The following is a 57,488-nucleotide window of genomic DNA, read 5'->3' on the forward strand; positions in this document are numbered from 1 at the left end:
GCTCTTTCTTCTCACCGCCGATATAAAGATCGAAGGACGGATGCGCGTAATCGTCATACTGGATATCACCGGCACTGTAATCGTTGCCGCGGCTGTGACCAAAAGTAATAACCTTGCCTTTTGCCGCTTCTATGATCTCCTGATAGTTCTCGATATCGCCGTTGATGACAATCGCGCCCTGAGCCGGTACGCGCTCGGCAAACAGCTTGAAGGAATGACGGATATCCGCCAGATCCTTGAAGAAATCGAGATGGTCTTCTTCTATATTAAGAATGACCGCCATCGTCGGGTAGAAGGATAGGAAGCTGTTGGTATACTCACACGCCTCCGTCACGAAAAATTCCGGTCCGCCGACGCGGATGTTGCCGCCGATCGCCGGAAGGATGCCGCCGACCGAGATCGTCGGGTCATTTTTCGCCTGCAAGAAAATCTCCGTCACCATCGAAGTGGTTGTCGTTTTGCCGTGTGTTCCGGCAATCGCGATCGCATTTTTATAGTTCCGCATCATCTCGCCCAAGAGTTCCGCACGGGTCAGCATCGGGATGCCGCGCCGTTTTACTTCCTGAAATTCCGGGTTATCCGGGTGAATCGCCGCCGTGTAGACTACCACATCGATGCCATCCTGGATATTCTCCGCTTTCTGTCCGATATATACCTTCGCGCCGCGCGCCTCCAGGTTATCGGTCAGCTCCGAACGGTGTGCGTCCGAGCCGGACACAGTGAATCCCTCGTCCATCAAAATCTCTGCCAGTCCGCTCATGCTGATACCGCCGATTCCGATGAAATGGACGGATTCTGGTTTATTAAAATCAATCTGATATACATTCTCACTCATATTTGTGCATTCCTTCCCCGCCGCAGGCGGTTTTTGTTTTCGCAGACGCCATAGAAAAACGATATGGAACCGCGAGGCATTGTGTTTTCACGTCCTTTTAATTTAACTTCTTTTACATGAAATTGTCAATATAAGGCAAAAAAAAATAAAAGATACACGCCAGCCATCGCACTGCGATCCGTCTGTAACATGCATCTTTTATATCATTTAAGTTATGTCTTTTTCTTAGCGTCCCGTTGCCAGACACTTGCCGAACAGCATGGTTTTATAACGGTTTAACGCCGCCAGAAGAATGCTTCCCAGCACACCGATTGCCAGCACCTCGCCGATCCCGACGGTCAGCATCATGAACGGAATCAGATCCTCAGAGCCGTATGCAAAGCGGAGCACCCACGGTACAATGATCGTGTTGGCCAGGATCGGCGGTACACATACTAAAACCTTACTCTTGCGGAGCGCATAGGAGCCGACTGCCCCGATCAGGGTTGCCAGGCTTCCGAATACGATATCCAATCCGGCTGCCCCGCAGAACAGATTGGATAAAAAGCATCCGACAAAGAGTCCCGGGATCGCTGCCGGGGTAAAGAACGGCAGGATGCAGAGTGCTTCCGAAATGCGGAACTGCACCGGTCCGAAGCTGATCGGCTGGAATGCCATCGTCAGCGCTACGTAGATGGCCGCGATCACCGCGCCATACGCCAGAAAATACGTGTTTTTCAGGTTGTTTTCTTTCATATTCAATTCTCCTTTAGTTTTGTTTTACGAGTGGAAGGTCACGAACACTCGATTCATTTTACGCCGGAAATCGGCGGCAGCCCTGTAAGACCTTGTTTTTGCGGGCTTTGCAACGGGTATGAGTATAACATAGAGCAGATAGAAATACAAGTTTTCTTTTCGCTTATCGCCACTGCAAGTTCTGCCACTGGCCACACGGAACACGGGCAAAAATTTTTTCTCTATTTCTCTATCACTCTGCCATAAAAAAGCACTTTCCCTTTCTTTCTATCTCCTGTATAATAGAATCTACATGATTTTGTGCCGGATGCTGCACAGACAGTTGAATCATTCGGGAGATATTGCATTTGCACATTTGACTCAGCTCCCCGACACTCGTCAACCCCATTTCATCATCACAAAGGAAGTATGTATTTTATGAAAGCACTCTATGAACGCTGGACAGCCATCAGCCTGCCTAAACGAATTCTGGGCGGCATGATTCTCGGCGCTGTCCTGGGAATGATGATTCCGCAGGCAGTCGGACTCTCAATCCTTGGAAATCTATTTGTCAACGCATTAAAGGGCATCGCGCCCCTGCTCGTATTTTTCCTTGTTATCAGTTCCCTCTGCCAGGCAAAGCAGAGCCACGGCGGCATCATCCGCACCGTTGTCTGCCTTTACCTGTTCAACACACTGCTCGGCGCTGTGATCGCGGTCGTCGCAAGTAAACTGTTCCCGATCACCCTGACACTTGCACAGGCTGCAGAAGAAACCTCTGCCCCGCAGGGAATCGCAGAAGTTATGCAGACACTTTTATTAAATGTCGTAAGAAATCCGATCACCTCCATCGCAGAGGCAAACTACATCGGTATCCTGGCGTGGGCGGTTCTCTTCGGCGTGGCGATGCGCGGCGCCAGCGAACGCACGAAAGAAATTATGGACAATTTTGCGGCGGCACTGTCCAAGGTTGTTACCTGGATCATCAACTTTGCCCCGTTCGGTATTCTCGGACTTGTGTTTGACACTGTATCCACCAACGGTTTACAGGTATTTACCGAATATGGACGGCTTCTCGCCGTGCTGGTTGGCTCGATGCTGTTTATCTACTTCGTAACCAACCCGATTCTCGTATACTGGTGCATCCGCCAAAACCCGTTCCCGCTGATTTTCAAGTGTCTGAAACGAAGCGCGGTCACCGCCTTCTTTACCCGGAGCTCAGCGGCAAATATCCCGATCAACATGGAAGTCTGCGAGGAAATGGGACTGGACAAAAATACCTACTCTGTTACCATCCCGCTCGGTGCGACCATCAATATGAACGGTGCGGCTGTTACCATCACCGTCATGACGCTGGCCGCAGCCAATACGCTGGGAATTCCGGTGGATATTCCGACCGCCATCATTTTAAGCGTCCTGTCGGCACTTTCCGCCTGCGGCGCATCCGGTGTTGCCGGTGGTTCCCTGCTCTTAATTCCGCTTGCCTGCTCCTTGTTTGGCATCTCCAGCGATGTCGCCATGCAGGTCATCGGTGTCGGATTTATCATCGGCGTGGTGCAGGATTCCGTCGAGACCGCCCTCAACTCCTCCTGCGACCTGCTGCTCTCAGCGGCAGCCCAGTTCCGGGAGTGGAGAAAAGAAGGGCGGGAGATTACCTATTAAAATTATATTATATGCATATTGAAATCAATTTTTCCATATGCTATAATGCCAATAGGCAAACGAATGACAGTACTCACAGAGTACACAAAAAGCCCCCAGTGTGTGCTGACACCGGGGGCTCGCCTTTTTTGAAAAAGGAGGCTTAAACCTTTGCTACCTACTCATCTCCATCCAGCCACTTACAAATATAGTAAGCCACAATGCTGGCTATCACAGAGAGCACGAATGACAGTATTCCTCCCACACAGTACACCCCCTTTCCGCACCTGTCTAGGGGTGGTAGCTGTATCAGTATAACACAGAAATTAATCACTCGCACTATATTTGTGCTTCTGCATCTTTTCTAATTGCATTTTAAAAGCGGCTTGATTTTTTCCAGCCGCTTTTATCTTATTTATTCTTCTTATAGATAATCCACAACCCCCGCAATAACAATTCATCATCTAATTCTATCTGATGCCGACACAGCGGAATGATTTTTCTGGCAAGACCGCCGGTGGCTACAACGGTGGCTTTCTGGCCGAGTTCCTCTTCAATCCGGTCTACCATGCCGTCGATGCAGGACGCATTGCCATAGAGAGCGCCGCTCTGCATACATTCAACCGTATTCTTGCCGATCAGGCGCTTGGGCGGATCAAGGCTGATGCGCGGAAGCTGGGCGGTCCGGCTGGTCAGGGAATTCATCGATACACCTATTCCCGGCAGAATCATGCCGCCGATGTACTGCTTATTCTCATTCACCACACAGATGGTGGTTGCCGTTCCCATATCGATCAGAATGAGCGGCACCGGATACCGGTTGATTCCCGCGACGGCACCGACGATCAGATCGGTACCGACGGAGGACGGATTGTCCATCAGCACTTCCAGACCGATATTCATATCCACATTGACGACCAGCGCTTCCTGCCCCGTCACCTTGCGGATCGCCTCCCGCATCAGGGATGTAACCGGCGGTACTACCGAACCGATGATCGCGCCGGTGATCTCACTTACCTTGATTTCCCGCAGCTCCAGCACCATTTTCAGGGAAATCGCATAGTCAAGCTCTGTTTTCCCACTGTCTGTCGCCATCCGCTCGGTAAAGAGGATTTCCCCATCCGCAATACAACCGAGAACCACATTCGTATTTCCGATATCCAATGCCAAAATCATACTGTCTTACCCCCTGCTTTTTTCCAGAGCCGGTACAAATTTTGCCCGATAAAGCGCTGCACCGACTGCACCGGTGATGATTGTGGACGATACCATCTCGCATACTGCATTGATTCCTACGAAACCGCATACGAACAGGATGATATTTTTTCCGCCGATCAGCCCCTGCATATATTCGGTATTGCCAAACAGGACGACTAAAGCCGTCATAAAGAAAACTGTATTTAAAAACGCGGAACAGAATCCGGTTACCAGACTTGCCATGTAGGCATCGGTTCTGCGGCGTACAAACTGGAAAATGTAGCCTAACAGAAGACCATCCAGCATACGCGGAACGAATCTCTGTACAAATGCCAGAAACGGGTTAATGCTGAAAAGCATCGCACCCATCGCACTGCTGCCGCCGATGCCGATGCACTGTAAAAAGCTGGTCATGCCGAAGACTGCACCGATCGCTGCGCCGCCTGCCGGTCCCAGCGTGATCGCCGCGATCGCAACCGGGATCACATTAAATGTAATCGCCAGCGGTCCAATATTCAGATATCCGAGGGGGGTGTACGCCATCAGCAGAAGAATGCCGGTCATAAGACCTAAGATGACAAGTTTAGATGTGTTGTTTGTTGTGTTCATGAAATTTTCCTCCTTGTTATTATTCCCGCTCGAAAAACCTGCTGCACCTTCTGTTCACCAGACTGCCGCTTACCTGCGCCAATATCATGTGCATAAAATCCTTACAAATTCCGTTCTTTCCGGCGATACCATCCAGAAAAGCCGCGAGCCAGGGCATTTTAATTCCCCGTCTCTTCCGGTATGATTCTCCATCTCAGATACAGATCCGTATGCAGATACGCACATTCCGGCAGAAGTTTCTTTCTTCTACCCTTTCCGCGGATTTGCTGCCAGCACGTTCGGTGCCTGTTTTCTATGGGATACAATACAACTGCTGCCGCCTGCCCCTGTTCACATCCAGTGAAAACCAGGCCAGTCAGCAGACACTTTCACACTATATCACATCACTTTTCAACATACAACCAACAATTCTACCAGAATATGTACTGTTTTTTATTGTCTTTTCACAAAATACAGGTTTCTTTCCTCTCCTGTTATGTGTGCTTACCAAAAAATCTGGCAGAGAACGGAAGCCAAAAAGGGTTTACAATTTTTCCTCCAGATGCTATGCTGTTCGAAAATGACCCAGAAAACCAGAGTACAAACCGAAAGGATATATATTATGTTAACTGGAAAAACGATTATTTTGGGAGTAACCGGCGGAATCGCCGCATACAAGGCGGCGAACCTTGCCAGCCTTTTAAAGAAACAGCACGCGGATGTACACGTGATTATGACTAAAAATGCGATGGAATTTATCACACCGCTTACCTTTGAGACCCTGACCGTCAATAAGTGCCTGACCGACACCTTTGACCGGAATTTTAAATTTGAAGTGGGACACATCGAGCTGGCGAAAAAAGCCGATCTCGCGATCATCGCCCCGGCGACCGCCAATGTCTGCGCCAAGCTGGCACACGGACTTGCCGACGATATGCTGACGACCACACTCTTAGCCTGCCAGTGCCCGCGCATCATGCACCGGCAATGAACACACGGATGTATGAGAATCCTATTACCCAAGATAATCTCCGCCTGTTAGAACATTACGGCTTTACCATCATCGAACCGGCAAGCGGTCTGCTCGCCTGCGGCGATTCCGGAAAGGGCAAATTCCCGGATGAGGGGCTGATCCTGGAATATATTCTCCGCGCGATCGCCTACCCGAAGGATCTCGCTGGAAAGAAGATCCTTGTGACCGCCGGTCCGACCCAGGAAGCGGTCGATCCGGTGCGCTACCTCACGAACCATTCGACCGGAAAAATGGGCTATGCGCTGGCACGGATGGCGATGCTGCGCGGCGCCGATGTGACACTCGTCACCGGCGAAACTTCACTGACTCCGCCTCCATTTGTCAATACTGTCCACATCAAAAGCGCACACGACCTCTTTGAGGCAGTCACCTCCCGGAGTGAGGAACAGGACATTATCATCAAGGCGGCAGCCGTCGCTGACTACCGTCCGGCAGTCGTTTCTGATGAAAAGGTCAAGAAATCCGACGGCGATCTGAGCCTGGCGCTGGAGCGCACTGAGGACACTTTAAGCTACCTCGGCGCACACAAACGTCCGGGACAGCTGCTCTGCGGCTTCGCGATGGAGACCTCCCAGCTCGAGGAACGCGCACGCGGCAAGCTGGAACGCAAAAATCTGGATCTGATCGCTGCCAACAACTTAAAGGTAGCCGGCGCCGGATTCGGCACCGATACAAACGTCATCACGCTGATCGATAAGCAGCAGACCCGCCATCTGGAGCAGATGAGTAAGGAAGCGGCGGCGATGGAAATATTGACGGTTTTACGCGATATGATGAAATAAATTTTGATTGAAATAGATAGAGAAAGAGGAAGCAACCGAGGTTGATGGACGGATGCCTCCTCTTTCATTGAATATGGAATATATCATAAGCATTATTTTTAGAATGTGGCTATTTAAAACGAATCCGCCATACTCCTATGATCAAGATAATTTCACAAAGCAATCGCAATACTTTCGTGATTCGATAAGCCGTATCCTCTTTTATCTCTGGACTCTCCTGCAAGTATTTGCATTCAATAAAAGCCCTTGCCGCAATTTCTCCAAAAACTGCCAGCGCTAAAAATAAAGAAAAGCCTGCCATGCCTTTTGCATAACTGTACAATGACAATAAGAATAAAATAGAGACGCCTAAATTGTATAATGTCAGCCAGAATTTTTTCTTCATATCGATCACCTCTCGATTCAATCCAAGTGTAACAGAGTCTTTTATTAAGCAAAAATGTTCTAATGACGAGGCCATACTCCTACCACCAAAATAAGACCACAAAGATATCCGAGTGTTTTTGCGATCCGATAGGTTTTATCCTTTTTGATTTCCGGATTCTCTCGTAAAAATTTCCATTCAAATTTTGCCTCTATAATACTTGCTGCCAATACCGGTATCGCTAAACATAAGGTCACCGTTGTCAAGCCTTGAAGAGACGTGTACAGTAACAATAAAAGTACCACCGAACCGCCTAAATGGTATAATATCAGCCAGAATTTTTTCTTCATATCGATCACCTCTCGATTCACTATCCTGACAGGGCTGAAATCTCACAAAACAGCAACCTCTCTTTATTTTTGCAAAACCAGACATGTCTCTTATTTATTCTAATAATATCAGATTTATGTTCCAAAATATATAGACATTTTCTTACAAAATAGTTACAAAAATAACTCTACCAAAATGGAAGCAACGGTGTACAAGGGGTACAAACAAGATTAAAAAGAAAAGATAGATTTGAAAGTAAGTAGAGTGGGATAATCCAGAAGTTAGAGCTTAGATTTTCCACTCTACTTGAACGTGGTCGCTAGTTGCGCTGATTGAAATAATCAGGCCGTCAACGGCTTTCCTTTTGTCGTCAAATTCAATGCTGTCCCAATGGTCGAGGTAATAAGAGAGTTCCTGCTCCTTTTGGGGTGACATTGTTTCAATGGACATTTCCGCAATCTCCTTTGAAATGGTCTGGCGGCGAGTGTCCAGTTCTTCAATTTTTTTGTTAGCATAGGCAAGAAGTGTTGCGTTGGCTCCGGTTAGCGTATCAAGTAGTTTTTCAATCTCGGCTTCAACTTGCGCCAGTTCAATTTGATGGGCGGTCAGTTTGGGATTGACTTTTTCCTCCCGGCTATGGCGGACTTGAAAATTTTTAAATCTCGCCCGCATAGCACTGAAAATAAATTCCTCAAATTCAGATTTACGGATTTTACCACAGCCCGGGCAGCCTTTATTTTCAGTCCGTTTACTACAGCGAAAATAGCCTTCGCTGTTCGGAACGTGTGTTGCCTTTAAGGCATATCCGCAACACCCGCATTTAACTTTTCCGGCAAGCCATGTATTTTTCGGCTTACGTCCTTGTTGAAAACTCTTATTTGTCATTAGCTTCTTCCTGCATTTCAGCCATACATCAGACGGTATGAGCGCTTCATGTGGAGCGATTACAAGTATCTGGTCTTTCAGGCTCCTGTCTTTATCCTCCTTCACGTCCCGGCCCTGATAGAGATAACAGCCATTGGTTCCGGCAAAATCGGAAGCGTCATTGACAATAGCCGCCCCCTGGCTTTTAAAAAATTCGTAGAGTTCTAAATCTGCTTGTGCGTAAACAGGATTTCTTAAAAGCTGTGAAATAAAGGTACGGAATAGCGATTTACCGTAAACTTTGATGTTCTGTTCCTCAAAGTACCGTGTAATGTCACCAAAAGACGTTTCCGGCTCGGAATACATTTCAAACATGAGCTTTACATATTGGGAAGTTTCGGGGTCTGCCACCATCTTTTTTGTGCGGATACCTTCAACCACTGTCGGCTCCAACTGATAACCATAGGGGGCCTGTCCGCTCATGTGAAAACCTTTCAGGCACCGGGAGTAGTAAGCGTCCGTGACGCGTTTCTGGATTGTCTCACGTTCAAGCTGTGCGAATACGATACAAATATTCAGCATGGCCCGCCCCATTGGGGTTGAGGTGTCGAACTTTTCTGTGGACGAAACAAACTCCACGTCATATTCCTGGAACAGCTCCATCATGTTTGCAAAGTCCAGAATGGAACGGCTGATTCTGTCCAGCTTATAAACGATTACCCGCCGCACCCGGCCCTTTCGGATTTCTCCTAACAGCTTTTGAAACTCCGGCCTGTCCGTATTCTTCCCGGAATAGCCTTTATCCTTGAATACTTTACAGCTTCCGCCTTTCAGCTCATACTTACAAAAATCAATCTGGCTTTCAATGCTGATACTGTCCTTACGGTCTACCGACTGTCTCGCGTATATACAATCTTCTCTGATAATGTCCATATTGGGCTCCTTCCGTATGGAATGGAGCTACCAACCTTACAATTATATTATACCATAGGCAGCCCCGGACAACAATGTTGCGGTTGATTAGTAAAATCTGTCCGTGTATTTACTGAACACATCATATAAGTGATTTTCGATTTCTCTTTTTCGCTTGTTCTTTTCATCCGGGGATAGTACCGGAATTAGATTTTCCAATACGATAAGTTTCCCTTGAAAATATACGGATTGTTTTTCGCTTTGGTATGTAACAGATTGAACCATCGAAAACCTCCACTTTTCAGTACGGATGAACAGCGGCCAGCTTCCCTCTTGTCTGCTGGGGAAACCTAAAAAAGCGGCTCCCTGGAAGGAACTGCCCTTTGAGCTTTCCCCAGCCTCGGGCCACGTTGGCCCGAAGCTAATAATCGCCGTTATAATATTTCTGTTCAGCCTCGTTGAGTGTGTATAAGTCAAACACTCCATAAAGCTGATTTACTACACGGCTAATATCTTTATGGGTGAATCCACAGTCCTGCATGGCCATAATCACATAGCCCCGGCAGGCGTCATTACTCCATATATTCAGCGTTAATTCTGGACTAGATATATTTTCCTTCATAAAATTCTCCTGTTCATAGAAAAATATGGGCCCAGCCAGAACGGTTGCCCTATCATCAGACAGTAATAGAGGAAGGGCCCCACAGGTTAGAAAGTTTTTTCAGATAGACCGGACGGACAGTTGGCTTTTTGTCCCATAGCATTTCAGCTCTCCCCATTCTGATGGCAAGGCGATCTCATTACCTGCGACGGCTCACGGTTCGCAACACCGCTGCACGCTCGGATTGTGACTAATCGCAAGTATCCGGGTTTTGTGTTTTGTCCGGCAGACCTGCACAGTCTGCCTACGGCATGGGCCTGGTCGCTCTCTCTAGTGTAAAAATAGAGGTCATGGCGGGCCTGTCACTGGACACAAGCACCCTTCGTATCCGTCTATCTTTTATTCAGTTTTCAATCTGCGTGAGGCGTGTCCCGCTTCGGGCCAATGTGGCCCGAGGCTTTGACTGCCTCTCATAAGCCATTTCATTTTTGAGGCGAAATCGGTACACCTTATAAAAATTTTTTTAAAATTTTTTCCAAGTTCCGAAGGCCGCGCTCAATGGCGAGCCGCACGACCTTTTCATCCACACCCTCGGCCCGGGCAATGTCTTGTTTCGTCAAGCCGAGAATGAAATGAGCGTAAATGCGCTTTGCCTGTTTGTCGGGCAGTCGTGAGATGGCGGTATAGAGTTCTTGTATCGTCACTTTACGCTCATACAGTTCATAGGGAGAGAACGCAACGAAAAGCGCCTCATGCTCAATTCCATCATTCCGATCCAGGGAGTAATAGGCTTTGTGCCGGTATGTACGCAGACGGTAAGCGGCTTCCTTCCGGTCAAACTCCTTGAACATTTCAACAACATCTTCTGGTACTTCCATAAAGTAGTCTGACGTATAAAAAGGGTAATAGTCCCGTAAATTTATAATAGCCATATTGAACCTCCGCTTTGTTTTGTGATGGATGGACAACAAAACAGAAGCGGCGGGGAGCGTATATGTAGGCTGAAATTTCTGAAATTTTCAAAAAATAACAGTGAAAAATCTATAAAATAGTAAAGATGGCTACTCGTTCTAAAAAAGCCTCGACAGCTTATCTCAAGACTGGCTCTGTTTCGATAGCAAATCCTGAAATAAGGTGTCGAACATAAAAAAAGCTCAAACAAATAACAGCTTGTTTGAGCCTTAAAAAAGTTTAAATTGGAATAAAACTCCTCCCATCTAGGAGGAGGTAAAGCAAAAGGGGCGTTGCTTCATCTATTTTTTCTCAATAATCTAACTCATGTTATTAGCAACCTCCGCGTAAAAATCTCGTAGTTCTTTTATTATCATATAATGTATTTTTTGCAAAATTTGTCGTAGATAGGAGGCAAAAATAAAAAAATAGAGTAGAGGATATGTTAATGGTTAACGTACCTCTACTCTATCTAATTGTTACTAAAAATTTTCTTTTAAAAAGGTTGTTACAAAACAGACTCAATTTACTATATATAGTATATGTCAATTATTAAATCTACCATATACAGAACATTACTTTTCTCTTTGCAACAACCCTTTTAAATTGTATAATTGCTTTCACTTAATCAGCATTATTTTTTATCTGATTGAATAGCCATCCTATAATTCGAGCTATACAGTATAAAACACCAAGTCCAAGGACGGAGCATACAACTAGAAAAAATATAGACATTGCCGACATATTTACATCAACACCTTTTTGAATAGGACTCTACTTATATTATTCTTAATTTAATACGGTAGAAACTTCTCCATTAAAAACTTCCGTTCTTAAAGCGAAAGAAAGTGTTCCTACTCCGCCGACTACATTTGCTCTCATAGAGCCAGTCACTTCGGCCGCTTTGCTTGAGGTAGATGTTGCACGGCCAATGGCTAAACTTTCATCTTCAACCGTTCCGCCAACACAGTAGGTATTTAAATCACGTGCATTAGAAATTTTCCACTGGCTACCACTCTTTGATAAGTCAAATCTGTAATCCATACCTGCGACACCCCAAAATGCATCCGATTTCCACGTTCCTTCAGTAGCAGGATCACGAGTTAAAGGAGGCGTATAGCTAAGTGTCACTGTTACCGGCTGACCGTCCTTCTCGAAATGTAATGTTTCCGAATAGGGCTGGCTTTCGTCAAAATTATTCAGATCGACACTGAATGTTTGTCTCTGTTCTGGAGAATCAGCAGCAAGAGCACTAAATGCGCTACCAACTACCATGAGACTCAGCGCTACCAACAGACCCAATGCCTTTTTCAAACCTTTCTTCATAAATGACCTCCTTGAGACTTTACCATAGTAACAAACTCAGATTTTTTAGCGCCCACCATTATGTAAGGCACTATTCTCTCAAATTCTCCTCCTCTATAGCCCCAATGGTATCCCTCCCTTTACTAATCGGTTATGAGCTTTTTATAACTAACTGTAGTATACCACAGAATCCCTATATATGCAATATAATCTAAAAATGGTAAATAAAACTTAATAAATTGTTAATTATCAACATATATCGTATATTTTTCTGATATAAAAACCGGGTATTCAAGTTTTGTGTTTTGATGTTTGAGTTAAAACGATAAAAAGAAAGAGAACTTGTTGATATAAAAAAAATATCATTCTTTTTGCATAAACATATAAAAACTCGAAAAGCGATTGATAAATCACCGAAAATTTGTGGCGAATTTTCTTAATATAGATATTTTAAGGAGGTATTGCGTAAAACAATAGATGTTGTATAAACTCAATAATCTTTTTTGCAGTATATTGCTAAATAGCTAAATGGCAAGCAATGCCTCTGTGGCCACAAGTGGCACAAAGGCTGCTTGTTGGGGCTCGCCCCAAACCCATATCTTCGGGCCAACATGGCCCGAAGTGTCAGCGTCGCTTTGCTCCTTATTTTCATAACCTTAACGCTCCTTTTCCTGCTTTCTTCCCGGCTCGGTGTAGCCCATCAGAGTGTCAATGTTCGCCTTGATTGTGACGATCTCCTGCATATCCCGTCGTGCCTTCTGGTATTCTCCATAGAGCTGTTTTTTCTTTGCTGTGAGCTTACGGCCTTCTTCCTTCAGCACATCCATTTTGGGGAGCTTTGCCCCGCCCAGCAGAGAGCGCATTTCCGCTTGTGCAACCCGGTACAGTTCAAGGTCGGCCTCATGCTCCGCAAGGAATTTCCTGCTGTACTTCGTCGCCTTATACTGCTCAAAGACTGGGCGGGTTTTGGCATACTGAACCGTTGCAGCCTTTAGCCCGGCATTGGTTTTCATAGCCTGTTCCGTCTGCTTGACCTGCTCGGAAATAGCATGGAAACGGTCTGCCGCCTCGGTGGCTTTCTGCGCCAACTGCTCATAATCGGTCAGGTTATTGTCCTGTATATAGGCAAGAGCGGCGGCCATCTGCTTAATGTTAAATACCTTCGCCCAGCGTTCATATCCAGGCCCCTTACCGGCAGCCAGCTTTGCTTGAATATCCACCGCCAGACTGATTTTCCGTTCCGAGCGCCCGGGGCGTTTTTCTTTGCCCTCAATGGCAGACAGAACATCTTGCAAGTCGTAGCCGTCTCCCAGCGTGGAAGCCCGCAGACGGGTAAAGCGTTCCTGTCCCTGCCCGGTCAGCCGGAAACTGATACCGCCGCCCCGAACCGTCTTGACCTCATATCCGGCCCGCTTCATCAGATTGAGAAATTCGTCCAGATCAGCGGGGCGTTCCGCCAGCGCAGTATCAATGGCAAGGCGCAGTCTGTCCTGATAGGAAAGCGGCCCTTTTCGTTCTTTCTGCCATTCTCCATAATTCCGATACTTGCCCTTGCTCCGGGGCTTCGGGTTCTCTACAATGGACAGCCCGTTTTCAAGGCACAGCCTGTCAGAGAGCCGCCGGAGGGCGAAGCTGGAGCCCCAAAAGTTTCGGAATTTCCGGGTGCAGTCAAGGGTGGTGGAGTTGTAATAAATGTGACAATGGATGTGCTGCTTATCGGTGTGCGTGGTAACGATAAAAGCGTGCCGCCCCTTTGTCCAGCGCATAGCCAGCTCATAGCCGATACGGTTCGCCTCCTTCGGGGTGATCTCGCCCGGATAGAAGGATTGTCGTATCTGATAGCACAGCACATCATTTTCTTTTTTCTGTTCCCGGCCCGTCATAGCGGCATAGCTGGCTTTTGCCAAAAGGAACTCGTCCGCCACGGTGGCCGGATCACATTCATAAGCGGAGATATACTTTCCTCTTTCTGTTTTCTCCGGGTCCTTGCCATAGTCCAGACAATCCCGGATTGCCTCGGCAATCGTTTCGCCTTCGCCCGCATGGCGCTGCAACAAAGTTGTGGTAGCCAGAAATCATCCCTCCTTTCCATGAGAAAAGGGCGGCCCATCCAGACCGCCCCGACTTCGGGCCAACATGGCCCGAGGCTGTTTAACTTGCCAGAAACCGGTACAGAGCGGATTTGCCTCCGTCCAGCGCCCAAAGAAGGGAGCCCGCCGCCGCTTGCAGTCCATACGGCGAAAGAAGGAAAGCGAGAAACAGAAATACAATCCCGCCTATGGGCGTCGGCGTGAAAAAGAGAGCGACACCCAGCACCACCAGAATCACAGAGGCAATCGTCAGCAGGACGGCACAAATATCAAACAGGAATACCAGCAGAGCCGCCAGAAGGGACAACGCTAAAGCAAAGGGAGCAACCAATATTTTCAGCAGTATCTTCATCTCCAAAACCTCCTTTATCTATCCTTCCTACCTCTATTTTATCATGCCTGCCCGGGGACATAAATGTTGCGAAAGATTAGTGAATCCTGTCCCAAACCTTCGGGCCATGATGGCCCGAAAACAGAAAAAGCAGGACACATTCATGTCCTGCCAAATTTCTGCTATTCTGTTTCCTGCTGCGGGCAATCGGGAACTGTCAGCAGCGAAGTGTCGATAACAATATCCTCTGCTGGTTTCAAGAGCTCTGTCAAATCGTGCTGCCGTCCCACGTTGGTCACATCAATTTTATTCACGCATATTCCAATCCACGGAAACTGTCTGCTTAATTCATCCATCAAGTCGTATATATCAGCAGTTGCCAGCTTATCATCCGATATGTAGCCGGAGCCTTGACGGTGAGAAAAACGATGCCGTTTGAAGAACCGGCGCAAGTCGTCATACGCCTGCCGGTAATTGGCTCCGGGGTAATGCTCTTTTAATTGATGGGTGTCCAGATCAAAATTTAAGGCTTTGAAATATTTTCTCTCCAAAACTCAAGCCCTCATTGCTGTTTTTTCCTGATAGTGGGTCAACAGATCTTCTTCATTGAAATCATCTGGACTGTCAGAATCGTCACTGTCACAAAGACGCCACACAGAAACATTATCCATGAACCATGTCTGCCGCTTCAAGGTATTGACGATCCGGCCGAACAGACTAAAATCCCTCGCTCTGCCGCAGTCACGGAATACCAAAGCGCCGGAACCATCCTCCATACGGGGAAGGCCCACGGTTTGGAATGTATGATTGATTGTGTTGTAAATGCCATCCAGCCGGTACTTATTTTCGGCTGTGATTTTATCATCATTCATGCGAATAACCATTTTCAGCATGGTATCAGCCTCCCTTCTTGAATTATTATATCATTATAGAGCTGGTTCTACAATCTTGAAAATCTGAATTTTTTATGACGGGCTTCGGGTCATGCTGGCCCGAAGTGGTAAAAAAAGAGCAGGGCGGCAAGCCCCACAACGGAAGCCTGCCGCCCTCGTCTTACTTTGCCACCAGCTCGGAAAGCTCCCGCAGCACTTTTGACACCTCGCCCCACAGCTTTTCATAGTCCCGCTTCAATCCGTCGATTTCCTCCGGGTACACGCCATAGGTGTGTGCGTGTACGGCGACCTGATTGAGATTGTTGGAACAGCGCCGTTGCAGAGAGATCAATTCTTTTACGGGCGCAAGGTCGATGTGCAGGATATACCCGTTCAGAGCCATTTTCCGTACATAGGCCCCGGCGTTGGAAATGCCCGCCTCGGCCATCCGTTCATGGATGGCTGCCAGCTCGTCCGGCGTTACCATGACGTGCAGATGGACATTCCGCTTGCGGTTCTCCATCATCGTTCCAGCTCCCGGCCTTTCCGGCGCTTTTTGGGTTCCTTTACCTTATCCAGCGGTTTTGCGTCCAGCTCCGGGGGCGTGGGTTGGATGGGCGTGTTGTTGGGTACGCCGTCAATCATGTTGCAGTTCTGCTCCGTGGAGAGCTCGGCGGTTTTCAGATAGTTGTCTTTTTCGTGCATGGCGATCCTCCTTTATCGTTCCTCATGGTTTTTATGGCTCCGCTTCTGGCCGGGCTCCTTCGGGGGTTCCTGCCCTCTGGTTCCTTCTTTGAGCCGGGCGGTAATGGATGAGCGCACCCGGTCAGGATTGCCCGGTGCTGGTTTCAGTTCATAATCCTCCATTTGCTTTTCGGTCAGCGGCTTTGTGTAGGTCAGTTCGCCCCATGCCATCAGCCTGCCGTCTGCCACAGGACGCCGCCTGTCATCGTCGTAGTTGACAATGGAAAGAGGCTGGTTATCCGGCGGCTTCGGGTAAGTTCCTATGTCCACGGGCCGCTGGGTGGAATAATAGCGGTAAACGCCTTCCGGTCCCAGCTCGGTATGCTTGACCGCCGCATGGTAAAGCTGCTGATAATCGTCCACCCGGCGGTCAAAATCCCGCTGCGCCCATGCCTGGCTGTTTCCATAGCGGCCCCAGTAGTAATCCCGATGGCCGTTTTCCCCCTCGGTAAACTGCCAGGTCACAAAGGGGCTCGGCGCTCCCGGATTATGCCCAAGCGCAAAGCCGTGTCCAGTTTCAAAGGTGGCAGCTTTCAAAATCACATATCCTTGTACTGTCTCCAAGAGATCCCTCCTTTCTGTGCCTCGGGCCAACATGACCCGAAGTGCTGGATGTTACGAAATAAGAGGGCAGACCGGGGAGGAATGTAATAAGATATTCCCACCCCGGAAACACCCTCAAAAAAGCCCGGAATGTCAAGCCTTTGGAGGCGGCAAATCGTAACAGCCGCCCGGCCTTTTCTCCCGCATTTTCCTCATGCGTTCCCGGCTTTTCCGGCGGTTCCCTTCGGCCTTGCAGGCGTCGGAACAGTAGGCTTGACGCCCCTCGGGCAAAAACGCCTTTCCGCAGACCGCACAGGCCCGCAGCTCCGGGGAGATGCCTTCCGTTGTCAGCGACGCTTGAAGCTCCGGGTTAAGAGGCAGGACAGCCTCACGGAAATAACGGCAGTACGCCCCTGTCCAGCACTTGTGCAGCATATAGCAGGCACAGTCAAGAGGAAGGCACAGGCCGCTTTCCCGGTCATAGTTGGCGCACATCCCCGTGACCAGAGTGCGGATTTTCTTCTTCTCGTCACGGGTCAGCTCCCGGGCGTCCATTTATGACTTCGGGCCACGATGGCCCGAAGGGCGGGGCTCCACGATCAGCGCCCGGAACTTCTTCCGGCACTGTTTTTTCTTTCCTTTGCACTCCTTGTAGTAACGGCATCCCTTACAAGGATCGTCATTGTCCCAGCCGGGGTGCGGTACTTCCTTCATCATTCGTTCAAAAGGGCTGCTTGTAAAATTCATTCTCATTCCTCCGTATCTTCCTCCCACGGCGGGGTATCTTCGTCCTCGGGTTCCTCTGCGATCTCCTCCAGCTCCCCGTCCTCATATTCGCAGTAATCATCCTCCAAATCCGGGGCCTCATGCTTCGGCTTGTAAATCTTGAAATAGTAACCAATCCCACCGCCGGCCAGCACCACCGCACCGATCAGGAGCAGAGAGAGAAGGGGGCTGTCCTTTTTCTCCGGCTCGGGTTCCGGTACTTCCTCCACAGGTTCGGTGGGCTTTGGCTCTGGCTCCGGGGTCACTTCTTGGGGCGGTTCCTTACCCTGTTCGGCAAGAGGCAGAAGGTCGTCTGTGGTAACGGTATTGAGGAAATAGACGTTCTCGCTGGTTTTCTGTTTGTCGATCACCAGATAAAACACGCTCTCGTCTGCGGTGGTGATGGTGTAGAACTCTTTACCGTCCTCGTCGGTGGCGTTGTCCACCACGGTTCCCGTCCCGTCCGGGGTAAAGGGGTTCTGGGTTTCCGGCTCCGCTTCGGTTTCCACCGGGGCGGGAGCTGTCTCCGGCTGCGGCTCGCTGCTCTGGGCGTAGGCCGGGACCGTAAAGATCAGGCAACACAAAAGGCTGGCAGCCATCGCCGCCAGCCTGCGGTATTTAGTTTTCTTCATGGGCTGTGTCCTCCTTTTCGGGTGCCTCCGGCTTCGGGTCAGTATGGCCCGAAGCGGTAAGGCTGTTTTTGGGGTCATTCAAAAAAGCCATAAGCTGGGCGGGGGTCAGTTTGAGCGAGCGCACCGCCTGCACGATCTGGCTGTTTTCTTCCTCCTGTTTCTGCTTTTCCAGCTCCCGGATTTTGGCCTGCCACTCGGCTGCCTTCTCCCGGGCTTTTTCCAGTTCCTTATCGAGCTTGTCGATCTTGTTCATGCAAGGACTCCTTTCCTCTGGCTCACAAACGCCCGAAGGCATAGAAATGTGTCTGCCAGTAGCTTGAATTGATGTTTGCGTATTGGATGGGCGAACCACAATGAAGCATCATCCCGTCGCCCACATAAATCCCCACATGGGACACAGGGCCGGGGCTGTCATAGGTTCCCGTGAAAAAGATAATGTCGCCGGGCTTTGCCTCGGAGGGAGAAATGATAGCGCACTGGTTGTAAATGCCCTGCGCCGTGGTACGGGGCAGGTTGTGGACGCCGCTGGCCGTGTACACCCAGCAGACAAAGCCCGAACAGTCAAAGGAGGTGGACGGGCTGGAGCCGCCCCACACATAGGGCCAGCCGATATACTTTGTGGCTTCTTCCATGAGCGCCGCAAAAGCCGGGTCATCCAGCGCCTCGCCGGGTATCTCATAGCTGGGGCCGGTATCTTCGCCGCCGTTGTAAATCCCTTCCCACAGATAGGGCTTGTTGCCTTTGAGCTGCTGCATAACGGTGTAGATTTCCCGCTGCTGTTCGTTAAGCCTCGGCAGGATCACGGCAGGCAGCGTCTTGTTTGTGAGGGTCACATTTAAGATGTAATACTCATAGGGGACTTCCTCGGTGGTGGTTTCCCCTGTCTCCGGGTCGGTGCTGGTTTCGGTGCGGTAGCGTATCTCGACTTCCTCCGTCAAGGTCAGTTCATACTGTGCCTCAAAGATCTCCCGCAGCTCGTCCTGCACCTGTTCCCGGAAATACACATGGTACTTTGCCGAGAGATAGGACGCCAGCTCATAGGGGTTATGGCCGATCTCGTCCACGGAATAGCGGTACTCGTCATAGCCGGGATGGGTGCTTTCGATGTTTGCCACCGTCTGCGCCAGCTCGTTTTCCAGCGCCGTGTAGTCCTCGTCTACGCCCAGCAGGTCCGTATCCTCCGAGGCGTAGGAGGTGCCGGATAACGCATTGGCAAGGCCGCTGCCAAGCGTGGGGAAGATGGAGCTTACCGCCGACACAAGAAAACAGAGCAGCAACAGCAGGAGCAGGACCAGCACCGCCACGGGATGACGGGTCACAAACTGCGCCGCCCGCCGGGTCGCAGTTCCCGAAGCGGCAGCGGTTTTCTTTGCGGCCTTTGCGCCCTGTTTTGCAGCCGCCTTTGCTTCTTTGGAATACCGGCGTTTCAGTTTCCATTTCTGCTGCACACGGGAAAGCGGATTGCTGGCAAGCTCCGGGTGCTCGGAGGCCATCTTCTGAAAATCCATATTGGCCCGGGCTTTTATGTCCTTCCGTTCCCACTTTGCCACCTTCCGGGCCGGGTGTTCCTGCCAGCGGCGTTTGGCATACCGGGTCAGTTTCCGGGCTCCGGCCTCGGCCACAAGTTCCGACTTATGGGCTCCTTCCACACCCACATTTTCATGCTCGACTTCGTGGATCTTGTTGTGGACATAGAACCATGCTTCTGTACGGGCTCCCCGGACTGCCTTTTTTGCAAGCCCCGGCGGTTTCTTCGCTGCCCGTTTTGCCTCGGTCTTGTCCAGTTTCTCCCGAGCCTTTCCCAGCTTTTTCCCGGCGTGTTCCGCTTTTGCCTGTGCTTTCTGGTACTTGTCCTTTTTGCTCCCGGCATTCTCTGCGGAGCCTCCGGCTCCTGTGCCTTGCTGGTATCCTGCGGCCCGCCCGCTTCATCCTCCTGCCTCATGCGGTCAGAGGGACGGCTTTTGCGGCTGTCCTCTTGAAACTTGCCGCTTTTGGACTTCGGGCCATCGTGGCCCGAAGGGCTGTCCTGCCCGGTATCCTCGTCCTCAAACCGCAGGCGTCGGGATGGTGCAGGGGAAGGCCCTTCCCGTTCCGCCGGTCCGGGGCGATTGCCCCCGGTATCCTCCGTCGGCCCCGGCCTTTGAAACTCCGTTTGTCCGGTTTCTTTCCGATGATGTATCCCTCCTTTCCAAACCTCGGGCCAGCATGGCCCGAAGTGTGTTATGCCCGGTTCATTTCCTGTTTTTTGTCCTCCGGGCGGGTGGTCATAATGGCGTACAGCTCGGTGTTCTGCGGGAAGCGGTCAACAAACGGGATGGTGGTGTTCCCGAAGAACAGCAGCCCTTCGCCGGAATTGGTATGGGTCACATAGGAAAGCTGGTGGGGGCTGATCCCAAGCTGTTTGGCTAAAATCTGCCGGTCCCCCTGTGCCTGCGAGAGCAGCACAAGGAAGTCCGAGTTTTCAAAGATGTTCTCGATCTCCGGGCTTGCCAGAAAATCCTTTACGTTCTGCGTTAAAGCACTCGGAACGCACCCTTTTTTCCGCAGCATTTTCCAGATCGCTACACAATAGCTTGCCGTCAGACGGTCACGGAGCAGCACATGAAATTCGTCAAAGTAGCACCATGTAGCGATACCGCGGAGGAAATTCATGGACACCTGCGAGTTTACCAAGTCCTGCATAATGAGCATGGCAATCGTCCGAAGCCCGGCTCCCAGCTTTTTTAAGTCAAGGCATACCAGACGGCGGTTTAAGTCCACGTTGGTTTCATGGTTGAACACGTTAAGGGAACCGGACACATAGATTTCAAGAGCCGTCGCCAGCCGCACCGCCTCGCCCTCCGGCTGGGAACAGAGCAGGTCATACAGGGTTTGGAGGGTCGGCATTTTGCTTGTTTCCGGGTCCTGCAAGTGTTCCCGGTACATCTGGCGCACACAGCGGTCAATGACGGTACGCTCCACCGGCTGCAAGCCGTCCTTGCCGCCAACGATCAGCTCCATCAGCGACAGGATAAAGTCGGCTTTCAGCGCCATCGGGTTTTCCTCGTCGAAGCTCAAATCAATGTCCATCGGATTGATGTGGTGGGGGCTGTCCGGGGCGATCTCGATGACCTGTCCGCCCAGCCGCCTGATAAGGGGCGAATATTCGCCCATCGGGTCCACCACGATAATGCGGTCTTTTGTGGCAAGGAACACATTCACAAGCTCCCGCTTTGCGGCAAAGGATTTGCCGGAGCCAGGCACGCCGAGGAACAGGCCGTTGGGGTTTTTGAGCTTTTTCCGGTTCGCCATGATGACGTTATGGGAAAGTGCGTTGAGCCCGTAATAGACGCTTCGCCATCCATGCGGAGCTCCTGCGTCATAAAGGGAACGAAAATGGCCGTGGAGCTGGTCGTCATGCCGCGCTTGATCTCAATGCCGTTATGGCCCAGCGGAAGGCTGGAAAGAAAACCGTCCTCCTGCTGGAAGTCCAGCCGCTTCAAGGTGCAGTTGTATTTCTGGACGATACCGGACACCGTGAACAGGTCATTGTCCAGCTCCCGGCGGGTCGGAGCCATGTTTACCACAAGGAAGGTCAGCAGGAACATTCTTTCATTCCGGCTCTGTAAATCTTCCAGAAGGGTCTTTGCGTCGTTGCTGTATGTTACGAGGTCGGGCGGAAGTATGTCCATGTCGTACCCTGACCGGGCTGCCTTCTTTTGTTCCTCCACCTTCATCTTGTCAATGTCGGAGACTTTGGCCTTGATGGATTTTACGGCGGCGGCCTGATCAACGGTCTGGATATGGAGGGTGATGGTCATTTCCGCATCCATTTCCAAAAGCTCCGCCAGCAGCTTGTCCGAGAGCTCCGAGGCCAAAATCTGCAAGTAGGAGGCAGCGCCCCAAGTCGTCCCCACCCGGAACAGTCGGCTGAAACGAAAATCGAAACTGTCCGGGGCGATAAAGTCTTTGGTGGAAAGCCCGGTTTTGGGGATCATATCCCATGAAAACCGGAAGGGGGAGCCGCTGCCGGGGTGGAGCTGCCCGTGAAGAAGCTCCAGCCGTTCCAGCCCTGAAAGGGAGCGGCACTTGACGCCCAGCTTTTTGAAGTTCCCGCAAATGTCCGCCTCTACACGTTCCAGCCTTGCCCTGGCGGTGGAAAGGTCGTCCACGTTCACGCCGAAGGTCAGGAGCTTTGTGCGGACAATGCCGTTGTTGCTTTTGGCGATCTGGTTTTCCAGCATTTCCACATACTCACACCGGACGCTGTTGTAATCGTCATCCTGCATGGGGATGTTCACGCTGTACCGGCTGCCCGGGCGGCTTCGGTGGTTGAGGAAGGAAAGCTGGAACGGAAGGCTGCTGTCAAAGTAGTTGAGGCAGGCGCTCCACCCGTCAAAGATGGCCGCCTGATCTTCGGACTGTGCGAGCTGGTAGTTGATGTCCTCGTATTCAATGGTTTTGGTGTAATAGCGGTCCGTTACCCGGCACACCCCATCCCGGTACATTTCCCGGTAAGGGAGGGTCTGCTGGGCGGTGGTGGGAATGTTCTTTCCCTTTGTGAACAGGCCGGTAAGGCCCTGCTTTTCAGGCTTTCTGCCTGCGGGCTTTCCGGCCCTTCTGCTGTTTTGCAATCGGCTGCGCCTCCTTTCTGGCGCTAAGCAGCGCATAGAAGTTTTCGGTTTTGTAAGGCCGCACCCGGGGATAGAGGAACCGGGTGCGGATGATGTTTTTCAGCACTTTTTCCAATGGCAGGCCGTCCCGCTCATACATAGCCAGAAAGAAGAACGGGAGCATGAGGCCGATCATTAGGAACATGGCGGCGCTGTTCCCGATACTGTCACGGGAAAGCAGGTAGGCCGGGAGCCCCACCGCCGCTGCGCCGGAAAAACAAACAAGCTGGCGCTTCGTCAGATTGAAGGCCAGCTTTGTCTTAATTTTGGAAAGGTCTTTTGGTACTGGCACATAGGCCATTTGGGTACACCTCCTTTACTGCTTCGGGCCAGCATGGCCCGAGGTCATCTTGCGGCCTCTTTGGCCGGGGCTGTACTGCGGGCGGCTTCGGCGGCCTTACGTCCGCTCTGCCTTGCCCGCCAGTATTCGGGATTATACTGCCGGATGGACTGGTTGAGGTTTTCTTCAAACTGCCCTTTGTCCTTAATGCGGTCAGGTATGTTCCACAGCTTTTTGTCCAACAGTTCCCGGAGCACCACACTTTCCTGCGCGTCCTCCTCATAGCAGATATAGCCCTTATCCTTGAAGCCGCACTTTTTCGCTGCTGGGGAGAGGACGGCGGCTACCTCGTTTGCCACCATCGTTCCGCCGTGGCTGGCGGTAGATACCAGAAACACCCCTGGACAGAGGGTTTCACAGCTCTGCACATCACCCCACGGGGAACTTTTCGGCGCATGGAACATTCCGCCCGTCCGGCTCCGGTCCGCCTGCATGAGCGCCGCCTTTTCCAATATGGCGCGAAGTTCCGGGGAAAAGTAGGCGTATTCCCGCAGGACACGGGCGGCCTCCCCGCCGCAGGCGTTCATCAACAGGGTATAGGCATCGCTGTCCGCTTTGGTACAGCGGCCCAGCAGTTTTCCGTCGTAATAGCAGGCCGCGTCATAGCCCGTCCGTTTGCGTGGCATGGTTCCCGCCTCCTTTCTGCTTCGGGCCAGCATGGCCCGAGGTCAACGCTCTGCGCTGCGGCTGGGCTTTTCCTTCGGAGGCCGTTCTGCCTTTGCCTGTTCGGCAGCCGCTTTTCCGGCTTTGAGCTGGTCGCTGATGGATGCACGCCCCACAGAGCCACGCTCCGCCATCTGTTCCAGCTTTGCCTCATAGGCTTGCAGAACAGCGGTGTTGAGCTGTTCCCGGAACTCCTTTGTGACAGGGTAGGCCATATCCCGGTAGCCGCCTTTGCCGTCTGGCTGGCTGGGCATCCCAAGAAAGAGCCCCTTGCTGCCCTGTACGATTTTCAGATTTTCCACCACAAAGCAGTCATTGAATTTCACGCTGGCAAAGCCCATGAGGTTTTTCACAGGTTCGATGACCCGCACGCTTACATCCAGCTTTATAGGGGCAGCTGGTGTTCCGCCCGCATTTTTTTCCTGCATGGATTTCTCCTTTCCGCTTCGGGTCAGCATGACCCGAAGCTGTTACAAGTTTACAGTGCTTTCAACTTCGTTTCCCCACACGTCCCATCCGGGCTTTTTTTCTCTGGCGAACAATTCCACTCGTGGTATATCGCCCATCAGTTCTACAATTTTCCGCCTGGCCTCGTCCGGCTTTTTACTGTGGCGCTCTATCGGGGAAACAATAAGCTGGTGAACACCGGTAGACTTACGCTTCGGATGTCCTTTTACTGCTAAAAGACAAATTTCTGCATTGCCTCTGGTCCAATACCCCAGACCGTAAAACCATGAGTAGGAGCGCCGGTTCCTCTTTATCCATACAAAAGCCACAGAACGATAAGAAAAGCCCCATGCTTTAATGACCTTTAAGGCTTCCGGCAGTTGTGGGAATGTTGCCCACAGAAACAAAACGCTGTCTTTTGCAGCCAAGTCGGCCACTGGAAGGGAACAAATTTCTTCAATACTCATAGTGGGATAATGAAGCTCTGCTGATCCCTGCCTGTTTTTCTGCTCATACCGCCACGGTGGATCTGCATAGATTATCGAAAATTTTTCTTTCGGCATGATCCTCCTTTCCGCTTCGGGTCAGCATGGCCCGAAGTCTCTTAATGGCAGCCGAAGATGGATTTTGCAAGACTGCCTGTTTTGAATAAGGTAAAACACAGCAGCACCGTATATCCCACGCAGCCCCAGATCGCCCCGATGGGGTCGCCGTCGGTGGCGATACTCTGGATCAGCACCGCATAGATTGCGACACAGACTAAGATCAACAGACCTTGAAAGCCCACCGCAAAGAGGGAGCGGAAATAGTTCTGCCCCATGTGTCCGGTTTCCCTGTTGGGGACTGTGGCAAACGGGATAGGCGCTAAACTTGTGAGTAAATAGATTTCAGTCATACGGCCATATACGATGACGAAGATCACGATATTTAAGGCAATCATGGTAAGCTGGATCAGGAAGGATTGTAGCCAGAGTCCGAACAGAGGACCCAACTCCATCGCTTCAAGTTCTGTCCGTAGACTGTCCAGCACATCCGGCGTGATCTCTGTCCCGTTCTGGATAATGCCCGCTGACTGCTGTATCACATGCTGGCTCACATCAAAGACCGCCAGCACGATATTGAAGGTATTCGTCAGGATCATCACAGCCACAAAGGTTTTGAACACCCACTTAAAAAACATCCATGTGTCAACTTCATGGAGGTTGTTGCGTTCTATGAGCATCTGTATCAGCTCATAGGTCATTACAAAAGTGAGGATGACCCCGGCGATTGGCAGGATGGCAGTTTCAGAGATCTGTCGTATCATGGAAAAGACCCCGGCGTTCCAGTCCGCCGGGGTCGTGCCGACCTGTGTGGCGATCTCGCCAACGCTCTGATTGACGTTATCGAAAAGGCCGTCCAGATTTCCCATGATACCATCGACGAGCAGACCTTTCAGCCATTCAACGATTGCGTCGATGATAAAGTCCATACATCAGCTCCTTCTGGAAAAAGGGACAACGGGTGACACTTAGCTGAACAGACCGGACAGCAGAGGGATAAGCTGAAGGCCGATCAGAACGACACCGCCGCCAGCCATGAGCTGCTTAATGCCCTGTGATTTTGCCGCAGGGTTGTCCGACCCGTAACCTTCCAGAAGGTTGATGACACCCCACACCGCCAGACCGGCGCCAAGAGCCATGACCAGAATTTTAAGAATGTCGATTGCCTGATTGAAAAATTCCATATACGTTCCTCCATTTTGTTTGTTTGATGGTTTTGGGTACAAAAAAAGCCGCCCACATCGGCGGCGCTTCGGGTCATCATGGCCCGAAGTTACACGAACTCGTCGCTGTCCAGATCATCGAAGTTCAACAGGTCAGCTTCTTCGTCCGTGTCGGAGCCGTCCACTTCGTACACCGTGTATTCGTCCTCCGGCTTTAGTCTCAATGGCCGGTGGCGGAACAGGCTTTCCAAGCGGAAGGCGTTTTTCTTTTTATCAAATTCGGCTGTGTACTTGTAATTCGGGTGCTTTTTCAAGTCATACTTCGGGGACAGGAAGGGCGGGAGCCCCCGAAGCTGCAAGATACATTTATCCCCGGGCATGGTGGTGATCTCGCTGGTAGTCATCAGCTCCCGGCCAAGCCGCTGCATATTCTGGCTGTAACTTTCAGACTGCCCCCGGCTCCGGCCTTCGGTCTGCATGGAGATGGTGGCCTTGCCCAGCCAGTTTTCCGAAATATCCTTTAGGGTGGAAGCCTCCCGGCCTCCGAGGAACACGATACTGTCCATGTTGCCCATGATGGTTTCAGAATGGTCCTTGTACAATGCCTTGCACTGGCTCATAGCCTGATAAAAGAGTGTCAGGCTGATCTCACGGGAACGGATGACAGCCACAATTTTCTCCAGCCCCGGCACCTGCCCGGTGTTGGCAGCCTCGTCCCACAGCACCCGCACATGGTAGGGCAGACGCCCGCCATAGGTATTGTCAGCCCGTTCACACAGAAGGTTGAACATCTGCGAAAAAGCGAGGGCAACCAAAAAGTTGTAGGTGGTGTCCGTGTCGCTGATAAGGAAGAACAGCGCTGATTTTTCATCCCCCAGCTTATCAAGCTCCAGTTCGTCATAGGACATGATCTCCCGAAGCTGGGGAATGTCAAAGGGGGCAAGTCTGGCTCCGCAGCTAATCAGTATGCTTTTAGCTGTCTTGCCGCTGGCCAGCTTGTATTTCTTATACTGTCTCACAGCGAAGTGCTGGGGACTGCGGCGTTCCAGCCCATCGAACATATAGTCAACCGCATTTTTGAAGGTTCGTCATCTTCCCGGACTTCCATGCTGTTTATCATTTCCACCAGCGTATTCATGTTGCGTTCTTCCTCCGGCCCCTCAAAGACGATATAGGCCACAAGGGCGCAGTACAAAAGGGTTTCGGCTTTTGTCCAGAACTCGTCGCCCTCCTTGCCATCGCCTTTGGTATTGGCAATCAGGGCGGTAACGAATTTCAAAACATCGCTTTCCGTCTTGATATAGGCCAGCGGATTGTAGTGCATGGATTTGGAGAAGTCGATACTGTTGAACACCCGCACCCTGTATTTTTCCCTTTGCAGGAACCGCCCGCACTGGTCGAGGGTGCCGCCCTTCGGGTCTACCACCACATACGAGGAATGGGCTTGAAGGAGCTGCGGGGTCAGCCAGAACCTTGTCTTTCCCGAGCCGGACGAGCCGATGACACAGGCGTTTAGGTTCCGGGCATTGGCAGGTACCTTCGGACGGGTGTTCATGGTAAGGAACTCCGTCCCGGTTAAAATGACATTGTTCTGAAATTTAGGGTCTACAAACGGCTTTATATCCTCCTTTGTTCCAAAGCGGGCGGTGCCGTACTCCGCATCCCGCCGGAATTTTTTTGCCTTCCTGATCTTTGACTGTATCAGCAGATACATCCCAGCCGCACCGGCAAGGCCCACCAGCAGGTCAATACCGCCCAGCCCCGGCCAGTAGGTTTCAAAGGCTTTCGGGAAGGTGTCGAGCATCCCCATGAGCTTTGTCCCGAAGTCTGTGCCGGGTGCAGTCCGGTAGGCCGTCCCGATTTTGGAAAAAAACCAGAACACAAAGAGGTACGGCAGGTTGGGGAGCACATATTTTCTGATCTTGTCACTCAACGTCCGTCCTTCACCGCCTCTCTGGTCCGCTGCTTCTCCTTTGCCTGCGTCCTGATCTGCTCCGTGAATTTCCGAAGCTGGCCGAGGATAGAAGGCTTGTCCTGCTCTTTGTCCAGCACCTTTGCACTGTACTTCTGGAAGGCCGCCGTGATAGCGTCCGCCTGATTGGCTTTGAAAAACAGCAGGTAATGGCCGGGGCTCACTTTATGGAAAGCGTAGTCCACATGGAACTCCTTCGCGATCCGGTCAAAATCCTTCGGGGCTCCCACATAGGGCATGGCGCTTTTGCCGCCATAGTGGTTCATCAGCTTTTTCACACTCTGGCGTCCCTGTGGGGTCAGCGCCTTCCGGTGGTGCTTTTGCAGCGTCCGCACCACCTTCCCAAGAGCGGCAGCCAGCACTTTTCCCGTGAGCTTCGTTGTCCTGATCGAAAGGGCAACCGTTTTTTGGTTTACTTCTTCCTGCATAAAACCTCCTTTCCGTCGGGGTTCCCGCTATCCGGGAGGCCCCCGTACAATCTCGGCGAACAGAAAGCCTCGGGCCAATGTGGCCCGAGGCTTACCGCTCGGCATCCCTGCCGGACGGAGCTTTCTTTTCCGGCTCCGTCTGGACTTTTTCGCCCTGTTCCCGCATGGTCTGCAAGATAGAGGGCTTCTTTTGAAGCTGGGAGGCTTTTCGCCGGACAGCGGCTTGATACATTCCAGCCGGTCAGCCGCCCGGATGGCGTTGTCCGTGAGCTGCCTCTGCCATGCACCCACGCTGGGAGCCCAACGAAAGCCGCTGCTTTTCAGCTCGGCCCGGGTGTCCGCGTCAGGCTTTCCGTCAAAGAACACCTGCAAGCGGTTGTCCTCCCGGTTCATTTCCACACGACCCCCATCGAACTCCCAGCCGGAAAATTCCTGCTGTGCCTGTTTGGAAAGCTGTTCGATACGGGCCTTTACCCGGCGGATCTCCGCGTTGTTGTTGGTAAGCTGGTAGCTTTCAAAGGGCCTCGGGTCGCTCCGCCAGCTTGACGCCATGCTTGCTTTCAGCTTTTCGATCTGGTCCGGCGACAGCAGCGCACAGCCATCCAGTTTGCCATGCTTGCGGTAATAGGCGTTGACCTCCTTCATAATGAGCTGGGAGCGTTCCAGCCCGTCCAGCTTCTTCTGGAGCTTTTCAATCGCTGCCGGGTCATCGGCGCTGATCCCGCCCATGCCGGTACTGCGTATCTTATCCAGCAGCCCTTGAATATACTGCCATTCCTCCATGTTGCTGTCCCGGGCCCGGTTCTGTTTTTCCTTCTTCCCCACCGGGAAATTGGCAGGTCCGGCGATCATCACAGAGGGAACCCTTGCGTCAATGGCAAAGCCCTGGTTCATGTTTTCAGCCAGCTTTCGGGCATAGGTGTCTAACAAATGGTCGATCTTCTCATGGTACATGGGGGCCACCCGGGATTTCTGCTTTTCCGCTATGGCGGCGGCCTTGTCCACCATTGCCCGGTATTCCGCCGTTGCGCTCCCTTCCTTGTAGTCGGAAAAGCTGTTCATTTCCTTTGCCCGGCGGGCGGCTCCTTCATTGATAGGGTAATAGTTGATGGTATGCACCTCCTTCATGCTTCGGGCCATGCTGGCCCGAAGTCCTACCGTTCTTCATGGGAAGGCCCCGCCTTGTCCTTTTTCGGAGCGGGCGGGGCTTCTTGAAACCGTTTGAGTGCAACGAGAATGGAGTGGACAGGTTCGGCCTTTTCAGGATAGGCAAATATCCGGTGTTCCGGCGGAATGTCCTGCGGCCCGTGGTAATACTCCTTGAAGCCCTCCGGGACTGCCGACACATATCCACCGGGAGCGAATACGCCGCCCTCGTTGATACGCACATCCCGCCCGTATGCTTCATAATCGAAGTAGTTCTGAATGTGCTCCGGTATGTCGATGGTCCCAAGCTCGTCGGCGTAAAGGCGGCCCAGCCCTTCATCATCGGAAATATCCGGGTAAAAGCGGTAAAGGTCAAGGTTCTGCGTCAGGTTTATCAAATCCTTCACGCTCCGTGTGTGGTTTCCCAAGACAAGAGCGGCTTCAAAGGTTTCCAGTCCGCCCTTATCCCGTACTTCCAGCAGGGCGTGGCCCAGCTCGTTCAGCTCGTCGATGTTCTCACATTCGTAGAGATGATCGTAGAGCCCCAGCACATCGCTGTCAAAGCTGGTAAAGAACACTTCGCTGTACCGTTTCCCGTCTATCCCGATTTTGGCAAGGGCGGCCTGCAACTCCTGTGTCGTCGTGGGGAAATGTACCGTTGTCCCTACCTCAATCCCCATCAAGGGGTACAGGGCGGTGTTGGTTATATAGGCTTCAAACATGGGCTCATTCCTCCTTTCCGGCCCGGTCAGCCAGCACCTCATAGATCCCGGCCATAATGTAATCGGCGCAAGGGAGGGCAATCGCGTTCCCCAGCGCCTTGTAGCGTTGCAGAGGCCGGATCTCCACGCCGTCCGCCCCGTACTTTGTCCAGCCCTCTGGCAGCCCCATCAGCCGTTCGCTTTCCGTTTCCGTCAGAAAACGGATACAGCCGCCCTCCGGGTCGCCCTCATACCAGAAGGCGAAGGGCGTCACGTCACTGGCTAAAAGAGTGGGAAAAGGGTCAGTTGGTAATCCGAAGCTGTTTCGGAAGGCCGTTTCTTCCTGCCTTTTTGCCGCTCCCCGCATACGGAAGCACTGAAAGGGGTGGATGACTGGTATCTGCCGCCCTGTTTCAAAAGAAGCTGTTCGATCTCCTTCGGCGGCGGCCCGCCCGCCCTCTCCGCAAGGCGGAGGAAGTGGGAGCATTGGACGGGGCTTAAATAGTATGTCTGCGGCACGTCTGCCTCCAAAATCCGCCACGACGAAAATCCGCTGCCTTCGTGCCAGCCTTCGGGTGCCTGCCCAATACTGGGCGTCCATGAGCCGCCAGCACACATCAGGCGTTCCCCCTCGCACCATTCCGGCATTTCCCCATCTTCCCGAAGGAGGCATTGGAACTTCGGTGTCCGAGAAGGCGGATAGGACGGCTCTAAAGTCCATCCGGTCATTTGTAGAAAACGCTCCCATGACGTTTTCCCAAACAGCGATAGCTGGATATAGGTTATCAGTAGCATCCCTCATTTCCTGTATGATACGAAACGCCTGATAGAACAGGCTTGATTTTGCCCCGGCAAGGCCGGAGCGGTTGCCGATCAGAGAAAGGTTCTGACAGGGGGAACCGAAGGTTATCACATGGACCGGCGGGATTTTCCCGCCGTCCACCTTCGTAATATCTCCCAAATGCGCCATATCGGGAAAGTGCCTTTTGGTTATGGAGATGGGCGCTTTTTCAATCTCGCTGGCCCAGACCGGACGGATACCGCACCGGGAAGCAGCCAGAGGGAACACGCCGATCCCGTCGAAAAGGCTCCCCAGCTTAATGTCCGGCATGGCCCGGGGTGCCGTGTCCCTTCACGGCAAGCACCCCTTCCAGCGTTGTCGCCGCAATGCCCAGCCGTCCGGCAACCGCAATATCGTTTTTCACATCCTCGTCCACAACGCTGCCGCAGACGATCAGGGTATGAGAACGCCGCAGCATATCCCGGCGCATATCAATCCCGGCCTTATGTTCCTCGGGAACGCTGTCATTCAAAAACAGCGGCAGGTACAAGAGCGGGCAGATCGGGGAAAAGCCCGCCTCATAAGCAAGGCGGCAGTAGTGAGCCGCCAGCTCCATATCAACATCCGGCTCGCCGCTCCATGCGGCGGTCAGGTACGCTAAAGGTCGTTTCATTGGTTGAGCCTCCATTTCTGTTTTGGTTTAGGGAAAAGCAAGAGTTCGCCCAATCCCTCCGCCCCTTCCCCCGGGAAGGGGAACGGCTCTGGAGAATTTATATCCCCGTCGCTTGACCGGGAAAAAGCATAACCGGGAGAAATCCGTCAAGGGTGCCTCTGGCACCGCCTGCGGCGGCGCTGCCCTTGACTGATTTTCCCGGCTATGCTACGGAATAACTGGCGACGGGGAATCATTTATATCTCCAGAGCTTCGGGGCGCGGGGCAGAGCGCAATCCTCGGGCCATGCTGACCCGAAGTTTTAGCTTACTTTTCCTGTTCGGTTTTCTTCTCCGGTTTTTCGTGTTCCTTCTGCTGACCCTTCCAGTCGTCCAGCAGCTTGATGATCTGGTCCTTCATTTCCCTCGGCGTAGTTTCCTTGCCGAAATACTTGCTCAGTTCCGCACCTGTCAAAATCACTTTGTCTACCTCCTTTTTGTCCTCCATCATAATGCCGTCGATCACATCCCCGTTGAGCAGCTTCTTTTCGTCCAGTTCCCGCATACGCTTTGCCTGCGCCTGTGAAGGCGAGGACTGCTGGCTGTCAATGGCAACGGCGATATAGTTCTGGTTCTTCTTGCCGATATAGGAAAGCTCCACCGCCGTAGTAAAGCCCAGTTTTTTTTCATCCATCAGCTTCATCAAGTCGGGAACCAGCTCATTGAGCCGGATATACCGCTGCACCTGTTTGACCGCCATCTTATTACGCTCGGCCACAATTTCGTTGGAGCGTTTTCCTGCGTCCTTCGGGTCAATCTGGCCCGAAGTGCGGGAGCCTGGTGCTTGATAGCCTCAAGCTGCATTTTCAAGGCTTTGGCCCGCTCACTGGGGAGGATTTCTTCACGCTGGTTGAGATTATCCTCGACCATCTGCGTGATGGCTTCATCGTCTGTCAGGTTTCGGACGATACAGGGCATATCCGCATATCCGGCAAGCTCGCTGGCTTTCTGGCGGCGGTGGCCGGACACGATCTCATAGCCGCCATCCTCACGGGGACGGACGATAGCGGGCTGGGTCACGCCCTTGTCCTTAACGCTGGACACCATAGCCCGCATTTCTTCATCGTCCCGGACTTCAAAGGGATGGTTCTTGAAGGCGTGGAGTTCGTTCAGCTTGATATAGACGATCTGCTCCTTGCCCCGGCGTGGAGCATCCTTCGGTTTTTCGGGTTCCTTCGGAGCGGGAGCGGCCTGTACCGTTGGAGCCGTTTTTTTCTCCGGTTCCTTTTTGACCGCCTTTTCCGTTTTCTGTGCGGGAGCTTTGGATTTCGAGGCTGCGTCCTTGTCCTTATCTGCTTTCGGGGGACGGCCCCGGCGCTTCGGCTGTTCCGGCTCTTTGGGTTTTTCCTCTGCTTTTTTCGGAGCCTCCGGCTGCTTTTCCGGTTTCTCCGCTTTTGCCGGGTCAGGCTTTTCCACGCCGGGAGCTGCCGCTCGTTCCTCGGCTTTCTTTTCCTTCATAATTTCAGCGAAGTTATAGACAGAAACCTGTGGGGTCTTTACCTCTGGTTCCGTCTTTTTTTCCGGCTCCGGGGAAACGGAAACCTTCTCCGACTCTTTTGGGGGATTAGGCGGTGTTTCCTTGCCCGGCCCGCTATCCGTTACCGGCTGTTCCGGCGTTTTTGTGGTTTTATCATCTGCCATAAGCATTTACCTCCTGTTTTTTGGCATGAAAAAAGGGGCTCAACTTTTCAGTCAAGCCCCCGTGGGAAGTTCCTCCTTTCTCCGCCATGATACAAAAATACCGCCCGTAGTCTCGTTTGGGCGGTACTTTGTGTAAGATTGGCAGTCCATTATTAAGTTTTTTATTATGTTCCCTTTGTACACCGTTGCAAAGGTACTTTTATAAATGAGAATATCCGCCCTCTTTTAATATCTGCTCTCGAATATCCCTTGCCTTTGGATATCCTTCTTCCATAAGCTGGATGGACATTTCATTCAGCGCTTGTCGATGTTATTTTCATTCCAAATCACCCTATTTTTTGTTTGAACGGCTATATAATTGTTTTGGTGAAATAATAAAGCCGTTCGGCTATGTCAACATTTTTCAGTTTTACTCTATACTCGCTTCTTGCCCCTGCGTAATCAGTTCCGCGATCAATCTCGCCCCATTCACAATATCCCCCACCTCGCATACTCCCGCACGGAATGAACATCGTACATACCGCAGGAAAGCACCGCGCATGGGATTCCGTGCTGCATCATCGTGTTTCCGTCGCTGCCGCCGAAGGTGCTGCCGAATTTCGGCTCGATTCCCAGGGTGCGGCAGGCCCCGGCAAAATGAACTGCCACCGGCGCGTCCGGTTCCAGATGAAAGGCTTTGACATGGAGGCGGTGTGTGAAAGAAAGCTCTGCCCCCGCCTCTTTGACAGCGGTTTCAAACACCGCACGGACATCTTCCAGGGTCTCCATTGCCTTTTCATGGCTGTAGCTGCGGATCTCGCCCCGGCAGGTGCAGAGTTCCGGCACGGCATTCACAACCGAACCGCCCGAAATCAAGCCCACATTCAGGGTTGTTTCCTCATCCACGTGCCCCAGCTTTAATGCGGCAATCGCGCGGGCCGCCGTCTGAATCGCGTGGATGCCTTTCTCCGGCTCAAATCCAGCGTGCGCTGCGCGCCCCTTGACTGCCGCCTCAAAGGAAAGGATCGTCGGTGCCTGCAGGATCGCTGTCCCGACTGGTCCAGTTACATCCAAAACGTAAGATTCCTTCGCTTTCATCTGGCTGAAATCGAACTCCGAGCTTCCTCTTGTAAACGGCTCTTCCGCCGCCGCAAAGAGGATCTCGATATCCCGGTGCGGGATTTCTGCCTCCTGCACGGCACGGATGCCTTCTAAGATGGCGATTACCCCGGTCAGATCGTCCGCGCCAAGCACGGTGGTTCCATCCGAAGTGATGGTTCCGTCCTCATGAAAAACCGGCTTCTTTCCGATTCCCGGCGCGACCGTGTCCATATGCCCGGACAGCAGGATCGGCGTGCCAGACATCCCTCCCTTTAACGTTCCAAACAGATTTCCCGCATTGCCTCCTATTTTCTCGGCTGTGTCATCTTCCTTTGCCTGGATTCCCAGCTCTGCGAGCTTTTCCTTCAAGCGATCCGCCATCTCGCGTTCCCCGAAACTTTTTGAGTCGATCCGCGCCAGCTCATCAAATTCAGCGCGGATGCGGGCTTCGTTTATCTGGATTCTATCTGGATCAGCCATAGGTGAGTCCTCCTGTAAAAAAATTTATTTGCCTATCATTTCTATTTGTTTATGCCCCTTATTATATACCCAGACAATACATTTGTGAAGCAGATTGATTTTACCTTTCAAATAAATTCTAAAATGACCTGACCAATCTCTTTCTATTTCCATATCCGCTTTTCCTCTATATTTTTCTCAAAAATTTGATATACTAAATATACTAAAAACAACAAGATTCATTTCCACTTTTACAATGATGCAGTTGAGTATAAAGCATACAACAAATAAATAGAACATTGATAAACACCATCTGACCCACACACTTTGAAACAGAAAAAGGAGAAATGACCATGTGTACAGCCGCAACCTACAAAACCGCCGATTTCTACTTCGGCAGAACCTTAGATTATGAATTTTCTTACGGGGACGAAGTAACCGTCACACCTCGCAACTATCCACTTACTTTCCGCCACGCAAGCGCGGTTTCGACCCACTATGCCATCATCGGCATGGCACATGTGGCGGGGGATTATCCGCTTTATTATGATGCTTTTAATGAGAAAGGGCTTTGCATGGCGGGACTGAATTTCGTCGGCAATGCCTCCTACCAGAAGCCGCAGGAGGATCATGACAACATCGCACAGTTTGAGTTCATCCCCTGGATTCTCAGCCAGTGCGCGTCCGTGAAAGAGGCTCGCGTCCACCTCGCCCAGATGGTACTGACCGACACCCCATTCAACGAGCAGTTTGCCCCGGCGCAGCTTCACTGGATTCTTGCCGATAAAAATGAATGCATCGTCATCGAGCCGATGGCGGACGGACTGCATATCTACGACAATCTGGTGGGTGTCCTGACAAACAATCCGCCGTTCCCGCAGCAGCTGTTTTCCCTCAACAATTACATGAACCTGTCCCCGAAGCAGCCGCAGAATACATTTTCTACCGATCTGCCGCTTACAACTTACAGCCGCGGCATGGGCGCTCTCGGACTTCCGGGAGACCTCTCCTCCGCTTCCCGGTTTGCACGGGTCGCTTTTACAAAATCAAATGCCCGCTCCGGCGCATCCGAACTAGAAAGTGTCAGCCAGTTTTTCCATATCCTAGGTTCGGTTGACCAGCAGCGCGGATGCTGCGAGGTCTCCGATGGAAAATATGAAATCACACTCTACACCTCCTGCTGCAATGCGGATAAGGGGATTTACTACTACACGACATATGAAAACCATCAGATCACGGCAGTGGATATGAACCGGGAGAACCTGGACGGGGAGACGCTTTCGCGGTTTCCGCTGGTGCAGGGGGAGCAGATTCGATGGGAGAACTGATCTTCTCTGCTTCCAGCTTGCCCCATCCTCGTTGCAAAAACTGACAATATCGGTACCGGAGAGACAACATTTCTCTTCCCATTCGCCTTGTTTTCTAGTATACTGATAAATATGCATCTGAAATCACTGGAAATTGTCCGTTTGAGGAAAATTGTCCATTACCGCATATCAATATCATTTGGAGGATTTTAAAATGTCCGAAATCACAGGACGCAACGTCGGCAAAACCTGCCGCACACATTACAGAGGTACTTTTAACGATGGCACACAGTTCGATTCTTCCTACGATCGCGGCGAACCGCTGGAGTTCGTCTGCGGCGCCGGTCAGATGATCAAGGGCTTCGATGCCGCTGTCGCTGATATGGAAGTCGGCGAGGTAAAGGAGATCCACCTGATGCCGGAGGAAGCTTACGGCATGCCGGATCCGAACGCAATTCTGGAGCTTGAGATTGCCAAACTGCCGGGTTCCGAGGAACTGCAGGTAGGTCAGCAGGTTTACTTAACCAACCAGATGGGACAGCCGTTCCCGGTAAAGGTTATCGCAAAGGATGAGGTAAATATCACGTTTGACGCCAATCATGAGATGGCTGGTAAGGAGCTGAACTTCAAGATCGAATTAGTTGAAGTAAAGTAATTACTATTATTTATGGTAAATACCATGGAAAGTGAACGTACTATCCAAACACATTGCGGCTATGGAAATTTTTCATACTTCATAAAATGCCACGCCGCTGCATTCTGTGTTGCTGCCCACCTACATACAAACAGCAACACAACTGCCCTTACATTATAACAACACGCGCCGTCAGCGCCCATCCCGGGAGCTGGCGGTATTTTTTTCTTGACAACTTCTCATTTTCCCATATAATTATCTATGATAATTATCACAAGCAACTATTTGATAAGGAGACTTTCTATATGACCATCGAAACAATCAAGCGGATGTTGGACGCCTGTTATCAGGCAAGCGGATCCGGGATATGCTTCCGCCGCTGCCGAAGGGAGTCACTTCCTCCTATATTCAATATCTGGATGTCATCCAGTCGCTGGAACGAAACGGCATCCACGTGAAAATATCGGACATCAGCGATGCGCTGAACCTGCCACGCCCCGGCGTGACCCGGACCGTCAAGGAGATGGAGACGGGTGGTTATCTGCAAAAGAAAACCTCGCCGGACGACAGACGCATCACCTACATTTCCATCACCGAAGCGGGCAGGGCACTCTCACAGACGTATGACGCCGAATACTTCAGCGCGCTCGCCCCCTCTTTAGATACCATCTCTGAGGAAGATGCCCGCCAGATGGTTCAGACGATGGAGACATTTTATCAGATTATGTGCAAACGGAGGGATTCCCATGAACAATGATAAAGCTGATTTTACACAAGGCAGTATTCTGAAAAAACTGATTGCCTTTATGATTCCGGTACTCGGCGCACTGATTCTGCAGGCGGCATACGGCGCGGTCGATCTGCTGGTGGTTGGACGGTTCGGTTCGACTTCCGGCCTTTCCGCTGTCTCCACCGGCAGCCAGGTCTTAAACCTCGTCACCTTCGTCGTAATCCAGTTCGCTATGGGTATCACGGTTTTGATCGCCCGCTATCTCGGTGAAAAGAAACCGCAGCAGATCGGCGCGGTTGTCGGCGGAGCTTCGATCGTGTTTACGCTCATTTCCGCCGTTTTATTCGTCGTCATGGTCTTTTTTGCCCGCCCGATCGCCATTCTCATGCAGGCGCCCGAGGAGGCGGTGGATCTGACCGCCAGCTACATCCGCATCTGCGGAGGCGGCATTTTCTTCATCGTCGCCTACAACCTGCTGTCCGCCATCTTCCGCGGGCTCGGTGACAGCCAGTCGCCGCTTCTCTTTGTCCTGGTTGCCTGCATCGTCAATGTGATCGGCGACCTCGCACTGGTAGCTGGTCTTCATATGGACGCCGCCGGCGCCGCCATCGCGACCGTCTCCGCGCAGGCGCTCAGCGTCGTATTTGCTATTCTTCTTTTAATTAAGAAAAAACTGCCATTTACGATCACCCGGCATGATTTCCGGTTCAACACCCAGTGCCCGAAATTTCTTTCCATCGGGCTGCCGCTCGCGCTCCAGGAATTTTTAACCCAGCTTTCCTTCTTAGCCCTGTGCGCGTTCGTCAACCGCCTGGGACTGGAGGCATCCTCCGGTTACGGTGTAGCCTGCAAGATCGTCAATTTCGCCATGCTCGTCCCGAGCGCCCTGATGCAGTCGATGGCTTCCTTCGTCTCCCAAAACGTAGGGGCAGGGAAAGTCAAGCGTGCCAAGCACACCCTTTTTACGGGAATCGGCGTCGGTCTGTGCGTCGGCTGTATCGTCTTTACCCTGGTTCTCCTAAAGGGCGATATCCTGTCCGGCTTCTTCTCGACGGATGCGGCGGTCATCCAGAACAGCTATGATTACCTGAAAGGATTCGCACTTGAGTCCATCGTGACCGCGGTTCTGTTCAGCATGATCGGATATTTCAACGGAAATAACCAGACACTCTGGGTTATGACACAGGGACTCATCCAGACGCTTCTGGTGCGTCTCCCGCTAGCGTATTTCATGAGTATCCAGCCGGACGCCAGCCTGACCAAGATCGGTCTCGCAGCCCCCGTTTCTACGATCGTCGGCATTGTACTAAATATCGGATATTATATCTACTGGACCCGGAAACAGCAGCACCCGCCAGTGGAAGAAATCATATAAAAACATAGGAACTGCTCCGTAACAGGCAGGCACTTTCAGAGCGAAGGTGTCTGCCTGTTATCGTTACGGCACTTTCGGTTCCAAAAGTGCCTACCCGTGAATAATTGCGTTGTTCACAAAAACTTCACAAAAAATTAGCACTCACCTCTTGACAGTGCTAATTATGTGTGTTATATTACAGCTAGAACAAAGGAAAGGACAAGGAAATGAATGAGTTCCCCTTTTCCTCCCAATGTTTTTACATAGATGATAACTACAAAGACATTTACAGATAACTAAAAGGAGAGATGACTTATGTATATGCCGAGTATTTTTAATAATAGTGTATTTGATAACTTTGATAACTGGATGGATTTTTCCTTCCCGAGCTTTAACCAGAGACTGTATGGCGCTTCCTCTTCCCAGCTGATGAAGACGGATGTCAAGGAAACCGATAAGGATTATGAAGTTTCCATCGACCTACCGGGATTTAAGAAAGACGAACTTCAGATTGAGCTGAAAGATGGCTATCTGACCGTCAGCGGTTCGAAAGAAGTCACATCGAAAGATATGCCGGAGGAGAATCAGAAAGATGCAACGACCGCAGAAGCAGATGCTTCCAAGAAGAACGCTAAAGCCGAGCAGAAAACCGTTAAATATATCCGCCAGGAACGCTACAGCGGCAATGTAAGCAGAAGCTTCTACGTCGGCGAGAACTTGGAAGAAAAGGATATCCATGCCAAATTTGAAAATGGCACTCTGACCCTGACCTTCCCGAAAGAGCTGGAAAAGAAAGCGGTTGAAGAGAAGCATTTCGTTTCCATCGAAGGTTAATAATCAGATAGGCAGCTGCGGCTCACACATTGTGTTGCCAGCAGCCAGATAGCTTCAGGAGCTGTCGCAGGGATGCGGCAGCTTCTATCATACCCAATCTTTGATCATAACCTAAATAATTGAAACTTAAATCACTGCATCTACGGAGGTGATAATCGATGGCAGAGAAAAGAGACTATTATGACATACTGGGGATAAAGCGGGACGCCAGTGCGGAGACGATCAAAAAGGCATTCCGGAAACTTGCCAAAAAGTATCACCCGGATTCCAATGCCGGTAATCCCCAGGCAGAGCAGATGTTTAAGGATGTCAACGAAGCCTATTCGATCTTAAGTGATCCAGAAAAAAAGAAACTCTACGATCGCTTCGGTCACGCCGCATTTGACCCGAACAGCGCCGCATACGGCGGAGCTGGCGGTGCCGGCGCTTCTGGAAATGGTCCATTTGGCTCCGGCTTTGGCGGTACCGGTCAGGGCGGTGCCTGGCACTATCAGAGCGTCCGGGCGGTTATGCAGAATACCATTTTACCGGGGATGACATGGACGATATGGGTGACATTTTTGGAGATATGTTTGGCGGCATGTTCCACGGCAAGAGTTCGGGCGGCAGTTCCCGCAGCCGACATTTTACCGGTGGTTCCAGTTTTGGCGGTTCTAGCGCTCATTTTGGCGGCGGGTCTGGCTTTGGCGGCTTCGGCGGCAGTCAGGGCTTTCACAGCGCCGATTTCCGTGAGAAAGGTTCTGACCTCACGTCCGATGTAACCATAAGCTTTGATGAAGCCGTATCCGGCTGCGAGAAGCTCATCACTCTGCAGAACCCACAGACCGGCAAGCGCCAGTCTTTACAGGTTCACATCCCAGCGGGCATCGATACCGGTAAATCTATCCGTCTGAAAGGAAAAGGCATGCCGGGAACGGGCGGCGGCGAGGCGGGCGATCTTCTTTTAAATATTACCGTCACCGCGAAACCGGGATGGGAGCGCAACGAGATGGATGTTTACTCGACCGTCCGCATTCCGTTTACCACCGCAGTCTTCGGCGGTGAGGCGCTGGTTTCCACCCTGTACGGCAATGTCCTGTGCAAGATCGCAGCCGGGACGCAGTCGGGAACCAAGATTAAATTAAAGGGAAAAGGCATTGTTTCCATGAAGAATCCGTCCATCCATGGCAATCAGTACGTGACGGTTCAGATCGATGTCCCGAACCATCTGACCCCCGAGGCAGAACAGAAACTTCGCGAATTTGAACACGCCTGCGGACTGAACAAAAACAGTCAGGGCGGACCCAACGGCAGGAGCGCAGCTTGACGGCTCCTGCCGTTTTTTACTGAACGTCTGTAAAGCCAAAAATATCATAGAATTTTCGCCCTATTATTTTCATATATATGGTTGTGATTTTCATAAATATGATATTTTAATTGCGAGCAATCCACAATTTCATCACTTTTTAATTGTCATGAAATTACCGCAGCTATATATTCAACATTTTTTCACACTTTATACCTATCTTTCTTATCTATTTTATCTGTTTTTACCTCACTTTCATTTCTTTTTAGATATTTTGCAATAAATATCTTGTATTTTTCGCTCGTTTTATGTTATAGTAAACACATAATTGCATCGAAAAATATAACGCATTTTATTTCACATTTATGAAAGGAGTTTACACCTTATGAGCAGACTCGTTATACCTACTAACAGCGAGGCTCAGAATGTCGTAGAAGGGCTTTACAAGGATCTGGAACGGCGCATCATCGCCAGCCCGCCAGGTCTTTGTCCTGTCGACCTGACCGCTGCATTTTTAAAAATGTGCCATGCACAGACCTGCGGCAAATGCGTTCCCTGCCGAATCGGTCTCGCGCAGCTCTCCAATCTTCTGGAAGACATCCTGAACGGAAAAGGAACCATGAAGCATTTAACCATGCTGGAGGAAACAGCCCGTGTCATCGAAAGCACGGCTGACTGTGCCATCGGCTATACCGCTGCCCAGATGGTTTTAAAAGGACTGGACGGTTTCAAAGAGGATTTTATGGAACATATCTTACACAGCCGCTGCCGCAGTAATCTTGATCAGCCGGTTCCCTGTGTAGCTCTGTGCCCGGCCGGAGTTGATATTCCGGGTTACATCGCCCTGACCGGTGAAGGACGCTATGCCGATGCAGTCCGCCTGATCCGCAAGGATAACCCATTCCCAACCGCCTGTGCGCTGGTATGCGAACATCCATGTGAGTCCCGCTGCCGCCGCAACATGCTGGATAATTCTATCAATATCCGCGGTATCAAACGTGTAGCTGTGGATATGGCAGGATATGTACCGGCACCGGTCTGTCCAACCTCCACCGGTAAGCGCATCGCGATCATCGGCGGCGGCCCCAGCGGCCTGAGCGCTGCTTATTATCTGCAGCTGATGGGACATCAGACCACTGTATTTGAAAAACGCAAGAAACTCGGCGGCATGCTGCTGTACGGAATTCCAAGCTACCGCCTGCCACGAGCGCGCCTGCAGGATGATATCAATGTCATTCTGGAAACCGGTGTGGAAGTCCGTCTTGAAACTTCGGTCGGAAACGATCCAGGACAGCTGTCTCTGGATGAACTCCGCAAAGAATATGATGCTATCTACATCGCCATCGGCGCTCATAGTGATAAAAAGATTGGTATTGAGGGAGAAGATGCCGGCGGTGTTATCTCCGCTGTCGAATTCCTCCGTGCTATCGGCGACGGCAAATATCCGGATCTTACCGGAAAGAAGGTCTGTGTCATCGGCGGCGGCAACGTAGCCATGGACGTAGCCCGTTCTTCTGTCCGCCTGGGTGCAGACAAGGTGGCAGTTGCCTACAGACGCCGCAAAGCTGATATGACAGCTCTTCCGGAAGAGGTTGAAAGTGCCATGGCTGAAGGCGTAGAGATCATGGAACTTTACGCACCGGAACGGATTGAAGCAGACGAGGACGGCCAGGTAAAAGCTCTCTGGGTAAGCCAGCAGATGCCGGGAGAAATCCGCGGCGGACGTCCTTCACCGAAGGCTATCGGCACCGACTCTATCCCGGTTGAATGTGATATCGTCATCGCAGCTGTGGGGCAGGGCATCGAAAGCCGTTACTTCGTAGAACAGGGTATCGACGCAAAATGGGGCATCATCCAGGCAACCGGATGGACCTCCATTCAGAATATGCCGGGTATCTTCGCCGGAGGCGACTGTGCAACCGGACCGGCAACCGTGATCCGTGCAATCGCTGCCGGCAAGGTAGCCGCAGCCAACATCGACCAGTATCTCGGCTACAACCACGAGATTACCTGCGATGTGAAGATTCCGGAACCGGATCTCTCCGACCGTACTCCTTGCGGACGTGTCAACCTGACAGAGCGTCCCGCCGGAGAACGCAAATGTGACTTTACACTTACCGAATGCGGCATGAGCCTCAAGGAGGCTGGCCAGGAAGCCAGACGCTGCCTGCGCTGTGATCACTTCGGTTATGGAAACTTCAAAGGAGGGCGGACCACATCATGGTAAATACGAATCTTGTATCCATCAAAATTAATAATATACCACTGCAGGTTCCAGAAGGAACCCGGATTCTGGACGCCTGTCGCGACAACGGTTTTCACGTTCCTTATCTTTGCTATCTGAAAGATATCAATGAGATCGGTGCCTGCCGTGTCTGCGTTGTAGAAGTGAAGGGAATCCACCATCTCGTTACCTCCTGCAACAACCAGGTTCAGGAAGGCATGGAGATTCTCACAAACTCCCCCAGAGTCCGCGAAGCCCGCAAGATCAACGTGGAACTGCTTCTTTCCCAGCATCACACTAACTGTCCCACCTGTGTGCGCAGTTCCAACTGTGAATTAAAACAGGTGGCAAGTGATCTGAACCTGACCGTTGACCGTTATAAAAACGAATATCCGGAAATGATCTGGACTTCTACTTTCCCACTGATCCGTGATGCAGGAAAATGTATCAAATGCATGCGCTGCGTCCAGATCTGCGACAAGATCCAGACCTTAAATATCTGGGATGTGTCCGGAACCGGTTCCCATACAACCGTCGATGTTTCCCACAATCTGGAAATCAAAGAATCCGACTGTTCTCTCTGCGGACAGTGCGTTACCCACTGCCCGACTGCCGCTCTGCAGGAGAGAGATGATGTGGAAGCCATCAATGGTATCCACGGTGAACTGGCAAATGATGACAAGGTAACCGTAGCGGTTGTCGCTCCGGCTGTCCGGGCCGCATGGGGTGAAGAATTTGGTCTTTCGCCGGAATTTGCTACTGACAGACGTTTCGTATCCACCTTAAAATCCGTTGGATTTGACTATGTATTCGATGTTGACTTTGCAGCCGACCTGACCATTATGGAGGAAAGCAACGAACTTTTAGCCCGCTTACAGCAGCCGGATAAATACAGCTGGCCTATGTTCACCTCCTGCTGCCCCGGCTGGGTCAGTTTTGCAAAGAGTCAGTATCCGGAGCTTCTGCCGCAGCTTTCCACTGCCAAGTCCCCGCAGCAGATGTTCGGCGCTGTCATCAAAACTTATTTTGCTCAGAAAAAAGGCATTGCACCGGAAAATATCACCTGTGTATCCATCATGCCCTGTATGTCCAAGAAGCGCGAGCTGACACTTCCGGGCATGGACAGTGCCGGAACCGGACAGGATATTGATTATGTTCTGACTACCCGCGAGATATGCCGTCTCATCAAGGCCGATCATATCGATGTATCCAGACTTCCGGAGTGCGATTTTGACGATCCTCTCGGCGAAGCAACCGGAGCCGGTGTTATCTTCGGTGCCAGCGGCGGCGTACTGGAAGCAGCTCTTCGTACCGCTTACCACACCGTAACCGGTGAAAATCCGGAGATCGGCGAACAGAGTCCACTGAAGGTTCTGCGCCAGATCGGTTCCTTTAAGGAACTGGAGATCGATATCAAGGGCGTGAAACTGCACTGTGCAGCACTCAGCAGCCTCGGAGAGGCCAGACGCCTCATTCAGGCGATGAAACGCGGCGAATGCCACTATGATTTTGTGGAAGTCATGGCCTGCCCGGGCGGATGTATCAACGGCGGCGGCCAGCCTTTACGTCCATCCTTCCAGAATAAGCCGAAGGATTGTGCAGACCGGGATCACTGCCTGCGCGCTTACGATACAAACAGTGCAATCCGCTTCAGCCATGAAAACCAGGCTGTTCAGACACTGTATGACGAATATTTAAAAGCTCCACTGTCCGATCGTGCGCATCATTTACTGCATGTGGAGGAGTATTAATGTGTCCAAACGGTTACACAACAAAACCCAGAGAGTTGCCGCTCTCTGGGGTTTTGTGTTATTTACATTTGACCAATCCAAGCTAGTTGCCGACTACTTACTCTATCTTTTCTTTTACCCTCTCAGCTCTCCTCAATCTCCTCCATCTCTGGAATTGCCGAGATTCCGCCGCGGCGTTCGACGCACAGGCTTGCCACTGCGTTACCGACCCTGCCGAACTGAATCATCTGCGCCCGGGTCAGGTGTTCCGGCGAGGTTTCTTCCTGCAGATAGGAAGCGAGAAAACCTCCCCAGAAGGAATCACCAGCGCCGGTTGTATCGACCGCATGGGAGGAAAAGCCCTCCGCTTTTACGATTCCATTTTCATTGCCGATCAGGGCGCCATCTCTTCCGAGCGTCACTGCCACCAGGTGCACCCCCTGACGGAGCAGATACTGAATCGCTTCCTCCGGGTCCTGATACGGGGTCAGAAGCGAGGTTTCTTCATCCGAAATCTTCATCATATCTACATAGGGAATCAGCGACTGCATCCGAAGCTGTGCAGTCTCCGGATCACTCCAGAGCGCCGCCCGGTAGTTCGGATCGTAGGAAATCACCGCACCGCTGTTTCTAGCAATATTGATCGCCTCATAGGTTGCCGTCCGGGATGGATCATCGGTCAGCGACAGGGAACCGACATGAAATACTCTCGTATTTTCCAGGATCTCCGGATCGATCTCTTTCATGCACAGATTCGTATCTGCCCCCGGCTTCCTCGCAAAGGCAAATTCGCGCTCTCCGTTTTCTTTCAGGCTTACAAATGCAAGCGTGGTAAAATACTTTTCATCCTGAATCAGGTTGTCCGTATTGATACCTGCCCGGATCAGGGTTTCCTTCAGGAAATCGCCGTGCATATCCTTACCCACCTTGCCAATAAATGCTGTCTTCCTTCCAAATTTCGCAGCCGCCGCCAGCAGATTGGCCGGCGCACCTCCCGGATTCTGCTCAAACAGACGCATTCCCTGCTGTGAAACGCCTGCTGGAGTAAAATCAATCAGAAGCTCTCCCAGCGCTGTGATGTCTGTTTTTATTCTCATACGAATCATCCTCCGTATTACAAGTTATATCAATGGCGCCGCCATCCAGCCCTCTCACAGGCGGACAGCCACATCCGTTCGTCTCTCACAAGGAATTTTACTTCCGAATCGCGATATTTGCAAATTCTACTTTCGCGTCCTGCGCCAGCAGACCGAGCTCGTACTCCGGTTTCCGGAAAATACGATAGGTAAACGCCACCTGCTCGCCCACGAACACCTCAACCATATCATGATCGACCGAAATCTTTACATCAATTGCCTGTCCATCTTTAATCTCAAAGGTCTTCTCAGCCACCCGAACGCCATCCGGTCCCGGTTCGGTTGCCTTCGGAACTGCCTGACAGGACTGCTCCCAGAACGGGTCAACTCCCATCGGCAGGGACAGAAGGGATACTCGCTGCATCGCCACATCAAACTCTAAGAACAGGCAGCCGCTTGCCTCCCAGTCGGATTTCAACAGGATTCCGAAGGAATCATTCGCTTCTTTCGGGATCACCGTGCCGGTAAACAGGAATTTTTCTTCCGGCTGCTCCAGGAAACCATACGAGGTTGTCCCGCATCCATCCAGCTCAACCGTTGTATCTCCATACAGCTTATATTCTCCCATGACCGGAAGGTATTTCCAGTCAACTTTCTCTTTAAAGCAGTTTACATACTCTTCCGGAAGCTTCACATCCAGCTGTCCGTCTGACGTTGCAACGACCTCATGCGGAATACAGAACGTGCCACCCCAGTACCACTCGCCGCGGTCGCTGTTTTCTGCACGGTCATGCGCCCAGGCAAAGTAGAAACGGCGCCCGTTGTCATCCTGCATGGATTTAGCTGCATAGAAGCGGCGTCCGCCGATGCCGTCTTTCTTCGGCTTTTTCCACGGTCCAAACGGAGATTTGGAAGTGCGGTAAATCGTGTTGACAAACTCGGAAAAGCGGGAATAGGAAAGATACCAGGTATCGCCTATCTTGTACATCTCGCTGCATTCCGGACAATTCGTATTGCCTGCCGAATACAACGGACCATAATACTCCCAGTTTACCAGATCTTTCGAGCGATACAGGACGATACAGCCGCGTCTTGTCACCGGCATATCCAGCCGTCTCGCCGAGATCAGAATCCAGTAACATTTATCTTCCTCATTATAAAATACATACGGATCACGCCAGTCCAGCTTTTCATATAACTCTATCATCGGCGTGATAACCGGGTTTGCCGCGTCCTTCGTCCAGGTGATACCATCCTCGCTCGTCGCATGGCAGATCGTCTGCTGATATTCTGCCGTCAGGCAGTAACCCGTATAGAATGCGTGATATTTTCCTTCGCCGTAGATAACCGATCCCGTCCACACGCCGGACGCATCCGGCTCATCGCCCTCGCCCGGATACAGTGCTGTCGGCAGCTCCTCCCAGTGCACCAGATCCTCCGAAACAGAGTGGCTCCATGTAGTACGCAGTCTCGCCGGATATACCGTGGTTCCTGGCGGGGATGTCAGTGAAAAAATATGATATTTACCTTCGTGATAAAACGGAATCGCGTCACCGGTCGAATCCGCAAATGACATTTTTCTGAAAAAGTCCATTCTTCTCTCCTTGCCTTTCTAAATGTGCTCTTGGAATCATTTCTTTTTTCTGAGGAGTGCCAGATTGCCCTTCTGGGAATCCAGTACAACCGCGCAGGCAATGATCAGACCTTTTACAATCAGCTGCCAGTAGGAGCTGACACCGATCAGATTCAGACCATTGGAAATAATACCGATTACCATGCGCCGAATACTGTGCCGCTGATACGTCCGCGTCCGCCTGCCATCGAGGTTCCGCCGAGGACGCAGGCTGCGATCGCATCCATCTCATAGCCACTTCCGACGGACGGCTGTCCGGAATACATTCTCGATGCCAGAACCAGACCTGCAAACGCCGCCAGGGCGCCCGACAATGTAAACACGATGATCTCGACTTTCTTGATCGGAACACCTGAGAGACGCGCCGCCTCACGGTTTCCGCCGATTGCATACACATAGGTACCAAATTTTGTTTTAGAAAGCAGAAAACTAAATACGATAATTAAAATAACCATATAGACAACCGGCAGCGGAATAATGTTAAACAGATAACCCGTTCCGATTGCAATGAAAAACTTATCCGTAATACGGGTGGACTGTCCGCCCGAATATACATACGCGATACCGTTGCAGACATTCATCATTGCCATCGTAATGATAAATGCCGGAACACGGAATTTCGATACAACCATACCATCAATCAGACCAGCCACAACACCGATGATGATGCCAGCCGCAATCGCCACGCCAATCGGAAGTCCCTGATTAACTACAAATCCTACGGTCAGAGTTCCGCTCATCGCTACGATCGCGCCAACTGCCAGATCGATGTGTCCGAGAATAATAATCAACGTCATTCCCAGTGCAATGTATGTATTAATGGAAATCTGTCTGAGCACTGAAATGATATTGCTCGGTGTCAAAAATTTATCGGTTGCCAGTGCGACTACCACACATAAGATAACCAGCACTCCAATAATTCCTGTATTTCCGGTAAATACCGAGAGTACCGAATTGCCTGCTGTACTTTTCTTTCCGTTCATCACTCTTCGCCTCCTGCTGCATACTGCATGATTCTCTCCTGATCCAGTTCTTCTCTTCCGAGCATTCCCGTCATTTTTCCCGCCTTGATGACACATACGTTATCGCACATATTGATGATCTCCGGCAGCTCGCTGGATACCATGATAACGGCGATACCCGCCTTCGCCAGCTCATTAATAACAGAATAAATCTCAAACTTCGCATTGACATCGACGCCTCTCGTCGGCTCGTCCAGAATCAGGACATCCGGCTTGATTGCCAGCCATTTTCCAAGGACAATCTTCTGCTGGTTTCCGCCGGAAAGGCTTCCCGCTTCCACCAGTTCCACCCGGTCTGCCACTGCTTTGATATGAAGCTTTTCTTTATAATAATCAATCACTTCCTGACATTTCCGGTCGCTGATGGCAATTCCGTTAATATAAGAGTCAATCGACGCCAGCGTGAGGTTAAAACCGACCGTATTACCAAGGACAAGTCCCTGTTTTTTCCGATCCTCCGGCACCAGGCCGATGCCCGCCTTGATTGCCTGAATCGGTGTCGTGAAGCGAACTTCCTTTCCATTTAAAAGAATGGTTCCGCTCTGGTATTTTCTGGCTCCAAAGATACATTCCATGATCTCGCTTCGTCCGGCTCCGACCAGACCTGCAAATCCCAGGATCTCTCCCTTTCTTACCCGGAAGCTGATATCTGAGAACACACCCTCACAGGTTAAATTCTTCACTTCCAATGCCGTTTCTGCATGTTCCAGATCGTTGTAATCTCTGGCATAGAAGCTCTCTAACTCCCGTCCTACCATCATGGCTACCAGCTCGTTCGCATTCGTCTCCGATGTTCTTTTCGTTCCCACATAGGCGCCATCGCGGATGATGGTAACCCGATCCGAGATCCGGAACAGTTCTTCCATACGGTGGGAAATATATATAATGCTTACCTGTTTTGCTTTTAATCTCTCAATGATTCCAAATAACTGTTCTACCTCGTCATTGGAAAGGGATGACGTCGGCTCGTCCATGACGATGATCCGTCCGTCGAAGGATACCGCCTTTACAATCTCAACCATCTGCTGCTGAGCGATCGTCAAAGATTCTACCAGCGTATCCGGGTGGATATTGACCCCGAGGTTTGCCAGCATCTCGCCTGCCCGGCGGTTCGTCTCCCGCATGTCCACAGTGCCGAATTTCGTCTTGATCTCCCGTCCCAGGAACAGGTTTTGCGCGACCGTCAGATACGGAACCAGGACGATCTCCTGATGTATGATTCCGATTCCCTTCTCCTGGGCGTCCGAAACACCATTTATCTCAACTTCCTGACCATTAATCTTGATTGTTCCGCTGTCCGGTTTATAAATTCCTCCAAGGACCTTGATAAGCGTTGATTTACCCGCTCCATTTTCTCCCAGAAGCGCATGAACCTCGCCCATTTCCAGGGAAAAATTGATCCCTGACAATGCATAGATCCCGGAAAAACTTTTCTTGATATCTATCATTTCCAGAATTGTTTTTCCCATAGAACCCTCCACTTTTTAGAAATGCGGCAATGAACCCCATCGCCGCATTTTCCATGTTTTATTTTATTTCACGTAACTGTTAAACTTCCTCGCAGTCCATTACTGCCAATCGTTCAGAGTCTTCTCTGCCTCTTCTTTCTCTACCAGATGGGAATCCAGATATACTTTCTTCTCATCGATTGTGGTGTCGCCGCCTACATATTTCTCGGCTGCGTCAAATGCATATTCTGCAATCTGAAGCGGAACCTGGCATGCAACTGCGGTGAACTCGCCGTCTAAGAGTGCCTGTTTTCCATCCGGGGATGCATCGATGCTATATACACCGATCTCGCCGGTCTTGTTTGCTGCCTTGATAGCTGCTGCCGCACCCAGGGCAGACGGGTCATTGATACAGAAGAATGCTTCCAGATCCGGGTTTGCTGTGATGATATCCTCAGCCAGTCCCATGGACTGATCGAGCGCTGCACCGCCATCCTGCTGTGCTACAATCTCAAATTTATCTTTCTGATCGCCAAGACCCTCAAGGAAACCATTGACACGATCCACGCAGCTTTCATTGGACGGGAAATCCAGAACTGCAATCTTTGCGCCATCCGGATAATCTTTCGTCATCTGCTCGCCCACTAACTGACCTGCCATGTATGCGTTGGTTCCAACGAACTGTGTCACGAACTGTTCGATATCATCATCGATGACCGCGGTATCTACGTTGAAAATCGGAATGCCTGCGTCTGCAATCTCAGCCAGTCCGGAGGTAATACCTGCGGAGTCAACCGGGATAACAAACACTGCATCGTAACCGCTGTTTGCACAGTCAGATAACTGGCTGAGCTGCTTGTTTAAATCATAATCTGGATCCAGGCAGGTGTAGGAAATGCCGTTTTCCTTGCACAGCTCGCTGAGCTTTGCATCAATGGAACTCTGGAAAGTATTGTTTAAAGTATTCGTACAGAATGCAAACGATAAATCGCTGGTCTTTGCCTCAGCTTCCTGCGTATCTGCCGCTGCCTCAGAAGCATCAGCTGCCGCTGTTGTATCGGTACTGCTGGAAGAGCCGCATCCTGCCAGCATTGCTGCCATCATGCAAACTGAAAGACCTGCTGCTGTAAATCTAAGACTTTTTTTCATAAATCTGATCCTCCTCTTACTTCATCACTGTTTAGTGCATTTCAAACGGATTGTTATAGTTTTCTTTTTTACGTAAAAATTTTTCTCTCTGGAAGGAGTCTCCCTGTCTGATATCTAGATATTACTCTATTCCATGCCCTTTCGTCAATACTCTTGTGGCATATTGCACTAATTTCAGCGATATATTCATCCTGTTTTATTGATATTTATGCATTTCTACCGTTCCTTTTAATTTTTTACGTAAATTTCATTCATCGTATCGTTTTACCCCAATTTTTGTGCTATAATCAAAAACAGAAATATAAAATTGCGGCAAATCCAAATCCAGCCGCGCAGGAACCGCCGGACTAAATCCGTACCAGCAAGGGGGAGTTTTATGACCATCAAAGAAATCGCCGCAAAGGCAGGCGTCTCCATCGCCACCGTTTCCCATGTTATCAACCATACGCGCTATGTCAGCCCGGAACTGGTAGATAAAATCGAAGCTATTATTGAAGAAAGTGGATATTCTGAAAAAATCAAAAAAAAGGTGCGTAAAATCCGCAGCGGACGCAGTTCACAGATTGTCGCTGTCTTTCCAAATATTAAGAGCGCGCTCTACTGCGATCTGTGCAATCAGCTGCAGTCCTACGCGACCAGCCAGGGCTATCAGTTTTACACCGCCGTCACCAACGACAGCCTGGAAGAGGAGAAAAGCATCCTGCAAAACTTAATCTCCAGTGCCAAGACCATCGGCATCTTTCTCTCCCCGGCAAGCAGCAATCCGGCTGCCTATTCATTTCTCTATGAATCCGGTATCCCGTTTGTCTGTGTTGAACGATTCATCGATGACGATGTCACACCGCGGATTCTTTTTGATTACACCAAAGCATTTCACTCCGCTACTTCCTATTTTTTTGAGAGCGGACACGAAAATGTGCTGTTTCTGGTCGAAAAAACAGACAGCCTCGCCAAACAGGACAAGATTGCCGGATATGAGCGGGCGCTTCTCTCCGCCAACCATACCCTGAGCAGTTCCTGCATCGCGGAGATCAATCTGTATCAGTCCATTGATACCATCAGCCTGAATATTCAGAAAAGCATCACCCGGTATCTCCCCACCGCTATCATCGCCGGAGGAAACCGGCTGACTATGTTTCTTCTCAAGGCGCTGCGTGAGCTGGGAAAAGACTGTCCGCGCGATATTTCCATCATCGGATTTGACGATATGCTCTGGTGCGAGCTGACCGCCCCACCGCTATCCTGCATCCACCGGGACATCGACCAGATGGCAGAACTCGCCTCGCAGGCACTCTTTGACGAGATCAACCACCTCTCCGGCGCGCCTTTGACCCGCTATGCAGATGTAGAGCTGATTTTGCGTGATTCCACCCGGATCATCGACAACGGTCCGCTCGGTGAACACGCCGTCTCCCCGGACAGCATCCGCCTCTCCAAGGAGGAAAAACAGCTTTTGCGAACTGGAAATTACCGCGTCGCCATCTCCTTCCACTACACTGGAACCGCCTGGGCTGCCCTGCATCAGAAAGGCATCCGGGATGAACTGGAACAGTACGGAATCGATATTATTTCCACCATGGACGCCCATTTTGATCCTGCCCTCCAGAATATGCAGCTCGAAAGCATCAAAATGCAACACCCGGACGCCGTCATCGCCATCCCCACCGACGATGTCCAGACGGGTCCGGCATTTCAGGAATTGTCCAAAATAACGCGGCTGGTCTTTTTAAGCAATGTCCCGCAGAATTTCAGCCGGAACAATTACGTCTCCTGTATCTCCGTCAATGAGCGGGAAAATGGCACCAATACAGGGCGCATGATCGGCGAATACCTGAAAGAAAAACCGCACGCCAAAGTCGGCTTCATCATCCACGGCGCCATGTTTTACGGCACTACCGAGCGTGATAACTGTGCCGAAAAAATATTAAGGGAATCCTATCCCGACATTGAAATCACTGCCAGAAAGGGATTTATTCAAATTGAAAATGCCTACAAGGTATGCTATGAGATGATAAACGAGCACCCGGATATCCAGGCGCTCTATGTGAGCTGGGACCGCCCCGCCCTGCTCGCCATCAAGGCCCTGAAAGCTTTGAACCGGACAGATATTGCTGTCTTTACCACAGATCTGGATTTTGAGATTGCAGAAGAAATGAATCAAGGATTTGTAAAAGGACTCAGCACCCAGAGACCATATGACCAGGGAAAAGCGGCTGCTCTTGCAGTCGCCAAATCCCTTGTCAGCAATAACGTCCCCAAATATATCGGCGTGCAGCCCTATGTGGTTCATGAAAAACAGCTGAAACGTGCCTGGAAGGATATTTTCTTTGAGGCACTGCCGGAGGAGCTGGGGGAGAAGGTAACAGTTCACAGGTAGGAATTTTCTGAACTGAAAATTCCGTACGATACAGTTCCGACAGCAGATTTTGCCGATTTGGAATGCGCAGCATCGGCAAAATCCCGTTGCTGGGCACACGTGTGTGAACAGTAACGGGAGAAGCAGATGGGTCAGTAGTTATTTTCCAAACCTATACACCTCTTCCGGATATGGGCGCATCCCGCTTTCTTTTAAAATCTTGCCAACCCCCTCCCCCCATGATATGATAAAGTTATTCGTAACAATTCCGTATCTTCAGAAAGGAGCATCATCGATGGCACCCCTAAAAATCCCTGTTGGTATTTCTGATTTTAAAAAGCTGCGCGAAGACGGCTATTATTATATTGATAAAAGCGGGCTGATCGCTGATCTTCTGACGAATAACTCGGAAGTTACCCTGATTACCCGCCCGCGTCGTTTTGGAAAAACACTGGCGATGAGTATGCTTGCCAATTTTTTTGATATTCGAAAAAAAAGCCCGAATCTTTTTACCGGACTTCAAATCGAATCTCGTCCAGATCTATGCCAGGCATGGATGAATCAATTTCCGACGCTCTTTCTGACCTTTAAGGATGTAGACGGACTGGATTATGCTTCTGCCAGGGATATGCTCCGCTCCCAGATTGCCCGTCTCTGCAATGAACACAGCTATCTGGCAGACAGCCCTTCGGTTAATGAAAATGATCGGAAAGAGTTTATACAGCTTGCCGATATTGTCGATGGGAAACCGACGGATACTATGTTAAAAACCAGCATTCTGCTCTTGATGCGTATGATGCAGGCACATTTCCAGAAGCCCGTCATTCTGCTTCTGGATGAATATGATGTACCGCTTGCCAAAGCCAGCGCAAATGGTTATTATCCACAGATGCTGGAACTGATGAAATCTCTCATGAGTACAGCACTGAAAGATAACAGCACCCTGCGTTTTGCCACCATTACCGGCTGTCTGAAAATCGCAAAGGAAAGTATCTTTACAGGAACCAACAACTTTGTTTCTGATACAATCTCATCTTCGTCACTGGATGAATATTTTGGATTTACCCAGGTCGATATGAAGAAACTTCTTTCAGATGCCGGCATGATTGAACGAGCATCTCAAATCAAAGACTGGTACGACGGTTATCACTTCGGTGCTTCGGATGTCTATTGTCCATGGGATGTGATGAATTACCTCCTCGACTGCCAGAAAAAGCCACAGGCTAAACCCATCGGCTACTGGAAGAATACCAGTGATAATGCAATCATCCGTTCTTTCATCGACTATGCCGGAAGCAATATCACAATGAAACTGGAGACTCTTTTGTCTGGCGGTTATATTCTCCAGCATGTGGAGGAAAATCTGACATATGATTACCTCCATTCCTCCGAAGATAATCTGTGGAGTATCCTGTATCTCACCGGCTACCTGACACAGGCTCGCATCGATAATCTTCCTGATGGTTTAACTGCCTGATGATTCCGAATGCCGAAATCCGGGAAATCTTCGAAAGTACCATTCTAAAATGGTTTAACGACAGCGCCCAAACCTGGAATCGGGAACAATTATTTTGTGCTGTATGGCACGGCAACACCGACCTGCTCACACAGGAGATGAATGCCCTGCTGCGTATGACAATCAGCTACCATGATTATAAAGAAGATTTTTATCACGCCTTTTTAGCCGGAATTTTTGCCGGAGCCGGATATGTCGTAGAATCAAACCGTGAACACGGTGAAGGACGAAGCGATGTGATTGTATATGATCTGCACGGTGGACGAATGGCGATTTTTGAGGCGAAATATTCGAAAACATTGAAAAAACTCAGCGATGACTGTGACAATGCCCTGCGCCAGATCGATGAACGCATGTATGCAAAAGAATTTGAGGGAAATTATGATGAAATTTTCTGTTATGGAATTTCTTTCTTCAAGAAACGGTGTATGGTAAAGGGGATAGGTAAATAATGCTGTCATCTGTTTTTATACACAAATAGGGGGGCTGTCGCATTTACAAATACGCTGGTCGATAATCCTATTTTATAGTGAAATCTCGGCTACAAGACAAAATTTTATACCGTCACGGAGCTTGTTCTGAAGCTGGCAGAAGCCCGAAAAAATGAGACACCGGAACGGCTTCTCAGGGATCTGCGCAGTCTTGATCTGCTCATTCTGGATGAATGGGGATATGTTCCTGTGGACAAGGATGGATCGCAGCGCCTGTTCCGAGTCATATCTGACAGCTATGAGAGTAAAAGTCTGATATTGACTACAAACCTGGAATTTCTAAATTGGATGGTATATTCACGGATGACCAGATGGCGATAGCCATGATCGCGCTCATCATGGACACCTGCTGAGCTTTGAGGGCAAAAGCTACCGCATGGAACACGCCCTCATGCGCCGGGATGCATAATCAGTACCCACCAAAAGTAAGGAAATTCCTTGATGAAAACAGGGAATTTCGACGCTTTTTTCAGGGAAAAGTACTTGACAAAAAAACAAGTTACTGCATGACGTAGTCTTCCGCATATGATTCTACAGGTTCTAGTTGAGCCTATTGTCCAGATTTTGAAAGCCACCATTCCAGGCTGAAAGGGCTTGGAACTTCGGCTCTGCATTAACTGGATTGGTGGCTCTATTGTGCTATAATTATCAGTATATAAGCTAAAGAATTTTGATCATCAGGAAATGTACCGAATGAATATTCTTGTGAGGTAACATTGTAAGTCTGGTAGGAACACCGGATTATTCATCGCCGTCACAGTTCTTTTTCAGGAAATATAAGGTAAACATAGGGGGGAATGTTTCCCAAAAGGCTTTGATAATAAAGTGATAAATAATTTATATAAAGTCAACAACAATATATTTTTATAAAGCAGTCACAATCTATATAAAATTAAAAAGTCCAAAGTGTTATAATATAAAAGAAAGGGAAGAGTGGTAATTTACATCTATAATTATCACGCAAGACGGATATGGGTAATCAAGAAAAAAGAATTGTGAACATGGTTTGTGTTTTTTGTTTGTTATTTCATTTAACAGCTTTTATACCAATAAAATTATTTCAATATTTGAGAATAGACAGTCAGATTCTGATTTCAGTGCTCTGGATGATTATAATGAATTTACTACCAATTATTTTTATATGTAAAAATATGATTCTAAAATTTGATACTACTAAAAGAAAAACAAACATATTACGTGTAAGTATAGTTCTATTAATTGTATATTTTGGGGTATTATATAGGTTAATCGGTTATGTTGCGGTGCAGATACCATTGTTGAAAAGTTTTTTAATTAATAATCCTAATATCAAGCTTACAACGTTAGATGCATTCTCGTATGCAATATTAGGACCAATTGTTGAGGAAATAATATATCGGGGAATTTTATTAGAACAATTAAGAAAGGATGGAGACGAATTTGCAATTATTGTTTCTGCGGTTGTTTTTGCAATAGGTCACTTTAAAGGTAGTCTATATGTTATATTTGCAGGTGTGTTTTTAGGTATTATTTATGTTGTTACGAATAACTTGAAGAGTTCAATAATGTTGCATATAATTATAAATACTGCCAGTCTAATTGAAAACATAAGCCGACTATCGTATTCAAACATTTTAGTTTTATATGCGGGCTTATTAGTTTTATTAATTGTTATCATAAAAGCTTTTAAGATTCAAACTCATAAATACTATATAAATCGATTTGATTTAGCTACTATAAAAAAAGACAAAGAAAAATATAAAGAAATATTTAGTACCGTGTGGTTTCTTGTTTATTTTTTATTTGTGTTTTTATGCAGTTTATAGTGATATATAATATATTTCTTGTTTATTTTTTATTTGTGTTTTTATGCAGTTTATAGTGATATATAATATATTGA

The 57,488-nt window shown here is 50.3% G+C and carries 51 protein-coding genes and 7 pseudogenes (1 of these 58 only partly in view); 15 read left to right on the plus strand and 43 right to left on the minus strand.

Going from position 1 to position 57,488, the window contains the following annotated elements; genetic code table 11:
- Positions 1 to 835 carry the 5' portion of a UDP-N-acetylmuramate--L-alanine ligase gene (gene murC / locus DW085_RS12650; RefSeq protein ID WP_118466999.1) on the minus strand. 557 nt of this gene lie to the left of the window's left edge, so the window shows 835 of its 1,392 coding nt (coding positions 1-835); the start codon lies at positions 833 to 835; its stop codon lies off the left edge, out of view.
- Between the two features lie 225 nt (positions 836 to 1,060).
- The gene (locus DW085_RS12655; protein WP_117796647.1) at positions 1,061 to 1,570 is read right to left on the minus strand and encodes a QueT transporter family protein; all 510 of its coding nucleotides are present in this window, start codon (positions 1,568 to 1,570) and stop codon (positions 1,061 to 1,063) included.
- A 417-nt stretch (positions 1,571 to 1,987) separates the two neighbouring features.
- Here DW085_RS12655 and sstT point away from each other — a divergent pair, with 417 nt between their 5' ends.
- Positions 1,988 to 3,211, plus strand: coding sequence for a serine/threonine transporter SstT (gene sstT, locus DW085_RS12660; protein ID WP_118492974.1), 1,224 nt, complete (start codon positions 1,988 to 1,990; stop codon positions 3,209 to 3,211).
- Between the two features lie 390 nt (positions 3,212 to 3,601).
- Here sstT and DW085_RS12665 read toward each other — a convergent pair whose 3' ends face one another.
- Together DW085_RS12665 and DW085_RS12670 are read right to left on the minus strand one after the other, a co-directional pair.
- On the minus strand, positions 3,602 to 4,366 hold the full coding sequence (locus tag DW085_RS12665; RefSeq protein WP_107001714.1) for a type III pantothenate kinase: 765 nt from the start codon (positions 4,364 to 4,366) through the stop codon (positions 3,602 to 3,604).
- 6 nt (positions 4,367 to 4,372) lie between these two features.
- Positions 4,373 to 4,996: an ECF transporter S component gene (locus tag DW085_RS12670; RefSeq protein ID WP_107001715.1), complete on the minus strand. Its 624-nt coding sequence runs from the start codon at positions 4,994 to 4,996 to the stop codon at positions 4,373 to 4,375.
- Positions 4,997 to 5,597: 601 nt separating this feature from the next.
- On the opposite strand from DW085_RS12670, the pseudogene coaBC reads away from it, so the two are divergent.
- Positions 5,598 to 6,790 (plus strand): annotated as a pseudogene (gene coaBC, locus DW085_RS12675) (bifunctional phosphopantothenoylcysteine decarboxylase/phosphopantothenate--cysteine ligase CoaBC).
- Positions 6,791 to 6,899: 109 nt separating this feature from the next.
- Here coaBC and DW085_RS12680 read toward each other — a convergent pair.
- The 33 genes and pseudogenes from DW085_RS12680 to DW085_RS12850 form a co-directional block, all read right to left on the minus strand.
- Positions 6,900 to 7,175, minus strand: coding sequence for a hypothetical protein (locus DW085_RS12680; protein ID WP_118524019.1), 276 nt, complete (start codon positions 7,173 to 7,175; stop codon positions 6,900 to 6,902).
- Between the two features lie 59 nt (positions 7,176 to 7,234).
- Positions 7,235 to 7,504: a hypothetical protein gene (locus DW085_RS12685; protein WP_118492978.1), complete on the minus strand. Its 270-nt coding sequence runs from the start codon at positions 7,502 to 7,504 to the stop codon at positions 7,235 to 7,237.
- 268 nt (positions 7,505 to 7,772) lie between these two features.
- Positions 7,773 to 9,281 carry a recombinase family protein gene (locus tag DW085_RS12690; RefSeq protein ID WP_107001168.1) on the minus strand — a complete coding sequence of 503 codons (1,509 nt, stop codon included), beginning with the start codon at positions 9,279 to 9,281 and terminating at the stop codon, positions 7,773 to 7,775.
- A gap of 400 nt (positions 9,282 to 9,681) precedes the next feature.
- Positions 9,682 to 9,882 (minus strand): hypothetical protein, encoded by a 201-nt coding sequence (locus tag DW085_RS12695; RefSeq protein WP_107001169.1) that lies wholly within the window; start codon positions 9,880 to 9,882, stop codon positions 9,682 to 9,684.
- Between the two features lie 488 nt (positions 9,883 to 10,370).
- Complete coding sequence (locus DW085_RS12700; RefSeq protein WP_107001170.1) at positions 10,371 to 10,793, minus strand: sigma factor-like helix-turn-helix DNA-binding protein; 423 nt, start codon at positions 10,791 to 10,793, stop codon at positions 10,371 to 10,373.
- Between the two features lie 808 nt (positions 10,794 to 11,601).
- Positions 11,602 to 12,138 (minus strand): hypothetical protein, encoded by a 537-nt coding sequence (locus DW085_RS12705; protein ID WP_107001171.1) that lies wholly within the window; start codon positions 12,136 to 12,138, stop codon positions 11,602 to 11,604.
- Positions 12,139 to 12,773: 635 nt separating this feature from the next.
- Positions 12,774 to 14,189 (minus strand): relaxase/mobilization nuclease domain-containing protein, encoded by a 1,416-nt coding sequence (locus DW085_RS12710; RefSeq protein ID WP_107001172.1) that lies wholly within the window; start codon positions 14,187 to 14,189, stop codon positions 12,774 to 12,776.
- 79 nt (positions 14,190 to 14,268) lie between these two features.
- Positions 14,269 to 14,559: a CD1845 family protein gene (locus DW085_RS12715; protein WP_023042378.1), complete on the minus strand. Its 291-nt coding sequence runs from the start codon at positions 14,557 to 14,559 to the stop codon at positions 14,269 to 14,271.
- A 161-nt stretch (positions 14,560 to 14,720) separates the two neighbouring features.
- On the minus strand, positions 14,721 to 15,089 hold the full coding sequence (vapD, locus tag DW085_RS12720; RefSeq protein WP_016306491.1) for a VapD family protein: 369 nt from the start codon (positions 15,087 to 15,089) through the stop codon (positions 14,721 to 14,723).
- 3 nt (positions 15,090 to 15,092) lie between these two features.
- A complete protein-coding gene (locus tag DW085_RS12725) occupies positions 15,093 to 15,431 on the minus strand; it encodes a hypothetical protein (RefSeq protein WP_016306492.1) in 339 nt (112 codons plus the stop codon).
- Positions 15,432 to 15,591: 160 nt separating this feature from the next.
- On the minus strand, positions 15,592 to 15,933 hold the full coding sequence (gene mobC / locus DW085_RS12730) for a plasmid mobilization relaxosome protein MobC (RefSeq protein ID WP_015553878.1): 342 nt from the start codon (positions 15,931 to 15,933) through the stop codon (positions 15,592 to 15,594).
- Complete coding sequence (locus DW085_RS12735; protein ID WP_107001173.1) at positions 15,933 to 16,115, minus strand: DUF4316 domain-containing protein; 183 nt, start codon at positions 16,113 to 16,115, stop codon at positions 15,933 to 15,935. The genes mobC and DW085_RS12735 overlap by 1 nt, the downstream gene beginning before the upstream one ends.
- Positions 16,116 to 16,127: 12 nt before the next feature.
- Positions 16,128 to 16,718, minus strand: coding sequence for a hypothetical protein (locus DW085_RS12740; protein ID WP_227589686.1), 591 nt, complete (start codon positions 16,716 to 16,718; stop codon positions 16,128 to 16,130).
- A gap of 132 nt (positions 16,719 to 16,850) precedes the next feature.
- Positions 16,851 to 17,252, minus strand: coding sequence for a cysteine-rich VLP protein (locus DW085_RS12745; protein WP_050005650.1), 402 nt, complete (start codon positions 17,250 to 17,252; stop codon positions 16,851 to 16,853).
- Entirely contained in the window at positions 17,253 to 17,450 is a 198-nt protein-coding gene (locus DW085_RS12750; protein WP_005927616.1) for a hypothetical protein, read from the minus strand.
- On the minus strand, positions 17,447 to 18,094 hold the full coding sequence (locus tag DW085_RS12755; protein ID WP_107001175.1) for a DUF4366 domain-containing protein: 648 nt from the start codon (positions 18,092 to 18,094) through the stop codon (positions 17,447 to 17,449). Before DW085_RS12755 ends, DW085_RS12750 begins: the two co-directional genes overlap by 4 nt.
- Positions 18,081 to 18,347 carry a DUF4315 family protein gene (locus tag DW085_RS12760; protein ID WP_005927622.1) on the minus strand — a complete coding sequence of 89 codons (267 nt, stop codon included), beginning with the start codon at positions 18,345 to 18,347 and terminating at the stop codon, positions 18,081 to 18,083. Before DW085_RS12760 ends, DW085_RS12755 begins: the two co-directional genes overlap by 14 nt.
- A gap of 22 nt (positions 18,348 to 18,369) precedes the next feature.
- A pseudogene (locus tag DW085_RS12765) lies at positions 18,370 to 20,036 on the minus strand (NlpC/P60 family protein).
- A 278-nt stretch (positions 20,037 to 20,314) separates the two neighbouring features.
- A pseudogene (locus DW085_RS12775) lies at positions 20,315 to 22,581 on the minus strand (DUF87 domain-containing protein).
- A 79-nt stretch (positions 22,582 to 22,660) separates the two neighbouring features.
- Positions 22,661 to 23,047 carry a PrgI family protein gene (locus DW085_RS12780; protein WP_016306500.1) on the minus strand — a complete coding sequence of 129 codons (387 nt, stop codon included), beginning with the start codon at positions 23,045 to 23,047 and terminating at the stop codon, positions 22,661 to 22,663.
- A gap of 44 nt (positions 23,048 to 23,091) precedes the next feature.
- On the minus strand, positions 23,092 to 23,745 hold the full coding sequence (locus DW085_RS12785) for a hypothetical protein (protein ID WP_107001178.1): 654 nt from the start codon (positions 23,743 to 23,745) through the stop codon (positions 23,092 to 23,094).
- Between the two features lie 9 nt (positions 23,746 to 23,754).
- A complete protein-coding gene (locus DW085_RS12790) occupies positions 23,755 to 24,177 on the minus strand; it encodes a SpoVG family protein (protein ID WP_227589684.1) in 423 nt (140 codons plus the stop codon).
- Positions 24,178 to 24,219: 42 nt separating this feature from the next.
- Complete coding sequence (locus tag DW085_RS12795) at positions 24,220 to 24,759, minus strand: MT-A70 family methyltransferase (protein WP_107001180.1); 540 nt, start codon at positions 24,757 to 24,759, stop codon at positions 24,220 to 24,222.
- 41 nt (positions 24,760 to 24,800) lie between these two features.
- A complete protein-coding gene (locus tag DW085_RS12800; protein WP_009901636.1) occupies positions 24,801 to 25,667 on the minus strand; it encodes a VirB6/TrbL-like conjugal transfer protein, CD1112 family in 867 nt (288 codons plus the stop codon).
- Positions 25,668 to 25,706: 39 nt separating this feature from the next.
- A complete protein-coding gene (locus DW085_RS12805; RefSeq protein WP_016306504.1) occupies positions 25,707 to 25,922 on the minus strand; it encodes a Maff2 family mobile element protein in 216 nt (71 codons plus the stop codon).
- Positions 25,923 to 26,011: 89 nt separating this feature from the next.
- A pseudogene (locus tag DW085_RS12810) lies at positions 26,012 to 27,834 on the minus strand (type IV secretory system conjugative DNA transfer family protein).
- On the minus strand, positions 27,831 to 28,301 hold the full coding sequence (locus DW085_RS12815; RefSeq protein ID WP_107001182.1) for a PcfB family protein: 471 nt from the start codon (positions 28,299 to 28,301) through the stop codon (positions 27,831 to 27,833). The pseudogene DW085_RS12810 and the gene DW085_RS12815 overlap by 4 nt, the downstream one beginning before the upstream one ends.
- 91 nt (positions 28,302 to 28,392) lie before the next feature.
- Positions 28,393 to 29,441 (minus strand): annotated as a pseudogene (locus DW085_RS12820) (hypothetical protein).
- Between the two features lie 14 nt (positions 29,442 to 29,455).
- Positions 29,456 to 30,169, minus strand: coding sequence for an antirestriction protein ArdA (locus tag DW085_RS12825; RefSeq protein ID WP_107001184.1), 714 nt, complete (start codon positions 30,167 to 30,169; stop codon positions 29,456 to 29,458).
- A gap of 4 nt (positions 30,170 to 30,173) precedes the next feature.
- Positions 30,174 to 31,259 (minus strand): DNA cytosine methyltransferase, encoded by a 1,086-nt coding sequence (locus tag DW085_RS12830; RefSeq protein ID WP_107001185.1) that lies wholly within the window; start codon positions 31,257 to 31,259, stop codon positions 30,174 to 30,176.
- Entirely contained in the window at positions 31,246 to 31,602 is a 357-nt protein-coding gene (locus tag DW085_RS12835; protein ID WP_009901612.1) for a hypothetical protein, read from the minus strand. Before DW085_RS12835 ends, DW085_RS12830 begins: the two co-directional genes overlap by 14 nt.
- 306 nt (positions 31,603 to 31,908) lie before the next feature.
- Positions 31,909 to 33,287 (minus strand): annotated as a pseudogene (locus DW085_RS12840) (ParB/RepB/Spo0J family partition protein).
- Between the two features lie 462 nt (positions 33,288 to 33,749).
- Positions 33,750 to 34,841 carry a M20/M25/M40 family metallo-hydrolase gene (locus tag DW085_RS12850; protein ID WP_243034028.1) on the minus strand — a complete coding sequence of 364 codons (1,092 nt, stop codon included), beginning with the start codon at positions 34,839 to 34,841 and terminating at the stop codon, positions 33,750 to 33,752.
- Between the two features lie 332 nt (positions 34,842 to 35,173).
- On the opposite strand from DW085_RS12850, the gene bsh reads away from it, so the two are divergent.
- The 8 genes and pseudogenes from bsh (at position 35,174) to DW085_RS12895 (ending at position 44,939) form a co-directional block, all read left to right on the plus strand.
- Positions 35,174 to 36,148 (plus strand): choloylglycine hydrolase, encoded by a 975-nt coding sequence (gene bsh, locus DW085_RS12855; protein WP_118492981.1) that lies wholly within the window; start codon positions 35,174 to 35,176, stop codon positions 36,146 to 36,148.
- 193 nt (positions 36,149 to 36,341) lie between these two features.
- Positions 36,342 to 36,782, plus strand: a complete 441-nt coding sequence (locus DW085_RS12860) for an FKBP-type peptidyl-prolyl cis-trans isomerase (protein ID WP_022359593.1) — start codon at positions 36,342 to 36,344, stop codon at positions 36,780 to 36,782.
- Positions 36,783 to 37,128: 346 nt separating this feature from the next.
- Positions 37,129 to 37,518 carry a MarR family transcriptional regulator gene (locus DW085_RS12865; RefSeq protein ID WP_347475086.1) on the plus strand — a complete coding sequence of 130 codons (390 nt, stop codon included), beginning with the start codon at positions 37,129 to 37,131 and terminating at the stop codon, positions 37,516 to 37,518.
- On the plus strand, positions 37,508 to 38,866 hold the full coding sequence (locus DW085_RS12870) for an MATE family efflux transporter (RefSeq protein ID WP_118469462.1): 1,359 nt from the start codon (positions 37,508 to 37,510) through the stop codon (positions 38,864 to 38,866). Before DW085_RS12865 ends, DW085_RS12870 begins: the two co-directional genes overlap by 11 nt.
- Positions 38,867 to 39,160: 294 nt before the next feature.
- Positions 39,161 to 39,679 carry an Hsp20/alpha crystallin family protein gene (locus DW085_RS12875; protein ID WP_118293946.1) on the plus strand — a complete coding sequence of 173 codons (519 nt, stop codon included), beginning with the start codon at positions 39,161 to 39,163 and terminating at the stop codon, positions 39,677 to 39,679.
- 158 nt (positions 39,680 to 39,837) lie between these two features.
- Positions 39,838 to 40,985, plus strand: a pseudogene (locus tag DW085_RS19405) (J domain-containing protein).
- A gap of 364 nt (positions 40,986 to 41,349) precedes the next feature.
- Complete coding sequence (locus tag DW085_RS12890) at positions 41,350 to 43,191, plus strand: NAD(P)-binding protein (RefSeq protein WP_118293944.1); 1,842 nt, start codon at positions 41,350 to 41,352, stop codon at positions 43,189 to 43,191.
- On the plus strand, positions 43,185 to 44,939 hold the full coding sequence (locus tag DW085_RS12895; RefSeq protein ID WP_118492987.1) for a [FeFe] hydrogenase, group A: 1,755 nt from the start codon (positions 43,185 to 43,187) through the stop codon (positions 44,937 to 44,939). The genes DW085_RS12890 and DW085_RS12895 overlap by 7 nt, the downstream gene beginning before the upstream one ends.
- Positions 44,940 to 45,061: 122 nt before the next feature.
- On the opposite strand, the gene DW085_RS12900 is transcribed toward DW085_RS12895, so the two are convergent.
- The 6 genes from DW085_RS12900 to DW085_RS12920 all read right to left on the minus strand — a co-directional run bounded on the left by DW085_RS12900 (position 45,062) and on the right by DW085_RS12920 (position 51,246).
- Positions 45,062 to 46,015 carry a carbohydrate kinase gene (locus DW085_RS12900; RefSeq protein ID WP_182427361.1) on the minus strand — a complete coding sequence of 318 codons (954 nt, stop codon included), beginning with the start codon at positions 46,013 to 46,015 and terminating at the stop codon, positions 45,062 to 45,064.
- Between the two features lie 97 nt (positions 46,016 to 46,112).
- Positions 46,113 to 47,588, minus strand: coding sequence for a glycoside hydrolase family 32 protein (locus DW085_RS12905; RefSeq protein WP_022360665.1), 1,476 nt, complete (start codon positions 47,586 to 47,588; stop codon positions 46,113 to 46,115).
- 36 nt (positions 47,589 to 47,624) lie between these two features.
- Positions 47,625 to 47,771, minus strand: a complete 147-nt coding sequence (locus DW085_RS20620; protein WP_347475087.1) for a hypothetical protein — start codon at positions 47,769 to 47,771, stop codon at positions 47,625 to 47,627.
- Positions 47,765 to 48,610 (minus strand): ABC transporter permease, encoded by an 846-nt coding sequence (locus tag DW085_RS12910; protein ID WP_347475088.1) that lies wholly within the window; start codon positions 48,608 to 48,610, stop codon positions 47,765 to 47,767. Before DW085_RS12910 ends, DW085_RS20620 begins: the two co-directional genes overlap by 7 nt.
- Complete coding sequence (locus tag DW085_RS12915) at positions 48,610 to 50,118, minus strand: sugar ABC transporter ATP-binding protein (protein WP_118492989.1); 1,509 nt, start codon at positions 50,116 to 50,118, stop codon at positions 48,610 to 48,612. The genes DW085_RS12910 and DW085_RS12915 overlap by 1 nt, the downstream gene beginning before the upstream one ends.
- 99 nt (positions 50,119 to 50,217) lie before the next feature.
- Positions 50,218 to 51,246, minus strand: coding sequence for a sugar ABC transporter substrate-binding protein (locus DW085_RS12920; protein ID WP_118492991.1), 1,029 nt, complete (start codon positions 51,244 to 51,246; stop codon positions 50,218 to 50,220).
- 376 nt (positions 51,247 to 51,622) lie between these two features.
- On the opposite strand from DW085_RS12920, the gene DW085_RS12925 reads away from it, so the two are divergent.
- The 5 genes from DW085_RS12925 (at position 51,623) to DW085_RS12940 (ending at position 57,414) form a co-directional block, all read left to right on the plus strand.
- Entirely contained in the window at positions 51,623 to 53,623 is a 2,001-nt protein-coding gene (locus DW085_RS12925) for a LacI family DNA-binding transcriptional regulator (protein ID WP_118492992.1), read from the plus strand.
- A gap of 274 nt (positions 53,624 to 53,897) precedes the next feature.
- On the plus strand, positions 53,898 to 55,079 hold the full coding sequence (locus DW085_RS12930; RefSeq protein WP_347475089.1) for an AAA family ATPase: 1,182 nt from the start codon (positions 53,898 to 53,900) through the stop codon (positions 55,077 to 55,079).
- The gene (locus tag DW085_RS20625) at positions 55,079 to 55,570 is read left to right on the plus strand and encodes a PD-(D/E)XK nuclease domain-containing protein (RefSeq protein ID WP_347475090.1); all 492 of its coding nucleotides are present in this window, start codon (positions 55,079 to 55,081) and stop codon (positions 55,568 to 55,570) included. The genes DW085_RS12930 and DW085_RS20625 overlap by 1 nt, the downstream gene beginning before the upstream one ends.
- A 132-nt stretch (positions 55,571 to 55,702) precedes the next feature.
- A complete protein-coding gene (locus DW085_RS19875) occupies positions 55,703 to 55,930 on the plus strand; it encodes an ATP-binding protein (RefSeq protein ID WP_243034029.1) in 228 nt (75 codons plus the stop codon).
- Positions 55,931 to 56,580: 650 nt separating this feature from the next.
- Positions 56,581 to 57,414 (plus strand): type II CAAX endopeptidase family protein, encoded by an 834-nt coding sequence (locus DW085_RS12940; RefSeq protein WP_118492994.1) that lies wholly within the window; start codon positions 56,581 to 56,583, stop codon positions 57,412 to 57,414.
- Positions 57,415 to 57,488: the final 74 nt, after the last annotated feature.

Origin of the sequence: Clostridium sp. AF50-3 (assembly GCF_003477445.1) — a bacterium.
Classification (GTDB): domain Bacteria; phylum Bacillota; class Clostridia; order Lachnospirales; family Lachnospiraceae; genus Otoolea; species Otoolea fessa.

Coding starts and splice junctions, on each gene's coding strand:
- DW085_RS12655 (WP_117796647.1), bottom strand. CDS start 1,570: ATGAAAGAAAACAACCTGAAAAACACGTATTTTCTGGCGTATGGCGCG.
- sstT (WP_118492974.1), top strand. CDS start 1,988: ATGAAAGCACTCTATGAACGCTGGACAGCCATCAGCCTGCCTAAACGA.
- DW085_RS12665 (WP_107001714.1), bottom strand. CDS start 4,366: ATGATTTTGGCATTGGATATCGGAAATACGAATGTGGTTCTCGGTTGT.
- DW085_RS12670 (WP_107001715.1), bottom strand. CDS start 4,996: ATGAACACAACAAACAACACATCTAAACTTGTCATCTTAGGTCTTATG.
- DW085_RS12680 (WP_118524019.1), bottom strand. CDS start 7,175: ATGAAGAAAAAATTCTGGCTGACATTATACAATTTAGGCGTCTCTATT.
- DW085_RS12685 (WP_118492978.1), bottom strand. CDS start 7,504: ATGAAGAAAAAATTCTGGCTGATATTATACCATTTAGGCGGTTCGGTG.
- DW085_RS12690 (WP_107001168.1), bottom strand. CDS start 9,281: ATGGACATTATCAGAGAAGATTGTATATACGCGAGACAGTCGGTAGAC.
- DW085_RS12695 (WP_107001169.1), bottom strand. CDS start 9,882: ATGAAGGAAAATATATCTAGTCCAGAATTAACGCTGAATATATGGAGT.
- DW085_RS12700 (WP_107001170.1), bottom strand. CDS start 10,793: ATGGCTATTATAAATTTACGGGACTATTACCCTTTTTATACGTCAGAC.
- DW085_RS12705 (WP_107001171.1), bottom strand. CDS start 12,138: ATGAAGAAAGGTTTGAAAAAGGCATTGGGTCTGTTGGTAGCGCTGAGT.
- DW085_RS12715 (WP_023042378.1), bottom strand. CDS start 14,559: ATGAAGATACTGCTGAAAATATTGGTTGCTCCCTTTGCTTTAGCGTTG.
- DW085_RS12725 (WP_016306492.1), bottom strand. CDS start 15,431: ATGCTGAAAATGGTTATTCGCATGAATGATGATAAAATCACAGCCGAA.
- mobC (WP_015553878.1), bottom strand. CDS start 15,933: ATGGAGAACCGCAAGCGGAATGTCCATCTGCACGTCATGGTAACGCCG.
- DW085_RS12735 (WP_107001173.1), bottom strand. CDS start 16,115: ATGCACGAAAAAGACAACTATCTGAAAACCGCCGAGCTCTCCACGGAG.
- DW085_RS12745 (WP_050005650.1), bottom strand. CDS start 17,252: ATGGACGCCCGGGAGCTGACCCGTGACGAGAAGAAGAAAATCCGCACT.
- DW085_RS12750 (WP_005927616.1), bottom strand. CDS start 17,450: ATGAGAATGAATTTTACAAGCAGCCCTTTTGAACGAATGATGAAGGAA.
- DW085_RS12755 (WP_107001175.1), bottom strand. CDS start 18,094: ATGAAGAAAACTAAATACCGCAGGCTGGCGGCGATGGCTGCCAGCCTT.
- DW085_RS12760 (WP_005927622.1), bottom strand. CDS start 18,347: ATGAACAAGATCGACAAGCTCGATAAGGAACTGGAAAAAGCCCGGGAG.
- DW085_RS12780 (WP_016306500.1), bottom strand. CDS start 23,047: ATGGCCTATGTGCCAGTACCAAAAGACCTTTCCAAAATTAAGACAAAG.
- DW085_RS12785 (WP_107001178.1), bottom strand. CDS start 23,745: ATGCTGGCCCGAAGCAGAAAGGAGGCGGGAACCATGCCACGCAAACGG.
- DW085_RS12790 (WP_227589684.1), bottom strand. CDS start 24,177: ATGCAGGAAAAAAATGCGGGCGGAACACCAGCTGCCCCTATAAAGCTG.
- DW085_RS12795 (WP_107001180.1), bottom strand. CDS start 24,759: ATGCCGAAAGAAAAATTTTCGATAATCTATGCAGATCCACCGTGGCGG.
- DW085_RS12800 (WP_009901636.1), bottom strand. CDS start 25,667: ATGGACTTTATCATCGACGCAATCGTTGAATGGCTGAAAGGTCTGCTC.
- DW085_RS12805 (WP_016306504.1), bottom strand. CDS start 25,922: ATGGAATTTTTCAATCAGGCAATCGACATTCTTAAAATTCTGGTCATG.
- DW085_RS12815 (WP_107001182.1), bottom strand. CDS start 28,301: ATGCAGGAAGAAGTAAACCAAAAAACGGTTGCCCTTTCGATCAGGACA.
- DW085_RS12825 (WP_107001184.1), bottom strand. CDS start 30,169: ATGTTTGAAGCCTATATAACCAACACCGCCCTGTACCCCTTGATGGGG.
- DW085_RS12830 (WP_107001185.1), bottom strand. CDS start 31,259: ATGCCGGACATTAAGCTGGGGAGCCTTTTCGACGGGATCGGCGTGTTC.
- DW085_RS12835 (WP_009901612.1), bottom strand. CDS start 31,602: ATGAAACGACCTTTAGCGTACCTGACCGCCGCATGGAGCGGCGAGCCG.
- DW085_RS12850 (WP_243034028.1), bottom strand. CDS start 34,841: ATGGCTGATCCAGATAGAATCCAGATAAACGAAGCCCGCATCCGCGCT.
- bsh (WP_118492981.1), top strand. CDS start 35,174: ATGTGTACAGCCGCAACCTACAAAACCGCCGATTTCTACTTCGGCAGA.
- DW085_RS12860 (WP_022359593.1), top strand. CDS start 36,342: ATGTCCGAAATCACAGGACGCAACGTCGGCAAAACCTGCCGCACACAT.
- DW085_RS12865 (WP_347475086.1), top strand. CDS start 37,129: ATGCTTCCGCCGCTGCCGAAGGGAGTCACTTCCTCCTATATTCAATAT.
- DW085_RS12870 (WP_118469462.1), top strand. CDS start 37,508: ATGAACAATGATAAAGCTGATTTTACACAAGGCAGTATTCTGAAAAAA.
- DW085_RS12875 (WP_118293946.1), top strand. CDS start 39,161: ATGTATATGCCGAGTATTTTTAATAATAGTGTATTTGATAACTTTGAT.
- DW085_RS12890 (WP_118293944.1), top strand. CDS start 41,350: ATGAGCAGACTCGTTATACCTACTAACAGCGAGGCTCAGAATGTCGTA.
- DW085_RS12895 (WP_118492987.1), top strand. CDS start 43,185: ATGGTAAATACGAATCTTGTATCCATCAAAATTAATAATATACCACTG.
- DW085_RS12900 (WP_182427361.1), bottom strand. CDS start 46,015: ATGAGAATAAAAACAGACATCACAGCGCTGGGAGAGCTTCTGATTGAT.
- DW085_RS12905 (WP_022360665.1), bottom strand. CDS start 47,588: ATGGACTTTTTCAGAAAAATGTCATTTGCGGATTCGACCGGTGACGCG.
- DW085_RS20620 (WP_347475087.1), bottom strand. CDS start 47,771: ATGGTAATCGGTATTATTTCCAATGGTCTGAATCTGATCGGTGTCAGC.
- DW085_RS12910 (WP_347475088.1), bottom strand. CDS start 48,610: ATGAACGGAAAGAAAAGTACAGCAGGCAATTCGGTACTCTCGGTATTT.
- DW085_RS12915 (WP_118492989.1), bottom strand. CDS start 50,118: ATGGGAAAAACAATTCTGGAAATGATAGATATCAAGAAAAGTTTTTCC.
- DW085_RS12920 (WP_118492991.1), bottom strand. CDS start 51,246: ATGAAAAAAAGTCTTAGATTTACAGCAGCAGGTCTTTCAGTTTGCATG.
- DW085_RS12925 (WP_118492992.1), top strand. CDS start 51,623: ATGACCATCAAAGAAATCGCCGCAAAGGCAGGCGTCTCCATCGCCACC.
- DW085_RS12930 (WP_347475089.1), top strand. CDS start 53,898: ATGGCACCCCTAAAAATCCCTGTTGGTATTTCTGATTTTAAAAAGCTG.
- DW085_RS20625 (WP_347475090.1), top strand. CDS start 55,079: ATGATTCCGAATGCCGAAATCCGGGAAATCTTCGAAAGTACCATTCTA.
- DW085_RS12940 (WP_118492994.1), top strand. CDS start 56,581: ATGGGTAATCAAGAAAAAAGAATTGTGAACATGGTTTGTGTTTTTTGT.